This window comes from Maricaulis sp. W15, from assembly GCF_001924955.1.
Classification (GTDB): domain Bacteria; phylum Pseudomonadota; class Alphaproteobacteria; order Caulobacterales; family Maricaulaceae; genus Maricaulis; species Maricaulis maris.
In genome coordinates, this window is sequence record NZ_LQXG01000012.1 from 230,687 (window position 1) to 286,194 (window position 55,508).

54 protein-coding genes (2 of these 54 running past the window's edge) are annotated in these 55,508 nt (G+C 63.8%); 26 read left to right on the plus strand and 28 right to left on the minus strand.

Going from position 1 to position 55,508, the window contains the following annotated elements:
* Nucleotides 1-586 carry the 5' portion of a phosphoribosylformylglycinamidine cyclo-ligase gene (purM, locus tag AWH62_RS06535; protein WP_075189677.1) on the minus strand. Its footprint begins 455 nt before the window's first position, so the window shows 586 of its 1,041 coding nt (coding positions 1-586); its start codon is at nt 584-586; its stop codon lies off the left edge, out of view.
* Nucleotides 587-716: 130 nt separating this feature from the next.
* On the opposite strand from purM, the gene AWH62_RS06540 reads away from it, so the two are divergent.
* The 4 genes from AWH62_RS06540 to AWH62_RS06555 are packed head-to-tail and all read left to right on the plus strand — an operon-like array spanning nt 717 to nt 6,234.
* Nucleotides 717-1,820: a DUF2066 domain-containing protein gene (locus AWH62_RS06540; RefSeq protein WP_075189678.1), complete on the plus strand. Its 1,104-nt coding sequence runs from the start codon at nt 717-719 to the stop codon at nt 1,818-1,820.
* Between the two features lie 14 nt (nt 1,821-1,834).
* Nucleotides 1,835-2,527, plus strand: a complete 693-nt coding sequence (locus tag AWH62_RS06545) for a DnaA ATPase domain-containing protein (protein ID WP_083635050.1) — start codon at nt 1,835-1,837, stop codon at nt 2,525-2,527.
* Nucleotides 2,524-4,698 carry an RNA degradosome polyphosphate kinase gene (locus AWH62_RS06550; protein WP_075189680.1) on the plus strand — a complete coding sequence of 725 codons (2,175 nt, stop codon included), beginning with the start codon at nt 2,524-2,526 and terminating at the stop codon, nt 4,696-4,698. The genes AWH62_RS06545 and AWH62_RS06550 overlap by 4 nt, the downstream gene beginning before the upstream one ends.
* Nucleotides 4,699-4,704: 6 nt before the next feature.
* Complete coding sequence (locus tag AWH62_RS06555) at nt 4,705-6,234, plus strand: Ppx/GppA family phosphatase (protein ID WP_158025581.1); 1,530 nt, start codon at nt 4,705-4,707, stop codon at nt 6,232-6,234.
* Nucleotides 6,235-6,270: 36 nt separating this feature from the next.
* Here AWH62_RS06555 and AWH62_RS06560 read toward each other — a convergent pair whose 3' ends face one another.
* From AWH62_RS06560 to AWH62_RS06585, 6 genes are all read right to left on the minus strand, one after another.
* Entirely contained in the window at nt 6,271-6,687 is a 417-nt protein-coding gene (locus AWH62_RS06560) for a hypothetical protein (protein WP_075189682.1), read from the minus strand.
* A 484-nt stretch (nt 6,688-7,171) separates the two neighbouring features.
* Complete coding sequence (gene rnd, locus AWH62_RS06565) at nt 7,172-8,332, minus strand: ribonuclease D (protein ID WP_075189683.1); 1,161 nt, start codon at nt 8,330-8,332, stop codon at nt 7,172-7,174.
* A 103-nt stretch (nt 8,333-8,435) separates the two neighbouring features.
* The gene (locus AWH62_RS06570) at nt 8,436-9,743 is read right to left on the minus strand and encodes an MFS transporter (RefSeq protein WP_075189684.1); all 1,308 of its coding nucleotides are present in this window, start codon (nt 9,741-9,743) and stop codon (nt 8,436-8,438) included.
* The gene (locus AWH62_RS06575; RefSeq protein WP_075189685.1) at nt 9,740-10,465 is read right to left on the minus strand and encodes a 1-acyl-sn-glycerol-3-phosphate acyltransferase; all 726 of its coding nucleotides are present in this window, start codon (nt 10,463-10,465) and stop codon (nt 9,740-9,742) included. The genes AWH62_RS06570 and AWH62_RS06575 overlap by 4 nt, the downstream gene beginning before the upstream one ends.
* A gap of 35 nt (nt 10,466-10,500) precedes the next feature.
* Entirely contained in the window at nt 10,501-11,274 is a 774-nt protein-coding gene (locus AWH62_RS06580; protein ID WP_075189686.1) for a 1-acyl-sn-glycerol-3-phosphate acyltransferase, read from the minus strand.
* Nucleotides 11,275-11,315: 41 nt separating this feature from the next.
* Nucleotides 11,316-11,939, minus strand: coding sequence for a TetR/AcrR family transcriptional regulator (locus tag AWH62_RS06585; RefSeq protein ID WP_083635051.1), 624 nt, complete (start codon nt 11,937-11,939; stop codon nt 11,316-11,318).
* Between the two features lie 399 nt (nt 11,940-12,338).
* Between AWH62_RS06585 and AWH62_RS06590 the strand changes: the two genes are divergently transcribed.
* From AWH62_RS06590 to AWH62_RS06615, 6 genes are all read left to right on the plus strand, one after another.
* The gene (locus AWH62_RS06590) at nt 12,339-13,163 is read left to right on the plus strand and encodes a flagellin (RefSeq protein ID WP_075189687.1); all 825 of its coding nucleotides are present in this window, start codon (nt 12,339-12,341) and stop codon (nt 13,161-13,163) included.
* 287 nt (nt 13,164-13,450) lie between these two features.
* Nucleotides 13,451-14,827, plus strand: a complete 1,377-nt coding sequence (locus tag AWH62_RS06595) for a mechanosensitive ion channel family protein (RefSeq protein ID WP_075189688.1) — start codon at nt 13,451-13,453, stop codon at nt 14,825-14,827.
* A 462-nt stretch (nt 14,828-15,289) separates the two neighbouring features.
* Nucleotides 15,290-15,646: a helix-turn-helix transcriptional regulator gene (locus tag AWH62_RS06600; protein WP_075189689.1), complete on the plus strand. Its 357-nt coding sequence runs from the start codon at nt 15,290-15,292 to the stop codon at nt 15,644-15,646.
* On the plus strand, nt 15,630-16,145 hold the full coding sequence (locus AWH62_RS06605; RefSeq protein WP_075189690.1) for an SRPBCC family protein: 516 nt from the start codon (nt 15,630-15,632) through the stop codon (nt 16,143-16,145). Before AWH62_RS06600 ends, AWH62_RS06605 begins: the two co-directional genes overlap by 17 nt.
* Nucleotides 16,142-16,612: an SRPBCC domain-containing protein gene (locus tag AWH62_RS06610; protein ID WP_075189691.1), complete on the plus strand. Its 471-nt coding sequence runs from the start codon at nt 16,142-16,144 to the stop codon at nt 16,610-16,612. The genes AWH62_RS06605 and AWH62_RS06610 overlap by 4 nt, the downstream gene beginning before the upstream one ends.
* A 62-nt stretch (nt 16,613-16,674) precedes the next feature.
* Nucleotides 16,675-17,346: a YceI family protein gene (locus tag AWH62_RS06615; protein ID WP_075189692.1), complete on the plus strand. Its 672-nt coding sequence runs from the start codon at nt 16,675-16,677 to the stop codon at nt 17,344-17,346.
* Nucleotides 17,347-17,360: 14 nt separating this feature from the next.
* On the opposite strand, the gene AWH62_RS06620 is transcribed toward AWH62_RS06615, so the two are convergent.
* Nucleotides 17,361-18,314 (minus strand): isopenicillin N synthase family oxygenase, encoded by a 954-nt coding sequence (locus AWH62_RS06620; protein ID WP_075189693.1) that lies wholly within the window; start codon nt 18,312-18,314, stop codon nt 17,361-17,363.
* Between the two features lie 165 nt (nt 18,315-18,479).
* Here AWH62_RS06620 and AWH62_RS06625 point away from each other — a divergent pair, with 165 nt between their 5' ends.
* On the plus strand, nt 18,480-20,063 hold the full coding sequence (locus AWH62_RS06625) for a hypothetical protein (RefSeq protein ID WP_075189694.1): 1,584 nt from the start codon (nt 18,480-18,482) through the stop codon (nt 20,061-20,063).
* A gap of 161 nt (nt 20,064-20,224) precedes the next feature.
* Nucleotides 20,225-20,497: a sel1 repeat family protein gene (locus tag AWH62_RS06630; protein ID WP_075189695.1), complete on the plus strand. Its 273-nt coding sequence runs from the start codon at nt 20,225-20,227 to the stop codon at nt 20,495-20,497.
* A 569-nt stretch (nt 20,498-21,066) separates the two neighbouring features.
* Here the strand turns inward: AWH62_RS06630 and AWH62_RS06635 are convergent.
* The gene (locus tag AWH62_RS06635) at nt 21,067-21,807 is read right to left on the minus strand and encodes a polysaccharide biosynthesis/export family protein (protein ID WP_075189923.1); all 741 of its coding nucleotides are present in this window, start codon (nt 21,805-21,807) and stop codon (nt 21,067-21,069) included.
* An 88-nt stretch (nt 21,808-21,895) separates the two neighbouring features.
* Between AWH62_RS06635 and AWH62_RS06640 the strand changes: the two genes are divergently transcribed.
* The 3 genes from AWH62_RS06640 (at nt 21,896) to AWH62_RS06650 (ending at nt 25,409) form a co-directional block, all read left to right on the plus strand.
* Nucleotides 21,896-23,434, plus strand: coding sequence for a Wzz/FepE/Etk N-terminal domain-containing protein (locus AWH62_RS06640; protein ID WP_083635053.1), 1,539 nt, complete (start codon nt 21,896-21,898; stop codon nt 23,432-23,434).
* Nucleotides 23,435-23,499: 65 nt separating this feature from the next.
* Nucleotides 23,500-24,135, plus strand: a complete 636-nt coding sequence (locus AWH62_RS06645) for a hypothetical protein (RefSeq protein ID WP_075189697.1) — start codon at nt 23,500-23,502, stop codon at nt 24,133-24,135.
* Complete coding sequence (locus AWH62_RS06650; RefSeq protein ID WP_075189698.1) at nt 24,132-25,409, plus strand: O-antigen ligase; 1,278 nt, start codon at nt 24,132-24,134, stop codon at nt 25,407-25,409. Before AWH62_RS06645 ends, AWH62_RS06650 begins: the two co-directional genes overlap by 4 nt.
* Here AWH62_RS06650 and AWH62_RS06655 read toward each other — a convergent pair whose 3' ends face one another.
* From AWH62_RS06655 to AWH62_RS06670, 4 genes are read right to left on the minus strand one after another with little or no spacing between them, the layout of a single operon-like run.
* Entirely contained in the window at nt 25,410-26,354 is a 945-nt protein-coding gene (locus tag AWH62_RS06655) for a glycosyltransferase family 2 protein (protein WP_075189699.1), read from the minus strand.
* The gene (locus AWH62_RS06660; protein ID WP_075189700.1) at nt 26,351-27,118 is read right to left on the minus strand and encodes a polysaccharide deacetylase family protein; all 768 of its coding nucleotides are present in this window, start codon (nt 27,116-27,118) and stop codon (nt 26,351-26,353) included. Before AWH62_RS06660 ends, AWH62_RS06655 begins: the two co-directional genes overlap by 4 nt.
* Nucleotides 27,118-28,062, minus strand: a complete 945-nt coding sequence (locus AWH62_RS06665) for a glycosyltransferase family A protein (RefSeq protein WP_075189701.1) — start codon at nt 28,060-28,062, stop codon at nt 27,118-27,120. The genes AWH62_RS06660 and AWH62_RS06665 overlap by 1 nt, the downstream gene beginning before the upstream one ends.
* 1 nt (nt 28,063) lies before the next feature.
* On the minus strand, nt 28,064-29,515 hold the full coding sequence (locus AWH62_RS06670) for an oligosaccharide flippase family protein (RefSeq protein ID WP_075189702.1): 1,452 nt from the start codon (nt 29,513-29,515) through the stop codon (nt 28,064-28,066).
* Nucleotides 29,516-29,647: 132 nt separating this feature from the next.
* On the opposite strand from AWH62_RS06670, the gene AWH62_RS06675 reads away from it, so the two are divergent.
* Both AWH62_RS06675 and AWH62_RS06680 read left to right on the plus strand, forming a co-directional pair.
* Nucleotides 29,648-30,730 carry a GNAT family N-acetyltransferase gene (locus tag AWH62_RS06675; protein ID WP_075189703.1) on the plus strand — a complete coding sequence of 361 codons (1,083 nt, stop codon included), beginning with the start codon at nt 29,648-29,650 and terminating at the stop codon, nt 30,728-30,730.
* The gene (locus tag AWH62_RS06680; protein WP_075189704.1) at nt 30,727-31,929 is read left to right on the plus strand and encodes a cellulase family glycosylhydrolase; all 1,203 of its coding nucleotides are present in this window, start codon (nt 30,727-30,729) and stop codon (nt 31,927-31,929) included. Before AWH62_RS06675 ends, AWH62_RS06680 begins: the two co-directional genes overlap by 4 nt.
* On the opposite strand, the gene AWH62_RS06685 is transcribed toward AWH62_RS06680, so the two are convergent.
* Nucleotides 31,926-33,473 carry an exopolysaccharide biosynthesis polyprenyl glycosylphosphotransferase gene (locus tag AWH62_RS06685; RefSeq protein WP_158025582.1) on the minus strand — a complete coding sequence of 516 codons (1,548 nt, stop codon included), beginning with the start codon at nt 33,471-33,473 and terminating at the stop codon, nt 31,926-31,928. The two genes, AWH62_RS06680 and AWH62_RS06685, sit on opposite strands and share 4 nt — an antisense overlap.
* A gap of 247 nt (nt 33,474-33,720) precedes the next feature.
* Here AWH62_RS06685 and AWH62_RS06690 point away from each other — a divergent pair, with 247 nt between their 5' ends.
* Nucleotides 33,721-36,873: an amidohydrolase family protein gene (locus tag AWH62_RS06690; RefSeq protein WP_233128267.1), complete on the plus strand. Its 3,153-nt coding sequence runs from the start codon at nt 33,721-33,723 to the stop codon at nt 36,871-36,873.
* Between the two features lie 186 nt (nt 36,874-37,059).
* Here the strand turns inward: AWH62_RS06690 and AWH62_RS06695 are convergent, their stop codons facing one another.
* From AWH62_RS06695 to AWH62_RS06720, 6 genes are all read right to left on the minus strand, one after another.
* Complete coding sequence (locus AWH62_RS06695) at nt 37,060-39,288, minus strand: TonB-dependent receptor (RefSeq protein ID WP_083635056.1); 2,229 nt, start codon at nt 39,286-39,288, stop codon at nt 37,060-37,062.
* A gap of 165 nt (nt 39,289-39,453) precedes the next feature.
* On the minus strand, nt 39,454-40,092 hold the full coding sequence (locus AWH62_RS06700; protein WP_075189706.1) for a glutathione S-transferase: 639 nt from the start codon (nt 40,090-40,092) through the stop codon (nt 39,454-39,456).
* Nucleotides 40,092-41,024, minus strand: a complete 933-nt coding sequence (locus tag AWH62_RS06705; protein WP_075189707.1) for a rhodanese-related sulfurtransferase — start codon at nt 41,022-41,024, stop codon at nt 40,092-40,094. The genes AWH62_RS06700 and AWH62_RS06705 overlap by 1 nt, the downstream gene beginning before the upstream one ends.
* Nucleotides 41,025-41,103: 79 nt before the next feature.
* Entirely contained in the window at nt 41,104-42,825 is a 1,722-nt protein-coding gene (locus tag AWH62_RS06710) for an ATP-binding protein (protein ID WP_075189708.1), read from the minus strand.
* A gap of 9 nt (nt 42,826-42,834) precedes the next feature.
* Entirely contained in the window at nt 42,835-43,218 is a 384-nt protein-coding gene (locus tag AWH62_RS06715; RefSeq protein WP_075189709.1) for a hypothetical protein, read from the minus strand.
* Nucleotides 43,219-43,455: 237 nt separating this feature from the next.
* On the minus strand, nt 43,456-44,316 hold the full coding sequence (locus tag AWH62_RS06720) for a hypothetical protein (protein ID WP_075189710.1): 861 nt from the start codon (nt 44,314-44,316) through the stop codon (nt 43,456-43,458).
* Between the two features lie 93 nt (nt 44,317-44,409).
* On the opposite strand from AWH62_RS06720, the gene AWH62_RS06725 reads away from it, so the two are divergent.
* A complete protein-coding gene (locus AWH62_RS06725; protein WP_075189711.1) occupies nt 44,410-45,069 on the plus strand; it encodes a Fe2+-dependent dioxygenase in 660 nt (219 codons plus the stop codon).
* A 19-nt stretch (nt 45,070-45,088) separates the two neighbouring features.
* On the opposite strand, the gene AWH62_RS06730 is transcribed toward AWH62_RS06725, so the two are convergent.
* The 3 genes from AWH62_RS06730 to AWH62_RS06740 form a co-directional block, all read right to left on the minus strand.
* Nucleotides 45,089-45,385, minus strand: a complete 297-nt coding sequence (locus AWH62_RS06730; RefSeq protein ID WP_075189712.1) for a GNAT family N-acetyltransferase — start codon at nt 45,383-45,385, stop codon at nt 45,089-45,091.
* Nucleotides 45,386-45,680: 295 nt separating this feature from the next.
* The gene (locus tag AWH62_RS06735) at nt 45,681-46,487 is read right to left on the minus strand and encodes a crotonase/enoyl-CoA hydratase family protein (RefSeq protein WP_075189713.1); all 807 of its coding nucleotides are present in this window, start codon (nt 46,485-46,487) and stop codon (nt 45,681-45,683) included.
* 134 nt (nt 46,488-46,621) lie between these two features.
* Nucleotides 46,622-47,011: a hypothetical protein gene (locus tag AWH62_RS06740; RefSeq protein WP_143742964.1), complete on the minus strand. Its 390-nt coding sequence runs from the start codon at nt 47,009-47,011 to the stop codon at nt 46,622-46,624.
* Nucleotides 47,012-47,346: 335 nt separating this feature from the next.
* On the opposite strand from AWH62_RS06740, the gene AWH62_RS06745 reads away from it, so the two are divergent.
* Entirely contained in the window at nt 47,347-47,526 is a 180-nt protein-coding gene (locus AWH62_RS06745; protein WP_075189715.1) for a hypothetical protein, read from the plus strand.
* Between the two features lie 81 nt (nt 47,527-47,607).
* On the opposite strand, the gene AWH62_RS06750 is transcribed toward AWH62_RS06745, so the two are convergent.
* A complete protein-coding gene (locus AWH62_RS06750) occupies nt 47,608-48,414 on the minus strand; it encodes a response regulator (protein WP_075189716.1) in 807 nt (268 codons plus the stop codon).
* A gap of 151 nt (nt 48,415-48,565) precedes the next feature.
* On the opposite strand from AWH62_RS06750, the gene AWH62_RS06755 reads away from it, so the two are divergent.
* The 4 genes from AWH62_RS06755 (at nt 48,566) to AWH62_RS16985 (ending at nt 51,381) form a co-directional block, all read left to right on the plus strand.
* Entirely contained in the window at nt 48,566-48,778 is a 213-nt protein-coding gene (locus AWH62_RS06755) for a NepR family anti-sigma factor (RefSeq protein ID WP_143742965.1), read from the plus strand.
* Entirely contained in the window at nt 48,768-49,376 is a 609-nt protein-coding gene (locus AWH62_RS06760) for a sigma-70 family RNA polymerase sigma factor (protein WP_075189718.1), read from the plus strand. The genes AWH62_RS06755 and AWH62_RS06760 overlap by 11 nt, the downstream gene beginning before the upstream one ends.
* The gene (locus AWH62_RS06765; RefSeq protein WP_083635057.1) at nt 49,373-51,139 is read left to right on the plus strand and encodes a sensor histidine kinase; all 1,767 of its coding nucleotides are present in this window, start codon (nt 49,373-49,375) and stop codon (nt 51,137-51,139) included. The genes AWH62_RS06760 and AWH62_RS06765 overlap by 4 nt, the downstream gene beginning before the upstream one ends.
* A gap of 83 nt (nt 51,140-51,222) precedes the next feature.
* Entirely contained in the window at nt 51,223-51,381 is a 159-nt protein-coding gene (locus AWH62_RS16985) for a hypothetical protein (RefSeq protein ID WP_158025583.1), read from the plus strand.
* On the opposite strand, the gene AWH62_RS06775 is transcribed toward AWH62_RS16985, so the two are convergent.
* Nucleotides 51,382-52,281 (minus strand): alpha/beta fold hydrolase, encoded by a 900-nt coding sequence (locus AWH62_RS06775; protein WP_075189721.1) that lies wholly within the window; start codon nt 52,279-52,281, stop codon nt 51,382-51,384.
* A gap of 211 nt (nt 52,282-52,492) precedes the next feature.
* Between AWH62_RS06775 and AWH62_RS16990 the strand changes: the two genes are divergently transcribed.
* Nucleotides 52,493-52,936: a D-Ala-D-Ala carboxypeptidase family metallohydrolase gene (locus AWH62_RS16990; protein WP_075189722.1), complete on the plus strand. Its 444-nt coding sequence runs from the start codon at nt 52,493-52,495 to the stop codon at nt 52,934-52,936.
* Here AWH62_RS16990 and AWH62_RS06785 read toward each other — a convergent pair.
* The gene (locus AWH62_RS06785; RefSeq protein ID WP_075189723.1) at nt 52,933-53,991 is read right to left on the minus strand and encodes an SMP-30/gluconolactonase/LRE family protein; all 1,059 of its coding nucleotides are present in this window, start codon (nt 53,989-53,991) and stop codon (nt 52,933-52,935) included. The genes AWH62_RS16990 and AWH62_RS06785 overlap by 4 nt on opposite strands.
* Nucleotides 53,992-54,174: 183 nt before the next feature.
* Here AWH62_RS06785 and AWH62_RS06790 point away from each other — a divergent pair, with 183 nt between their 5' ends.
* Complete coding sequence (locus AWH62_RS06790; RefSeq protein ID WP_075189724.1) at nt 54,175-54,795, plus strand: YdeI family protein; 621 nt, start codon at nt 54,175-54,177, stop codon at nt 54,793-54,795.
* A gap of 2 nt (nt 54,796-54,797) precedes the next feature.
* Here the strand turns inward: AWH62_RS06790 and AWH62_RS06795 are convergent, their stop codons facing one another.
* Both AWH62_RS06795 and AWH62_RS06800 read right to left on the minus strand, forming a co-directional pair.
* Nucleotides 54,798-55,442 (minus strand): DUF3299 domain-containing protein, encoded by a 645-nt coding sequence (locus AWH62_RS06795; protein WP_075189725.1) that lies wholly within the window; start codon nt 55,440-55,442, stop codon nt 54,798-54,800.
* Nucleotides 55,443-55,450: 8 nt separating this feature from the next.
* Nucleotides 55,451-55,508: the final stretch of an ABC transporter permease gene (locus AWH62_RS06800; RefSeq protein WP_075189726.1), read on the minus strand. The gene runs 1,193 nt beyond the window's last position; the window shows 58 of its 1,251 coding nt (coding positions 1,194-1,251); its start codon lies beyond the right edge, outside the window; it ends in the stop codon at nt 55,451-55,453.

The window sequence follows — 55,508 nt, forward strand, 5'->3', positions numbered from 1 at the left end:
CGGAGGAGGCGAGGCCGATCAGCACATCGCCGGCAGCCATCTTGTCGTGGTCGGGCAGGAGACGGCCGCGTTCGGCGGCGCCGACCACAAAGCCGGCGAGATCGAAATCATCGCCCTCATACATGCCCGGCATTTCCGCCGTTTCGCCGCCGATCAGGGCGCAGCCGCTGTCCTTGCAGCCGGCGGCAATGCCCGAGACGATGGCTTCGCCGCGCGCCGGGTCAAGCTTGGAACAGGCCAGATAGTCGAGGAAGAAGAGCGGTTCGGCGCCCTGGGCGAGGACGTCATTCACACACATGGCGACCAGGTCGATCCCGACCGTATCGACCTTGCCGGTGGCGATGGCGAGTTTGAGCTTGGTGCCGACTCCGTCCGTGCCGGAAATCAGGATCGGATCCGTGTAACCGGCCGCTTTCAAGTCAAAGGCTCCGCCGAAGCCGCCCAGGTCGGCAGCCGCTCCGGCACGGCGTGTCATGGCGGCCAAGGGCTTGATACGGTCGACCAACGCGTCGCCGGCGTCGATCGAGACACCACTGTCGGCATAGGTCAGCCCGTTCGGGCGATCATCGTTTCCGGTTCCGGACATCCGTTTCCTCAACTCTGTAAAATCAGGCGCGGTGTATGTCGAAACACGCCCCGGAGGCAAGCCACGGGCTTCACGCCCGGCAGCGTGTGGTTATAGTGCGCCCGATGTCCAAGTTACAGGAGTCGCCGCCGTGCGTTTCATTCTAGCTGCGCTTTGTCTCAGCCTCGCCTGCCTGCCGGCGGCCCGGGCGGACGACCCCTACACCATCAAGGGCGTCGCAATCGACGCGACTGCCAGCAATGCCCTGGAGGCCCAGACGGCGGCGATGCGCCAAGGTCAGCTGGCCGCGGCCCGGCGCCTGATCGAGCGCCTGACACTGGCTGAGGACCGTGCTGGTACAAGCCTCGAGCTCGACGCGCACCTGTCCGAGACCGGTGAAATGGTCTCCGGGCTCACCCTCGACGAGGCGATCATTGCCGAGATGATTGCCGGCCTGGAAATCTCCAACGAGCAGCGCAGTGCGACCCGTTATCTCGCCCAGCTGGATGTCAGCTTTGATCCCCGCGCTGTGGGCCGGGTGATGCGCGCTTATGGCGTGCCTTATGTGGAATCGCAGTCGCGCCCGATGCTGGTCCTGCCGGTGATGGAGACCGAAACCGGCTTTGCCCTGTGGGAGGCTAATCCCTGGCGCGCCGCGTGGAGCGAGCAGGATTTCAGTCATTCCCTGACGCCGATCTCCTTGCCGCCGCAGACCAGCCTGTCGACGGCGTTGCCGATTACCGCGCGCCAAGCCCTGCAGCTTGACGAGGATGCGCTGCGCAATACAGCCCTGATGTATGGTTTCAACCGGATCGCCGTATTGCGCGCCGGCGAACGCGACGGTATCCGCCGCTTTGGCGGCTACCTGGTCAGCTTTGACGCCGCCGGGGTGATGTCGACTGACACCTGGGGGCCGCAAATTGTCTATGGCGGCTGGCGCGATGCGGCGCAGGCTTTCGTGACTGATCGCGAGGATGACTGGAAACGCCGGTCCGTGGTGCGCGATTTCGAGACCACATCACTGCGCGTGACTGTGCTCTATGGCGGCTTGGATGAATGGCGTCGGCTGCAGACCGCGCTGAGCAGGGCCTCTCTGGTCGAAGGGGCCCAGCTCGATGCCCTGTCGCGTGACGGTGCCCGCATGAATGTCGACTATCGCGGCGATTTCGCCCAGCTGGTCTCCGAACTTGCCGAGCGCGGCGCGACGCTGGAAGAACATCCCGGATTGGGCTGGGTGGTATTGTCGGCCCGCTGATCAGCGTGAGCGCGATGAAGATGTCTGTGACACCGCAAATGGCGCTGGACCTTCCGGCGCGCGAGGATTTCAGTGCGGCAGCCTTCATTTCGGGGCCGTCGAATGCCGGTGCGCGCGATGTGCTGGAGCGACCGGGAGACTGGCCGCGCAATGTCATGGCGTTGGTCGGGCCGGAGGGCGCGGGCAAGTCGCATCTGGCGTCGATCTGGGCGACACAAAACCACGCCATCACCCTGCCGGCAGCGCATCTCGCAGCGCACCTGTCTGACTTGGCGGCGCAGACAGCGCTGGTGGTCGAGGGTGTCGATCAGGGTGTCGACGAGGACGCGCTCTTCCATCTCCTCAACCGGGCTGCTGAAGGCGAGATCCAGGCCCTGTTGCTGACTGCACGCAGCCGGCCGGCTCACTGGCGCGCGACCTTGCCGGACCTGGTGTCGCGGTTGCGGGCGCTGGTCCATGTCGATCTGCACGAGGCCGATGACGAATTGCTGACCCGGATGATGCAAAAACAATTGGCCGACAGGGGCGCGCCGGTGCGTCCCGGCGTGATAGACTATCTCCTGCCGCGCATGGAGCGATCCGTTGCGGCGGTGCGCCTGCTTGCTGAACGGATGGACAAGCTGGCGCTCGTCAAGAAGACTCCGATTACCCGCGCCATCGCGCGCGAAATCCTGGACAGCTGGACCGAGACTGGAGACGCGGCATGAATGCTCCTGTGGGAGACCTCGCGGAAATTGAAACGCTGATGCAATCACCCAAACGCTTCGTGAATCGGGAGCTGTCCTGGGTGCGTTTCAACCTGCGTGTGCTCGACGAGGCGGCCAATCCGCACCATCCGGTGTTTGAGCGCCTGCGTTTCCTGTCGATTTCTGCCAGCAATCTGGACGAGTTCTACATGGTCCGCGTCGCCGGTCTGCGGGCCCAGGTCCATAATGGCGTCACCGCGACCAGTATCGACGGGCTGACCCCGGCCGAACAACTCGAACAAATCCATGCGCTGGCCGGCGAGCTGATGCTCAAACAACAGGCCCTGTGGCGCAAACTGCATGCCGAGATCGGCAAGGCGGGCGTCAAGGTGCTGGAACCGAGCCAGGTGTCCAAGACCGATGAGGCCTGGTTGCGGGGTGATTTTCTCAAACACACCTTGCCGGTGATCACGCCGCTGGCGATCGACCCGGCGCATCCTTTCCCCTTCATCCCCAATCTCGGCTTCGCGGTCGCGCTGCAGCTGCGCAAGAAAGGGACGGGCAAGCTTATGAATGCGCTGATCCCGCTGCCCAGCGGCGTCAAGCGCTTCGTCGAGCTGCCGACGCGACCGGCGCGCGATGGCGGTCGACCGGCGCGTCGCTACATGACATTGGAAAGCGTGCTGACCATGTTCGTCGACACGCTCTTTCCCGGCCATGAAGTGGTCGGCAAGGGCAGTTTCCGCGTCATCCGTGACAGCGATATCGAGGTCGAGGAAGAATCCGAAGACCTGATGCTGGAATTCGAAAACCTGCTCAAGCAACGCCGCCGCGGCGTGGTGGTCCGGCTGACACTGGACGAGGGCATGTCGCCAGCCCTGCGTGATCTCATCGTCCAGCACCTGCATGCCGGCCCGCAGGATATCGTCCCGGTCAACGGGCTTTTGGGCCTGGCCCAGGTCAGCCAATTGATCCCGGATGATCGCGGCGACCTGAAATTCACGCCTTACGAGCCGCGCTATCCCGAGCGCATCCGCGATCATGGCGGCAATTGTTTCTCGGCGATCCGGGAGAAGGACATCATCGTCCACCATCCCTATGAGAGCTTTGATGTGGTGGTCGAATTCCTGCGTCAGGCGGCGGCCGACCCGGACGTCATCGCGATCAAGCAGACCCTATACCGCACCTCCAAGGACAGCCCGATCGTGGCCGCCCTGATCGAGGCCGCGGAGAGCGGCAAGAATGTCACCGCCCTGGTCGAGCTGAAAGCGCGCTTTGACGAAGAGGCCAACCTGAAATGGGCTCGCGACCTGGAGCGTGCCGGCGTGCAGGTCGTCTACGGTTTCATCGAGTACAAGACCCACGCCAAGATATCGCTGGTGGTGCGGCGCGAAGGCTCGGACCTGCGCACCTATGCCCATTTCGGGACCGGCAATTATCACCCGATCACGGCCCGCATCTATACCGACCTGTCGCTGTTCACCGCCGACCCGGCCTTTGGCCGCGATGCCGGCCGCGTCTTCAACTATGTCACCGGTTATGCCCGTCCCGATAATCTGGAACGCCTGGCGGTGTCGCCGATCGGCATGAAGGAAACCATTATCGGCCATATCGAGCAGGAGATCGCCAATGCCGGCGAAGGCCTGCCGGCGGCGGTCTGGGCCAAGCTCAACTCGCTCGTCCATCCGGAAATCATCGACGCGCTCTACCGCGCCAGCCAGGCGGGTGTCCGGGTCGAACTCGTGGTGCGCGGGATTTGTTGCCTGCGACCGGGCATTCCCGGCCTGTCGGAAAACATCCGCGTGAAATCCATCGTCGGGCGCTTTCTCGAACATTCGCGCATCGTCTGTTTTGCCAATGGCAAGGCGATGCCGTCGCCGGCGGCCAAAATGTATATCTCCTCGGCCGACTGGATGCCGCGCAATCTGGACCGCCGGGTCGAACATCTCTGCCCGATCCAGAACCCGACCGTGCATCGCCAGGTGCTTGATCAGATCATGGTCGCCAATCTCAACGACACCGACCAGTCCTGGTATATGGATGGTGAGGGCGACTATCGCCGGGTCGATACGGCCAATGTCGACAAGCCCTTCAGCGCGCATGCCTATTTCATGACCAACCCGTCGCTGTCCGGGCGCGGTCATGCGCTCAAGAATGACCAGCCGCCCGTTCTTACCGACACCAATGGCTGACCGGATTTGACCAGCCAGCTGACGCCATCCGACTTCATGGCCGAACAGGCCATCCACCGCGATATCGCGGTGATTGATGTCGGCTCCAATTCGGTGCGTCTGGTGCATTTCCGGGTCGAGGGGCGCTCGCTCTGGCCGATTTTCAACGAGAAGGTCATGGCCGGGCTTGGTCGCGGCGTGCATGACACCGGCAAGCTGCATCCGGAAGGCCGCGACATTGCCCTGCGGGCGCTCAAACGCTTCCAGCGTCTGCTCGACGCCAAGGGCGTCAGCGATCGCCATGTCGTCGCGACCGCTGCGGTCCGCAATGCCACTGACGGGTCCGCCTTCATTGCCGAGGTCGCCGAGCGGACCGGCCTGCGGGTGCGCGTCCTGTCCGGTGAGGACGAGGCACGTCTTTCCGGTTTGGGTGTCGGCGCTGGCATTCCTGATGCCAACGGCATGATGGGGGATCTGGGCGGATCGAGCCTTGAACTGACGGCCATGAATGACGGTCTGCCCGGGCGCGGCATCACCACCGCGCTGGGCCCGCAGGAAATCCTCGGCGACGGCCCGATGGACGAGGCCGCCGTCATCAAGGCGATCGACGCGCAATTGCTCGCCTCAGGTCAGCTGACCGGGCAGGGCGGTGCCTTCTATGCGGTCGGCGGCGCCTGGCGCGCGCTCGGCCAGCTCGCCTTTGCCCGTTTTGGCTACCCGCTCAATGTCGTGCACGAATTCGCGCTGACGGCCTCCCAGGCCGACGAGTTGGCACGGCTGGCGACCCGGCTCAGCCCGGCCTCACTGCGGGGCACGCCGGGCCTGTCCTCGCGGCGTGTCGCGACTTTGCCCTATGCCGCGCTCCTCTTGCGCCGGATCATGCATCATGGCCGTTTCGATCGCCTGGTTTTCTCGGCTTTCGGTGTGCGCGAAGGCGTGCTGGCCTCCGGCTTGCCGCCGGCGCTTCTGGCCCAAGACCCGCTGATCGCCGGCGCCGAGGCGATGGCCCGTCCCAATGCGCCGACCCCGGATTTCGGCCGGGCCCTGGCGCGCTGGCTGGTTCCGGCCTTTGCGGCGCTGGAAACGGCCTTTGGCGATGCCCGCGACCAGGTCCTGCACGAAGCGGCGACCCGGCTGACCGATCTCGGCGCCCGCCACCATCCCGACCATCGCGCCGATCTCGCCCGTGACAGCGTGCTCTACGCCCCCTTCGCCGGGGTCACCCATGCCGAGCGGGTCTTCCTCGCCGCCGCGATCCATTATCGCTATGCCGGCCGGCGCAGCGTGCTGGAAGACAATGCGATCTTCCACCTCATCGACGAGGATCAGCACAATCTGGCCCAGATGCTGGGCCTGTCGCTGCGTCTCGGCGCCAAGCTGTCGGGCCGTTCACCGGCCCTGCTGGACCGCTATGCGCTGAGCGTCGAGGCCGATGTCATCCGCCTGGAGGTCGATGAAAGCGTCCGCGACCTCTATGTCGAACGCTCGGTCTCCCTGCTCGACAACCTCGCCGCGGCGGTGGGGCGGACGGGGGAGGTGGTTTATGTCAACCGCTAAGCGTGGTGCGTGAGGGCGAGTTGCCGATCACAACGATCAAGACGCCTGGATAGGCCTGGATCGATTTTGCCTCAGAATAGCGATCTTGCACCGCACGCCTTGATCAGAAACGGAGCGGCACGCTGACACGAGCGCCGCAAACCGTGCGACTCCTGTATCCGCATCTTGGCCAAAGGCCTCTTCGACACCCGTCAGGACGAGCACATTGATTTTCGTCGGGTCAAAGGCAGGTGGAACCGGCATATCCAGGACAGCGTCAAGATGGCCCAAGGTCCAACCAAACCCCAAAAGTTCGGATAATCGATCGAGCCAATTGCCAAAATCGTCACCTTGAAAATCGAAAACATGGACCGACACGGTGTCTAAAGCGCAGATCCAGTCATAGGTCGTCAAAATCTCAACGAATGGGAACTCCGAAAGGACGGGTTTTATTCGATGTCCAAAATTCTCCATACGCACTCTCTTCTAGTGACCTGAGGCCAAACGGTCAGTCGTTTTTCGAGGGGACTGAATGGCCCGCGCCAGCGGCACACACCCCACCTTAAACCTCTTGCCGGGAGTTCGCCGTATCCGGTTCTTCAGGTCAAGGGCGGCCTCGCCGCCGCTGCGCGGTTTCACCCTTGAGCTGAAGAACCGGATACGGCCCGCTGGCTGACAAGGGATTTATGACTGCGTCCGCGCCGGGCGCTGACTTTTGTGACGCGGTGAGGCGGGGGCACCTTTTTCCGGTGCCGGACTGGATTCCTGATCCTGGTGTCCCGCGGTTGTCATCCCGGACGGAGCCCTGACTTGATCAGGGCGGAGATCCGGGACCGATACGCCCGGTTCCGGCAGCAATCGCGTTTATGGGTCCCGGATCTGCAACCTGCCTTCGCAGGTTTTCGTCCGGGATGACAACGCGCAAATCCAGGGGTGAGGCGACGCGCTCCGGCGGCCCTCAGCCCTTCGTTTCGACGATCACGACCTTGCCGTCCTTCAGTGCCAGCGCCATCTCGCCGCGTTTGAGCTTGAGGGCCGGCTCGCCGAACACCTCGCGGCGCCAGCCGGTCATGGCTTCGACATCGGCCTTGTCGTCGGCGGCGATCTTTTCGAGGTCGGGCATGGTGGCGATCAGGCGCGGGGCGACGCCCTTTTCGTCGGCGACCAGTTTGAGGAAGACTTTCAGCAATTCCACCGTCGGACCGAGGCCCTGGGGCGGCGGGGCCGGCTTTTCGACCTTCGGGGCATAGGCCTCCGGGTCGGCGAGGGCTTCGGCCATCTTGTCGAACAGGCGGCGGGCGGCGCTGGAGCGTTCAAAGCCCTTGGGCACGGCGCGCAGGCCGGTCAGCTGTTCCGGCGTGGTCGGGGCGACACCGGCGATTTCGTAGAGCGCATCGTCCTTCATGACGCGCTGGCGCGGCATGTCGCGGGTCTGCGCCTCGGTCTCGCGCCAGGCAGCGGCACCTCGCAGCGCGGCGACCCATTTCGGGGTCGTCTTGCGCAGCTTCATCCGGCGCCAGCTTTCTTCCGGGTCGAGGCGATAGGTCGACGGGCTGGTCAGGACCTTCATCTCTTCGGCCAGCCATTCGGTGCGCTTTTTCTTCTCAAGCCGCTCGACCATGATCGGGTAGAGATCGCGCAGATGGGTGACGTCGGCGATGGCGTATTTGGTCTGGGCGTCGGACAGCGGACGGCGTGACCAGTCGGTGAAGCGCGGACCTTTATCGATCGGCCTGTTGAGCAGGGTACGAACGAGCGCGTCATAAGCGATGGAATCGCCGAGGCCGAGTGCCATGGCGGCGACCTGGCTGTCGAACATCGGATGCGGGATCAGGCTGTCGCCGCCCTGGTGGAAGAAGATTTCCAGATCCTGGCGGGCGGCGTGGAACACCTTGATGATGCGCTCATCGGCCATCAACTCCCAGAAGGGTTCCAGGTCGATACCTTCGGCAAGCGGGTCGATGATGACCTCGGTCTCGCCGGCTGCGGCCTGGATCAGGCAGAGCTGCGGCCAATAGACCGTTTCCCGCATGAACTCCGTGTCAACGGCGACATAAGGGTGCTGGAGGAGGGCGTCGCAGGCCGCTTCGAGGGCCTCGGTCGTGGTAATCATTGTCATGAAACGGCCCTTTAGCGCGGACCGCGGCCTTTGGCTATCGTTTCGGCCAGCCGGGAGGCGCATTCCCGGCTGGCCGATGCGATCAGGCCTCAGGCAACAGCGCTCACACCTTCGCGCCGCGGCGCAGATTGAGGCGCCAGAAGATGAAGATCACCGCCAGTGCCGAGATGAAGGCAATCATCAGGAAAGCCATCTGGATCGGCAGTTGCAGCAGCACGATCCCGGCCAGGGTGAACTGGCCCAGCGTCGCCGTGGCGGCATTCATGATGCCGCCTGCGGCCAGCAATCGGCCACGCAGCTCCGCCGGTGCCCGCCGCTGCGCCATCGCTTGCAACGGCACCACGAACAGGCCGGCCGAGATTGCCGCCAGACCGAGATCCGCCAGGATGCGCCAATTACTCTTGTCGGCCAGGAAGGCATTGGCCGCGATCAGGGCGGCGCCTTCCGGCACGATCGGGTTGGACCAGGTGATCGCCGCGACATCGACCGTGAAGACAACCAGTCCGATGGCGCCGATGACGGAAAAGGGCAGGGCGTCACCTTCGCCGGACAGGGCGCCGCACAACAGCGCTCCCAGCGCCGCGCCGATGGTGAACAGGGCGCTGAACAACAGGACCACGCTTTCATCGGCGCCGAGGATGGCGGCGGTGAAGACCGGCATCAGGGTGATGATCGAGGCCGCCAGCATCCAGAACCAGGCGGCGCCGAGGAGTGGCCGCAGCACCTCCGGCGCCTTGAAGGCATAGGACAGGACGCGAAATGTCTCGCCGATGAAATTGAGGCTCAGCGGCATGTCCGGTTGCGAGGCGGCGGCTTTGGGCAGTCGGCGGATTGCCAACCAGCCCAGCACCGCCATGCCGACCAGGCCCAGCCCGACCAGTTCCGGCCCGAAGGGTCGCATGACCAGCCAGGTGCCCAAGCCGATCCCGACCAGGACCGAGACATTGAGGAGGCCGGACAGCATGGCATTGGCTGGCACCAGCTCGCCCGGCGTCAGCAGGGTCGGCAGGGCGGAATTCTTGGCCGGGGTGAAGAAGGCGGACTGCGTCCCCATCAGGAAGAGCGCGACCATCAGCAAAAGCGGCTGTTCCAGAAAGAAGGCGAGCGCGACGATCAGCATCAGCCAGATCTCGGCGAATTTGGCAAAACGCATGATGCGGGTACGGTCGAACTTGTCGGCCATGCGCCCGGCGATGGCCGAGAACAGGAAGATCGGCAGGGTGAAGAGCGAGGCGGCGATCGGCACCATCACGTCGCGTTCGAGATCGAACAGGGTCAGCCCGCCAAAGGTCACCAGGGTGACCAGGGAATAACGGAAGAAATTATCGTTGAAGGCGCCGAGCGACTGGGCGAGCAGAAGCGGCAGGAAACGGCGCTGGCTGACCAGCTGGGCGGCGATCTTGGCACTCATGAGCGGGCCTCCTTGTCGGCCTGACCCTCGGCTTCGAGGGCGCGGGTGCGGGTTTCAATCGTCATTTTGAGGCGGGGCAGGAAATCATCGCGCGGCAGGCCGGGCGGGATGTCGTCGAGGAATTCGATGACCGCCGGGCCGGGATGTTTTCGCCAGCGGTTCTGCGGCCAGCGCAGGCCGGTATTGGTGGCGACCGGTACGACATGGCGGCCCAGTGTTTCGTATATCAGGTGCACACCCTTGCGGTAGCGATAGCTCTCGCCGACTTCCGGCAGGCGGCCCTCCGGATAGATCAGCAGCGGCCGCGGATCGTCGGCGGCGCGCTTGATGGCGTCTGCCAGCGCGCCCTGGGCGCCGGTCAGGCCGGGCGAATTGACCATGGTCGCGCCGGACGCCCGCACGATGCGGCCGATCAGCGGGAATTTGCTGATCTCATTGCCGATCACGAAATTGATGTCGCCCATGACGGCCATCATCAAAAAACCATCGGCCCAGGACTGGTGTTTGGCGGCGATGATGACCGGACGTCCCGTCGGCACCGGACCGCGCACCTCGACCGGCGCGCCGAGCACCCATTTCATCAGGGCGCGCACGGTGCGGCAGGCGGTCCGCATGATCGCCTTGAGGCCACGCGTCCAGGGCGTGAAGGCGACCGGCCAGGCGATCAGGGCAAACACGACCAGCACCGGCCAGAACAAGAGGTTGAAGACAAGCGAACGCATCAGATCCTCCCCGGATCATGGCGCCGGTCTGCGGCTTACGCGCAGATCCGGGCCGTGCCTGTCATTGGGCGGGTTTCACCGTGCGATGCTTTGCCGGACGTGGCAAATTCGGCTTCAAGCGCGCGCGAACGGGTCTCGACACGGTCCTGCAGCGTCGCCAGGTCGGCATCGCGGTCCTCGCCGGGCCGGATCGGGTCGAGAAACTCGATCACGGCCGTGCCCTTGTATTTGGTCCAGGCCTGTTGCGGCCAGCACTGGCCCAGATTGGTCGCAACCGGAATGATCGGGCGATCGAGGGCGCGGGCCATGTGCCAGACGCCGGAGCGAAAACGCATCCCGCTGCCAACCTCGGTCAGGTGGCCTTCCGGATAGATCAAGACAGGGCGCGGGCGACCTTCGCCCTGCGAGCGGACAATGCCGGCCATCAGGCTTTCGCGCGCCGCCGGTCCGCCCTGGTTGGACAGGATGATGGCGCCGCAGCGCTTGAGCACCCAGCCGATCAGCGGGAATTTCAACATGTGGTCACCGCAGACGAAATTCACATCGCCGCACTTGGCCATCATCACAATGCCATCGCCCCAGGACTGGTGCTTGGCGCCGATCACGACCGGCTGGTCCTTGGGCGGGGTGCCTCGCACCTCGATTTTGATGCCGCAGACCACGCGCATCAGGATCAGCGTGGCGCGGGCATAGGAGCGCAGCCCGTGCATCAGCACGGTGCGGCCCGGGATCAGCGCCAGGATGGCGCAGACGATGGCGTAGACGCCGGAGAGGGACCAGTAGGCGATATTGAAGATGAAAGAGCGCATGACGTGTGTCCTGTCTTTCTCTGGATAAGGGGTGAGGGCGCTTACGAGCGCAGCACGGCCATGATGCCGCGGGTGAACTGGTCGATATGCTGGGAGAGCGGGCGGTCGATCCGGCCATAGAGACTGTACTCGGCGGCCTGCATCACCACGCCCAGCGCCATCGCCGAGCGCAATTCCGGATCGCCCTTGGGGATTTCGCCGCGCTCCATCGCCTGGGCGATGCAATCGGTCATCAGATCCGACGGGTCGGCGCCGCCATCACCGGAGGCGGCGATGAAATAGTTGCGATGGGTGAGGTGGTAGGTGAATTGCGCCGGGTCTTCGTCGGCCAGATTGCAATAGGCGGTGACCAGGGCGCGCGAAATGTCCTCCAGCGAGGCATCCGGCGCCAGATGGCTGGCCACCATGTCCAACAGCTTCTTGTGGATCGCCTCGAACATCAGGCGGGCCAGCGCGTCCTTGGATTTGAAATGGCGATACATGGCGCCATCGGAAATCGTGCAGGCCTCGGCGATCTGCTTGATCGAAACCCCGTCCATGCCGTGGCTGGCAAAGAGCTGCAGCGCAGCGCGTTCGATGCGCGCCTTGGTGGTGCCGGCCTTCGCCGTCACACCGACATTCGGATTGGAGCCATCAAACAGGCCGTCTCGCAGCATCCCGGTCATGTCTCATCCCTCTCAGGGCTGTAAGTGAATGATCATTTATATGCTGTATAGCGAAGGGTTTTGGGAGATGCAAGTGAATAGTTACTTACATTAGGATTTTTCCTTCCAGGGCGTGGTGCGGCGGGGGACGATAGACAGGTCGGATCCGCGCGGCAGGTGGTCCGTATCGGAGAGAAAATCGACTGGAACCCGGTCTGAATACGCCTATTCAACGCGTTGAATACGTGCGGGGAATTCCGAAATCCCCTTGCCAGCAAGGGCAATGCGGACGCGCCGTTAGCGAATATTTTATGAGTCAGCAGTAGCTTTATCGTACCGAACGGCGATCGAGACCGACCGAAAACAGGTTGGCCAGGCCGGATCCGGTGGTGGATGTGCAGAAGCGTGGGGAGCCAAGAAATGGCGACGATCAACACCAATGCGGGTGCCATGGTGGCCCTGCAAAGTCTCAATCAGACCAATCGCGACCTGGAAACCGTCCAGGCCCGGATCAATACCGGACTGGCCGTCGGCTCGGCCAAGGATAATGGCGGCGTTTACGCCATTGCCCAGTCGATGCGCGCCGATGTGCGTGGCTATAGCGCCGTGGCGCAGTCCCTCGACCTGTCAGCCTCGACCGTCGATGTCGCCCTGGCCGGCGGCGAAGCCATCTCTGACTTGCTCGTCGAGATGAAGGAGAAGGCGCTGGCCGGCTCCGACAACTCGCTTGACCAAGCGTCGCGCGATGCCCTTAACGAGGACTTCAAGGCGCTGCGCGACCAGATCGGCAAGATTGTCGAGACGGCCGAGTTCAATGGCACCAATCTTATCAATGGCTCGATGACGCAGATTTCAGCCCTGGCCAATGCCGATGGCTCCTCGACCCTGACCATCGGCGCCGAGGACCTGTCGCTGGGCGGCGCGGTGGTCACCCTGTCGGCGACCGCCTCCTTTGCATCGGCCGGTGATGCCGGCACGCTGGTGGCGACGATCGAGGCCTCGCTGGACAATCTCAACGCCTCGCTCGCCCGTCTCGGCACCGGCTCGAAATCGCTCGGCGTTCACAAGGCTTTCGTCGGCAAGCTCTCCGATGCGCTGGAAAAGGGGATCGGCAATCTCGTCGATGCCGATCTGGCCAAGGAAAGCGCCAATCTCCAATCCCTCCAGGTCAAGCAACAACTCGGTGTCCAGGCGCTCTCGATCGCCAATTCCGCACCGGCGACGATCCTGGGCTATTTCCGCTGATCCGCGGCGCAACAACAAACATCTTTCTGGTGGCGCGGCCCGTGAGGGCGTGCAACTGGGGGCGCTCCGGCGCCCCCATTTTTTGCGTTGTCCTTGCTGCGCCTGGTCGGCAAGGATGGTGGGAACATGAAACAGGCCAGAAATTGTTGGCGCTCCAAACCGTCGTGACCGCCATCGGGCTTTGCTGTAGCGCGCGCCGCGTGGTGACGGGAGCGAGCTGGCGCAAGAGACTCGCCCGCATCCCCGCAATAATGCTATCTCTCTGAAATCAAGGGAGAGAGCACCAGATGACCACACCGCAGGATGACAGCGCGCTGGGCGAACTTTTGCCGATGGAAGTGCTGGAAGGGCGGGTGCGTGAGCTTTGGGACTGGTTTATCGCCAGCCTGCTCAATCTTGATGTTGCCCTTCAGATGGGGCTGGTCCTTGCGGCCTTCATTCCAGCGCTCATTTTTGGTCCGCGCCTGCGCCATGTGGTGGAAGAGCTTACCCATAGCCGCATCCGGACCGGTTTGGCCCGGCGGCTGGTGACGGCCGCGATCTCACTGGCGACGCCACTGGCCCTGGTTTCGGTACTGGCGATCATCCGCATCGTGCTCGGCGCGCTCGACCGGCCTTTCGGTCTCATCGACGCCGCCATGAGCCTGATGACGGCCTGGCTGGTGATCCGGGCGGTGACCCTGATCATCCGGTCGCGCTTCTGGTCCAAGGTCGCCTTCTATGTCGCCTGGCCGGTGGCGGCGCTGGACGTGTTCGGCCTGCTCGACGATGTGGTGATGCAGTTGCAGGCATTGGCCATTCCCCTGGGTGAGACCGAGGACGGTCAGCCTGTTGATCTCTCCCTGTTCGATATTCTGCGCACCCTGATCTATTTCGGTGTGCTGTTTTGGCTCGCGTCGCTGGCCGGTCGCACGGTCAATGCCCAGCTGCAAAGGGCGGAGGAAATCTCGCCGGCCCTGCGGGCGCTGATTGCCAAGGTGCTTGGCTTTGCCCTGCCGGTCGTGGCGCTGTTGATCGCGCTGCAGCTGACGGGTTTCAACCTCGCCACGCTGGCGATCTTCTCGGGCGCCGTCGGTATCGGCGTCGGTCTGGGTCTGCAGAAGACCGTCGCCAATTTTGCCGCCGGTTTCACCCTGCTGGCCGACAAGTCCATCAAGCCCGGCGACGCGCTGGAGGTTGATGGCCAGTTCGGCTGGGTGACCGGGATGGAGTCGCGCTATGTCTCGCTGCGCACCCGTGACGGCACCGAGCACCTCATTCCGAACGAGCATTTCATCGCCAATGGCGTCATCAACTGGTCGAAGTCCGACCGCGTGGTGCGCCAGCATGCGCCGTTTGGTGTCTCCTACGACACGCGCGACCTGGCCCGGGTGCAGAGGATCGCGATCGAGGCGGCGATGACGGTCAAGCGGGTCGTGTCCGATAAGGAGCCGGTCTGCAATCTGATGGAATACGGCGACAGCTCGGTCAATTTCGACCTGCGTTTCTGGATATCAGACCCGGAGAACGGCCTCTCCAATGTCCGCAGTGATGTCTATTTGGCAATCTGGGAGGCCTTCCACGAGAATGAGGTCGAATTCCCTTATCCGCAGATCGACATCCATGTCCGCGACATGCCGGCCGGAATGAAAAAGCCCAAGCCGGCGACCACCACGTCCGAGTAGGCACGCCAAAAAAGTGGCCGCGAGGCTTGCGCCGCGCGGCCATCCAGTTGGCTGGTGGCAGGGCCGGTGCGCTCGATGTCGATCGCAACCCGCCATCTTCCACATCAGCAGGATGCGCCGGGACCACGCGTTGGTACAATCGATTGATTTTCTGGCAGCCATCGAAATTGGTGATACTGCCGGCTGCCACCCACCGGAGCGTGTATGGCGGCCATGCATTCTTGTTGCATTACAAAGCGTTCAGCTCGGGAAGCGCTTAGCGGTTTGGTAATACAACCTGAAGATATTGGCGTTGCCGAACGGTGGCGGGGCACAGCCCGATCACCGGAGGGCGCTATCAGACTTTGGGGGTGCAGACATGGGGCTGCACCCCTTTTTCTGTGCCGGGGCGGGCGGAAAATTGGTTAGGTATATTTCTAAGTTTTTGCTTGACCGCAGGCCGGGCGCCTAATACCTAGGCGCATGCCTAACTTTCAAGACCCGCTCGACCAGACCTTCCACGCGCTCGCTGATCCGACGCGCCGAGCCATCATCGCCCGGCTCGTGCAGGGGGCGGCCAGCGTGTCCGAACTCGCCGAACCCTTTGACATGGCGCTGCCCTCACTGATGCAGCACATCAAGGTGCTTGAGCAGGGCGGGCTATTGAAATCCCACAAGACCGGACGGGTCCGCACCTGCCGCCTGGACGCCGCCCGCCTGGGTCAGGCGCAGGACTGGCTCGCGGAACAAAGGGCGCTGTGGGAAGGGCGGCTGGACCGCCTCGACGCTTATCTCAAGGACATGACCGCAAAGGAAATCCCCGATGACCCGCAACCGTGACTGGGCCGAATTCAACCCCGAAACCGATCTGACCATCGAGCGCCGCATCGATGCGCCGGTCGAACTCGTCTGGTCCGCCTGGACCGATCCCGAGCGGCTGAAACAGTGGTGGTGTCCGCAGCCCTGGTCGACCCCGGAGGTTGAAATGGATCTGCGTCCCGGCGGCATTTTCCGCACGGTCATGCAGTCGCCTGAAGGCGACCGGCACGATAATGCAGGCATTTTTCTCGCGATCGAACCGAGGGCCTGGATCGCCTGGACCAGCGCCTTGCGGCCCGGCTTCCGACCTGCCCCCGATGCCGGAGACAGCGGCTTGCATATGACCGCCGGTATCGAGTTCAAGCCTGACGGTACGGGAACGCATTATAGTGCCACGGTGCTGCACCCGGACGCCGCGTCCCGCAAGCGCCATGAGGCCATGGGCTTCCACGATGGCTGGGGCACCGTGATCGATCAGCTGGCCGCGCATGTCGCGACAATGAAGGCAGGTGCCCAATGACCGGCTGGATGGCGCATGAAAGTTTCTCGCTCGAGCGTGAATATGAGGTATCGGTGTCGCGGGTCTTTGCGGCTTGGGAGGATGTCGAGGGGCGTGCGCTCTGGCAAAAGCCGGCGGCCCATCTTCACCTCGTCTATGACAGGGCGGATTTCCGGGTTGGCGGCAGGGACGTCAGCCGTTGCTGGGCGGATGATGAAAGCGATGCCTACCAGGCCATCGTCCACTATCAGGATATCGTGCCGGATCATCGCATCATCATGTCCGAAACCGTCTCCAAGGCCGGCACGCATCTGGCCTCGGCGCTGGTCACGGTCGAGATGTGTGCCGACAATGGCGGCACCCGCCTGCGCCTGACGTTGCAGATCGTCGGCGAAACGAACTCGGAGATCTTCGCAGGCTATCGTGAGGGCTGGGGCGCGCTGATCGAAAACCTCGCTTTGCATTTCGAGGCGGAGACCACGTCATGACCCGGGCGCTCACCCTGTCTGTGGAACGTTATCTGGAAGCGGCGTCTCATAGGGGAAAAAGGATGATCGTTCGAATTCCGCTGGTCGCCGCTGCGCTCACCGCCGCCCTGTCGGCGACGGGCGAGGCCCAGGACATCCAGGCGCCACGCATGATGCCGCCGCCGGCTGGCGAATACACGCTTGATCCGGCGCATGGCAGCGTGATTGTCCGTGTCGATCACATGGGATTTTCGGGCTATCCCATTCGCTTCACCCGGTTCGACATCCAGTTGGACTTCAATCCGCAGGCGCCGGAAACCATGTCGGTGACCGCCTCGATCGACCCGGCATCCCTGGAAACGCACTATCCCGGCGAGGATGTCGATTTCGATGCCGTCCTGACCGGCCCGCAATGGCTTGATGTCGAGAGTTTCCCCGCGATCGGCTTCGTGTCGCACAGCGTGGAACTGACCGGGCCGGACAGCGCGGACGTGACCGGTACGCTTTCGATGATGGGCTTCGAGCGGACGATCACGCTGCAGGTGACCTATAATGGCGGCTATGCCGGCATGGCAGTTTATGATCCGCAGGCCCGGATCGGGTTTTCCGCCACGGCCGAGTTCAACCGATCCGATTTCGGCCTTGCCTATGGAATTCCGGCAGAAGGCTCGTCATTCGGTGTGGCGGACAGGGTCACGGTGAGCATCGAGGCTGAATTGATCGGTCCACCACTCGAAGCGCCGCCTGCTGAATAGCAAGTGCAACAGCGCTACTTCAACAACCCGATCTCGCGAAGGCGCTGGTTGAGATAATCATTGGCCCGCATTGCTTGCGGATATTTGTCCGGATTGTCCGGCCCGGCACAGCCCGGCAGCGTCTCGATCATGTAGTCGGGACGATAGTGCAGGAAAAACGGCAGGGAGTAGCGTGAGAAACCAGTGCGGGCGCCGGCCGGATTGATCACCCGGTGCTGGGTCGAGGGCAGGATGTCATTGGTCGAGCGGGCCAGCATGTCGCCCATATTGACGACCAGGCAGCCGGGCGGCGGGTTCATGTCGATCCACTCTCCGGTGCGAGCCTTGACCTGCAGGCCCGGCTCCTCGGCGCCCAGCAGCAGGGTGATGGTGTTGATGTCGCCATGCGCCTCAGCCCGGATCGAGCCGCCCGGATCGCCGGTCACCGGCGGGTAATGCAACAGGCGCATCACCGAATTGCCGTCCTTCACCGTGTCGTCGAAGAAGGTCTCTTCAAGGCCCAGATCCAGCGCAATGGCCCGCAATACCTGCACACCGAGTTGGTCGAAGGCGTCATAGAGGGCGTGCACGGTCTCGCGCCAGCCGTCGATTTCCACCGGCACCAGATTGGGCGCCATGTCGGCTTCATATTTGTGGCCAGCCGGCAGGTCGCGACCGACATGCCAGAATTCCTTCAGATCGACATGTTTGGCATCCTTGGCGATCTCCTTGCCGAAAGGCGTGTAGCCGCGCGCACCACCGCCGCCCTCGACGAGATATTTCATCTTGGTCGCTTCGGGCAGGGCAAAGAAGTCTGCAGCCTTGTCGTAGGCTGCCTTGATCAGATCGGTGTCGAGGCCGTGATCGGAGATCGCCGCAAAACCGTATTCCCGGAAACTGCGGCCCAGCTCGGCGGCGAAGCGGACCTTGTCGGTCTGCGCCAGGCGCATCGAGACGGGCGGGAAGCGGGAGAGGGTGTCAGACGGCATTATCGGCTCCTGAAGGCGACCTGTTGGAAATAGGACGCGCAAAAGCGACAGGCAATCTCCCTTTCATCCAGTACCGTCCTGCACCGGCCTCCTCGCGCCTCAGGTGCAAGCCCTTGCACGGTCACGGCAGGGCGGCATAACTGGGCATGGGAACAGGGGGGCATCATGACGGAGACCGTCGATGCTGGAGAGATGCGGACGCCGGGCGCCGATGCTTGGCAGCGGGCGGGCTTGACCCGCGGCGAGGCGGTGCGCCGCGAGCGCGTGGATCGCTGGCGGGCCGAGACCCAGTCGCCTTGGGAAGCGGGCCTTCCGGGTCTGATCGGCTGGCTGCTCTGGCGGACCCTGTTCAAGGGGCTGCAACCGCTCTGGCTGATCACATCGCTGGCGCTGGCCTTGTGGTTCTCGGTCCAGTGGTTGGGCCAGACCGGTGGTCTGGCGGCCCATGTTGAGCCGCAGCCGGGTGAGGCAGAACGCCTGTCGGTGCTGGTCGCCGCGGCCGTCCCGGAAGGCGCGGATGCGCGCCGGATCTGGCAGGGCCGGCTCGAGGATGCCCTGCGCGGCGATGAGCGGCGACGCGCTGATATCGACCGTTTCCGCAGTTGGGCGGCGTTGGGTCCGGATCTGATCGGCCGCGAGCGGTTGGCACTGGAAAGCCTGGCCGGCGCCGCCGGGCCGCGGGCGCTTGACGCTGAATTGCGTGCCGGTCCGGCGTGGCAGCGGCGGACCCGTCTTGAGGCCGCATGGCAATCTCAACTGGCGCGTGGCGAAGCCCTGGACCTCGACCCGCCGGCCTTGATCTTCGCACCTGAGGCGATCCGCCAGCGGGCCGTGACACGCGGCTTCGCCTGGGCGGTTGCCAATACCAGTGCCGACGGATTTTTCCGTGGCGATCATCGCGGCCAGTTCGAGCTGCGCTCCGTGCCGGGCCTGGTCACCGGGGAGGCGGGCGATACCCGTCTTTATGGCGGTGTGCGTGACCTCGTGATCCAGCTTTGTGCCGGGTCCGGATCGGGGCCATCACTCCGACCAGACGGGTGCGACAGCCCCATTATCCCGCCCGCGGCCGCGGATTCGCTTGCCCTGTCGCTGGCGGCGATCGAAGCGGGCATGGTCGAATTGCCCGGTCGCAGCCGGGCGATGGTGTCGGGCGCGGAAATCCTGATCGCCGCGCGTCGGGCCGGCCGTCTCGATCCCGGTTTCGAGGCTTGGTTGGCCGGGGCGCTTGCGGACCTGCTGCCCGCCGAAACCGTGAGGGCGCGCCTGGTCGAAGCTGGCGTGCGCCCGGATGTCAGCTTTGCCGCGCCGTCGCGGGTGCGGCCGCAGATCGAGAGTTTGCACGACGCCCGCACCGCACCCGGCGCGGTCGAGCTGGCCACGTTGTTACAGCAGATCGACGCCGTGCGGTCGGCCACGTCGAGCTTTGAGGCCATTCGCCTGATGGTTTATGTCGACACGCCCGATACGCTGGCGGAGCTGCAGCGCTTGTCGGCGCTGGCCGGCCCGGCCAGCCTGGCGGTGATGGAATGGCTCGGCGCGACCGCTTATCAGGCGCTGGTCGCGGCAGGGCCGCGACCAGCTGCGGCGCCGGGGGTTCGTCAGGGTCTGATCCTTGCGCTCGGTTCGGCTGCCTTCGTCTTGCTGCTCACGCTGATCCGCATCACGACGCCGGACCGGCTGCGCCGTGCCAGTCGCACAAGTCTTACCGATGCGTGGATGTCGCGTTTACTACTCGGCAGGAAAATCTAACGCATTTAAATACTTAAGGCGTATTTTTCTGTCAGACCTTAACCTTAATGCAAGCCTCTTTGCTCAGGATCATCCGTGTTCGAAGGCATTCGGACTGGATGGTGGTTGCGGGTTACAGGTCAAAACGACAGGGCCCGCCAGTGTAGAGTAAGGGAAGACCCATGGCGTTCACGGACGTAGAAACGGCCCAAGCGCATCAAGCGGCATTTGCTGACCCGACGGGTGAGGATCTGTGCAAGCTTGGTATCTTGTATTCAACCGGCCAGGGTGGCGAGATCGACTATGTCGAAGCGCACAAATGGTTCAACCTGGCAGCCCTGATGGGCTCGGAACCGGCGAAATACTATCGCGCCGAAATCTCCGATCAAATGTCGACCTTCGAAGTGGCCAGCGCCCAGCGCGCCGCCCGTGAATGGTTGTCGACGCGCCACTAGGCGAAACCGACTGACATGATGATAGCCGGCGGATGGGGGCATCTGCCGGCTTCAGTACCAACACGCCCGCTGATCCGTGAGGATGGCGGGCGTTTGTGTGTTTTTGGTGCTGTCTCCGCGCTGCTCTCACCGAGGTTTACCCCTCACCCTGACCCTCTCCCTAGGGAGAGGGAAAGCGCCTTGCAGGAAAAATTCGGGAAAACTTATCCGCCCCCCGTCCGCCCCATCGCATAATCCTCCCATTCCCGCGCCACTCGAGGCTCGGACCGGTTATCCGGGGGTGTGGGGATGGCGGAGCGCATCCGGTTTGCTGGGGCTGACCACCATCAGACCCGGTGCGGCCATCGGCAGGGCAGGCGGCATAACGATGACCGTTTTGATCCCCGCCGGTTTCGATACGGGGCCGCAAGGCAACCCGGGAAACCTCCGCGTGCGGGATGCTTGTCGAAGCTACCGTTGTAAATCAGCGCTTTATCGGCTCCGGCCGGTATCCCGCACTCCCTCTCTGCCCAACACGCCAGGCGAGCTCGCCGTGGCGGTCTTGGTGTTTGGGTCAGGAAAATGACGGCTCAGTCATTGGTGATCGCGTCGGCGATGGCGTAGGAAAACGCCTGGTCCAGCGGCAGGATGCCGGAGACGTATTGCTCGAAGAAGACGCCGACCTCTGCCACGGTCGAGCGCGGCACGAAGATGATGTCGTGGCGGCGAATCTGGATGGCGTCGGCGCCGGAGCGGCCACGCAGCGCGTCGTGAAGATTGACGGTGCGCATCATTAACCCGCCGCCGGGCTGGCGACGCAGGACGACGACATCGCCGCGGGCGGCCGTGTTCTGGAAGCCGCCGGCCATCATGACCGCCTCCAATGCGCCGACCGGACCGGTCAATTCGACCAGGCCGGGCGCGTTGACTTCGCCGCCGACAATGATGTTCTGCGGACCCAGCGCGGCGCGGCGGACCTCGATGATGGGCGAGACCAGGATGTCGCGGGCATAGGCGTCGGCCAGCGTGTTGGCGATCTCGTAATCGGTCTTGGCGGCGACCATGACATTGCCCAGAAGCGGCAGCGAGACGCGACCGTCGGGGCCGATCAGGGCGCTGCGTGACAATTCGGGCGCCGAGTGGACGGTGACGTCGATCGTGTCGCCGGGAAAGAAGCGATAGGCGGGATCGGTATCCTGCCAGGCGGCAAAGCGCGGTTCGCCCCAATTGGCCGCAGCGGGCGGGCCGGACGGCGTGCCGGCGCAGGCGCTCAGGGCCAGCGGGGCCAGGAGGAGGGCGGCGGCGCAGAGGCCATGTCGGATCGCGCTCATGAAATATCTTTCCGGTCGGCTGTTGGCGGCCATTCTCAACGCGGCATGGATAACAAATTTTTAAGCGCGTGCGGGGTCTTATTGGGCGATGACGCGCGCATATCAGGATATGGGCCCCGCTCACCCGGCGGCCAGCGGACCGGTTCACGCCCCGAGGGGGGAGTTGGACCTGTTCGATGTGATCGCTCTGGCTTGGTCACAAAAAGGCTTTATCGCCTTGATTTTCGCGCTTGTTTTCGCGGTTGGCGCGGCGGCGTCGCTGATGTTGCTGAAGCCGACCTATACCGCCGAGACCCGTCTGCTTGTCCTGCTCGATTCGAATCCGACGCCGACGGCGGCCGGGGTCGGTGATGCCTTCATGCTCGACCAGGTCATGCAGTCGGAAAGCGAATTGCTGAGTTCCGAGGCCGTGCGCCGTCTGGCGCTGGACACGTTGGGCGCAGATGTCGTGCTTGGCGAGCAAGCCGGTCTCAATGCTGATGGAGTGGCGCTGCGCGAGTTGCGCGGCGGTTTTGAGTTGTCGCGTGAGCCCAATTCCTCGGCCATCAACGCCACATTCAAATCGCCCTCGGCCGAGCGTTCCGCACTGATCCTCAACACCATTGTTGATGCCTATCTTGCCTATCGTGAACAGGTCCTGTTCGAGACCGGCGTCAGTGGCCTGGAAGTGCGGCGCGAGCAGGCCGATGCGGCCGTGTCGCAAGCGCGCGGCGAACTCGACGCTTTCCTGCGCACGCATGACTTGGCGAATTTCGAGGCCGAACGCCTGACCGCCGAAAACCTGGTGGGCAATCTGTCGGAGCGGATCAGTCAGGCTCGGGCCGAGCGTGATTCCGCCCTGGCCGGTGCGTCGGCCTTGCGCGAACGCCTGTTCCAGATCCCCGAAAGCATCGAACTCTATGTCGAGAATGGTGTCTCGGGCGTCCTGCTGGATCGCCGCGCCGAACGGGCCAGCCTGCTGGCGCGCTATCAGCCGACGGCGCCGGCGGTGCAGGCCGTCGACCGCGAGATCGCGGCGATCGAGAGCTTTATCCAGTCAGGCGCAACCGAGGGCGAGGGCCAGCGCCGGACCGGCGCCAATCCGGTCCGGCAGACACTTGAGTCGGAATTGGCGACCCGTGAGGCCAATGCCCAAGCGCAGGCCTCGCTGGTGACGGCCCTGGAAACTCAGGCACGGGATAATCGCAATTTGGTCAACCGGCTGCGCCAACTGGAACCCGACTATACTCGCCTTGCCCAGAACATCACCGCTGCCGAAGAAGCTGCCGGAGCGGTCGCGGCTTTGGAAGCGACGGCATCGGCGCGACGTGCGCCCAGCCTTGGTGCGGCCGACGCTGTCCGTCTGATTGACCGCGCCTCGCCGCCGATGGAGGGGAGCTCGATGAAAAAACTCGGCCTGATCGGCGCCTTCGTGCTGGCCGCCGGGCTCGCGCTCTTCCTTGGCCTGTTGCGCGGCTATTGGCTGACCTATGTCCGGGCTGCGGGGCTGCCGCGTTCACGTCCGGTCACGCCAGCCGCTGCGCCGGCACAGGAGCAGGCACCCGTCACCGCTGCGCATCCGGTGGCGGCCAATGATCCGTTTGATGGGCTGCCCATACTGGCGCATGTCGCTGACCGGACTCTGTAAGCGCAGCGTTAACCTCGTTTCCCGCATCCTGTGGCCTAGCGATTCGCCTTGAGCTTGCCCGTGCCATGAACCTCACCGCCGACCTTTCCCAGCTGATCGATGACCTCGAACCGATTGCCCGTCCGGGCGGTCAGGGCCGGGTGTTGATGGTGATGGGCGCGAGCCGCGGCGCCGGGGCATCGACGGTGGCCCGTGAGCTGGCGCGGTTGGCGGCGCGCCGGTCGACACGTGGCGTCTGGCTCTATGACCTCGATTTCAACGCCAATGCCCAGGCCGAAGCGGCCCGCGTGCAGGGGCAGGCCTTCGATGCCGGTTTCGGGCGCAACCCCTTCTGGTCGCTGACCACGCAGGATGGCGAGAAGGCCCGCATCATTGCGCGGCAATCGGCGGTGTCGAACCTCTTCGTGACCGAACTTCAGGCCCGGCCCGGGGCCGTGCGGCAAGCGGGTCTGCGTGCGGCGCCGGACTATTGGTCGGCGGTGCGCGGGGCGGTCGATCTCGCCATTATTGATGCGCCCGGCAATTCGCGGGCGCCCTTGTCGCTGGTGGCCGATGTCGATGGTGTCATTCTGGTCGCTGATGCCCGTTTGAGCCGGGTCGATGGCATCCAGGCCCGCCGTTCTGCCATCGAGGCACGCGGCGGTGTGGTCGCCGGTCTTATTCTCAATCGCACGCGGAGCAATGCCCGGAGCGCGGCATGAGTGCGCGCGGCATGAGCCTCGCCGCCGCGCATGATCCGGCCTTTCTCGCCGCCTGGCGCCAGGCGCCGGCGCTGAAATTTACCAGCCTTGTCGAGGGCGGGCTGACCCTGCTCTGTCTCTTCCTGTTTTCACAGGGGCTTATCGGCCCGCTCTTTGCCGATCCGGCCGACCCCGACAGCTCCGTCGTGCTGCGCCTGATCTGGTTGCCGGTCTACGCCATCACCATGGTGCTCGCCGTCACCCGTCCCGGCGCCATGGGGCGCACGCTGACCGGCAATTGGATGATGCTGGCCCTGGTCCTGTTGACGGCCGTCTCGGTGATCTGGTCGGTGGCGCCGGACACGACACTGCGCCGTGCCTTCGCCCTGATCATGACGACATTTTTCGGCTTCTGGATGGCCGCACGCTGGTCGTGGCGCGGTTTGATCCTGCTTGTCGCGACAACATTTGTCGGCCTCGCGGTGATGTCGACATTGATGGCGCTGGCCATGCCGTCGCTCGGGGTTGACCATGCGGTCCATGCCGGCGCCTGGAAAGGTGTGTGGTGGGAGAAGAATACGCTCGGCGCCATGATGGCTTGGGGCGCGGTGGCCTGTTTTGCGGCGCTTCACGTCGACCCAAAGCGGCGCTGGATCTGGATGGCGGGCGCGGTCCTGTGTTGTGCCCTGGTCTTGTTGTCGACGTCCAAGACGGCTCTGTTGGCTCTGTTATTGGGTCTTGGCGGTGCGGTCGGCATTGCCCTGTGCCGGCGCGGTTTCGGCTTTGCCTCACTGATGCTGTTTCTCGGCCTGACCGGCGTGGCGGGCGGCGTGCTCATCCTGTTGGTGGCACCCGTTGAATTTCTCGAACTCCTCGGCCGCGACGCCACACTGACCGGGCGGACCGACATCTGGGCCATCCTGTCGCGCCAGGCCATGGAGGTGCCCTGGACCGGCTATGGCTATATGGCCTTCTGGGCCAACGAGACCGGTCCGGTCTTCTGGGTCCGGCAAGGCACGGACTGGCCGGTGCCGACAGCGCACAATGGCTGGATCGAGACCGCGCTGGCGATCGGGATGCCGGGCATGGTGATGATGTTGCTGGTCTTTGGACATGCGCTGGTGCGGGCGGCCGGCCGCTTGTTTCGTGGTCCGGAGACCTATTGGACGCTGACTTTCCTGGCGATGCTTGGCTTGGTCAGCATCTCCGAATCCAACCTGTTGCAGCAAAACTCGATCAGCTGGGTGTTGCTGGTCGCCACAGCGGCCAAGCTGGCCGACCGGCGCGCGGTCTGATCAGGCCTGGCTGGTCGGGTCGGCCGGGCTGAGCGGCGCAGCCTCACCGTAGAAGCGCGGTTCGAACGCCTCGATCCAGAACAGTTTGCCAGCGCCTTGAACTGCCCGATCGAGCCAGCGCGCCGCCGAGGCGTGACGGGCCAGCATGGTCACGGCGGCGACAGCGCCATAGGCGGCCAACTGCCCAAGTCCCACCATCATCCAGAAGCCGATCCCGGCCCAGCGCCGCGGCCGGGCATTGGCGGCTGACTGTGTGGCGCCCTGACCAAAGGCAAAACTACGGGCCAGGAGGTAGCGCCAGCTGGTGCGGCGCGCGTCCACGGTCTCGACCGCATGGGCAGCGGCCGACCAGCCAAAGCGGGCGCCTTGCCGCGCGAGTTCGGCAAAGAATAGGTCATCCTCGCCGCCACTGATATTCATGCGCGGATCAAACGGGGCCTCGGCCAATTCGAAGGCATTGCGGTCGACCAGGGAATTGCCGCAGCCGAAGGGCGCGTCCAGCCGATGGTCGGTGATCGCGCCGGGCCGCGAATAAAGGCGCTGTGCCAAGCCGGCGCGCACGCCATTCGGTGCATCGAGCGCTTCACCCCGTAACGGGCCGAACACAACATCGGCGGGCAGGGTTGTCGCCGTCGCCATCAGGGATTCCAGCCAGCCCGCCGACGCGATCTCGTCATCATCGAGAAAGGCGACATAGCGGGTCGTTGCTGCGGCCCAGCCGGCATTGCGGGCATTGGCGACACCGGCGCGTTCTTCGTGGACATAGGTGACCTTGCAGCGGGCCACGGCCCTCGCGTTGGCGACGCCGCGCGCCGCAGAGCCGGCCGGATCATTGTCGACGATGATGATTTCGTCGGGCTGCCGGCTTTGCGCCATCAGGCTGGCGAGGGCGGCACGCAGCCCGTCCGGACGGCGAAAGGTCGGCAGGATGACAGAGACGCTCATGCCGAGGCCTCCATCTGACGCACCGCTTCGCGCATGGTCAGGACTTCGGCGCCGCTGTCGGCGACGGCATCGCAGACACGCGCAAACTGGTCCGGCGTGCACCCCCATTGGGTGGGTTCGGCCTGGACGTCATGGGCGTAATAGATCAGCCAGCCGGGATGGCGTGACAGGCTGGCGGCGGCGTCGACAGCGCGCGCTATGCCGGCGGCCCCGCCGTCGATCGGCACCGACTTGAGCAGGTTGCAGTCGGCTCCGCCGCGATTGATGTCGGCATGCACGCCGCGCAGATTGCTGAAACGTTCGGACAAGGCCCGTTTGGTCGCCGGCGTTGCCTCGCCATAGGGAAAGGCAAAACTGTCGAGGTCGGTCTCCAGACCCATCGCCCTCAAGGCCCGCTCATTGCGTTCGATGTCGGCGAGGAAGGCGGCGGTGCCGACCTGGCTGGCGTCGAGATGGCTGTAGGTGTGGCAGGCGATTTCATGTCCGGCGGCCGTCAGGCGCTGCAGGTCGCCGCAATCGAACATCGCGCCATGATGGGTCACCCCACCGGCATAACCCGCCGATGCATAGTAAGTGCCGCACCAGCCATGGCGAGCCAGTGTGGCGGCGCCCGCCTCGGCGGCGGATTTCGGGAAATCGTCGAACGTGATGGTGACGATGGCGCGGTCGGTCGGCATGCGCAGCGGCTGGCACGCGGCAAACCGCGCCCAGCGGCGGTTGAGGCCGGCGATCAGACCGGATGACGGTGTGTAGGGGGCGTTCATCAGATGACCTCCGAAGTCCAGCTGGCGCGCCAGAGTTTCAGCGCCAGGGTGCGGATACGCAGCGGCAGGCCTTCACTGCGGCTGAGACGTGCCCACAGGCCGCGCAGCCAGTGCTGGCCAGGAACACGCTTGAGCAGGCGGGCGGCACGGGCGCCGGGCAGGTTTGCCAGCTCGGGATGGCGCGCAATCAGGCGTTTGAAGTTGATGGCTCCGGCGCGAAACTTGTCCAGAAGCTCGGTCGCTTCCTGCAGGCCACCATGCCGGGCCGGATTGTCGATATGGGTAAGACGGAAGCGGGCCGAGGCGCTGACCGCCCAGTCGACATCTTCCCAGCCCCAGCCGGTGAAATCCTCGTCATACGGGCAGTCACGCATCACTTCGGCGCGGACCAGGAGGTTGGAGGAGCAAAAGGCGGTCGCGCCGATGGCGTTGCGGCTTGTCGCATCATGCTGGTCGCTGGTGCGTGACAGGGCTGCGTGCAGGCGGTGCGCCGGGTTGTCCGGTTCGTCGGTTTCATAACCACCGAAGACGGCATCGGCCACGTCCGTGGCAATCGCCGTGTGATAGCGATCAAGAAAGGCGTCGTCGCCGGGCGTCATGTCGGCGTCGAGATAGAGCAGCCAGAGCGCACGTGCCTGCCCGGCCAGCAGGTTGCGACCGGCTGCGCGGCCGCGATTTCGGACGCTGGTCAGCAGCCGCATCGGCAGCTCGAAACCGTCGATAAGCGCGCAGATGGCCTGATTGAGTTCCGGATCCGGTTCACCATCATCGAACAGGACAATCTCGAAATCATGCGGGTCGCGGGCGAGGGGGGCGAGGGCAGTGATCAGTGCGCTGGCGTCGTCTCGGTAAAACGGGACGAGAATCGAAATCGCCGGCGCGCGCCCCCGTCGGCTCGCCGCATTGGCGTGCTCACGCATCGGGATTTCGGTCATCACGGTCATGCTAGGCCCCCGCCGGTCGGAACAGAAGGCGTGCATCGCGCAGCCAGGTCCGACACCCGGCAATATCCAGGCAATAGGCTGAAATCACGTAAACAAGTCCGCCGGTGCCTGCTTTCAGCGTGAGATCGAGCCAGGCCGTGCCGGCACCCGGCAGGGCAAAGACGGCAGCAGCCATGATGGCAGTCGCGGCGCCGGCCTTGATCCAGTCGGTCCATGGCAGCGGTAGCACGAAATGCCGGCGGCCGAGCACGGCGCAGGCGACGAGGGCCAGCGCATAGGCGATCACCGTCGCCATCGCGGCGCCGGCGATGCCGAAAAGCGGGATGAAGGCGAGGTTGAGACCGAGATTGATACCGGCGGACACGGCCATGGTCGCGGCCATGACACCGGTCTTTCGGGTCAGGGTGAAGGCCTCGTGGAAATAATAGGTCATCATCCCCTTCATCAGCCCGGACAGCGCGATCCAGGGCAGGATGGCGGCCGCTTCGGCACGCACGGATTCGCCGATGATGAGGGTCGTCAGGGGGGTGGCGACGAGGGCCAGACCCGCGGCGGCGGGAAAGCAGATCAGGCCCATCAGCCCGGCGGCCCGTCCGGCCATTGCTTGCGCGGCGGCGGTGCCGTCCTTCTCGAACGCCTTGATCGTCAGCGGCCAGACCGCGGCGCCGAACCAGATAAAGATCACGTCGAGCAGCCTGTCTGCGAGTCCGTAGCCGGCCGCATACATGCCGACCGCGCCCTGGCTGATCATCGCCGCGATCAGGAAGCGATCGCCCACTGACAGCAAGTGCTCGAAGATCAGGGACATGGAGAGTGGTGCGCCATAGCGCATGAAGCTGGCGGCGCGCGCAGGATGGCGGCGACCACGGGCGGCACGCCTCAGCATCACCGGCAAGTCGAAAACCAGCATGGCAAGGGCTGCGACGGCTGTTCCGACGAAGACACCGGCCGCGCCGAGATCGGTGGTCAGGACGACACCGATGCCGACCAGGAAACCGACCATCAGATAGCTCGCCTCAAGTGCCGAATAGCGCGAGACATTGCCACTGGCGCGATGTGTTTCCATTCCGATTTGCAACAGGGCCCGCAGCAGGAGCGAAATGATGGCAAAGCTCAGTGCGGCTTGAAGCCTGGGATCGATGGGCAGGATGTGCACACCCAGAACAAGCAGCGCACCTGCGACAACGGCAATGACCAGATAGAGACCATAGGCGGTCGCCAGATGGTCGCGCAGTCGACCGCGCTGTTCGGCCCGTGCGTGAAAGCGTGCGACCGCCGCTTCCAGCCAAGTGAATGTGACAATGTGGGTCAGGGAAAGCGTTGCTATTGCAATGGCATACTGGCCATACATTTCCGCCGGCATGATCCGGGTGAAGACGGCCACACCGCCGAAGCCGACCAAAACCTGCGCCAGTTGCACGGGCAGATAACCCAAGAGATGTCGTCCAAGCATGAAACGCTCCGCTCGCCTGACAGGGGAAGCCTGCAAGAGTGATGCCGCTTTGCGGGCGAGGCCGGGATTGTTCACCACCTGCTAAGGCGTTGCCGATATTTTGCTATTCGTGGCGGGGAAGCGGTTCACGCGATGCAGGTCGATCTGAAAAAGCCGAGCGAGTTGACGGGCGCGGAGCAGGGCGCCTGGCGTGCCTTTCTGGCCGCGGAACCGAGTCTCGCAAGTCCCTATTTTGCCCTGGAATTTGCCGAGTGTTGCGAGGAAGCGCGCGATGATACGCGCGTGCTGGTGGTGCGCGAACAGGGCGCGGTGGTCGGTTTCTTACCGTTGCAGACCGGACAGTTCGGATTTGCCCGTGGCCTGGCCGGACCCCTCGGCGATGTTCAGGGTGTGATTGCGCCGCATTCCAATCGCCCCGATCCGGCGGGTTGGCTGGCGGCTGCCGGTATCCCGGTATTCAGCTTCCACAGCGCCCTCGCGAGCCAGCCGGGATTTGCTGAGGCGGCGCGGGACCGGCCGGACGGGTCCTGGGTGATTGACGTCGCTGACGGGTTCGACGCGTGGCATGCGGGCCGTAAATCCGTCAACGCCAAGGCCATGCGCAACATCGCCACCCGTTTCCGGCGTCTTGGCGAGGTGGATGGCGGCCATTCCTTCGTGATGGCCGACTACCGGCCCGATGTGTTTGAAACCATGGTGCGGTTGAAGCGCGACCAGTATCGCCGAACCGGCGTGTTCGACGTGTTTTCCGTCGGCTGGACCGGGCGTCTGCTCAAGGCAATCCTGCGCCGGCAGAGCGATCATTTCTCTGGCGTGTGTTCCAGCCTGCGGGTTGGCGATGAAATCGTTGCCGTTCATGTCGGCATGGCGAGCGACCGGCTGTGCCATTATTGGTTTCCGGCCTACGAACCGGATCATAGCCGGTTGAGTCCGGGCGTTCTCTTGCTCGTTGAAATGGTTCGGACCGCGGCGGCGATCGGCCATGTCGGTATTGAATTGGGGCCGGGTGATTATGGCTTCAAGAAGGATCTCGCGAGCTCGCAGACGGGGCTGGTCGGTGGGCGTTTCACGACCCGGTCCGTGGGTGGGGGATTGGCCCGTGTCAGCCGGAATTGCGCCGATGCCTGCATACAGGCACCGCTCGGTCCGCTCGGCCGGATACCAGACAAGGGGCTGCGCAAGCTCGACCGGCTGGCCGGATTCTGGGCGCTGTGACCGGGCTGACCCGACGCCACGGCCTGATGGCCGCCGCCGCCGGCCTGGTCGCTGCCCCGGCCGCTCGCGCTGACAGCACACGGGCCGCCTTGTGGGACAATCGCCAGGGACCGAGCTTGCGCGGCGCCGTGGTCGCCCAGCGGCGCGTTTACGCCGATATCGACGGGCCAGAATTTCTCGGATCCGGCCCGGTCGGGGCGCCGGTGACCGACGCAGCACTGGCTCGTCTTGCTGCGCTGGGCGCCAATCTCGTTGTGTTGTCTCATCCTGGCCCGGCCAGCGAGACGCCGCCCTACACCGCCGATCCGGACGTTGAAATCCATCTTCACCGGATTATCCGTCGATGCGCCCGGCATGGACTATTCGTGGTCATCGGGTTTCGATCCGGGCCCGGACGCAGCGAATTCACCTTCCATCGCGACCAGGCGGATAGCTGGTTTCCGGCTTCGCGCATTGACGAAAGCGTTTGGCGGTCGCGCGAAGCCCAGGATGCCTGGGTCGCGATGTGGCAGCGTACCGCCCGGCAATTCCGGGCCTATCCGAACCTGGCCGGCTATCTGTTGATGGTTGAGCCGAATGCCAATCTTGTTGCTCCCGGTCCCGGTGGCGGTGATCTCGACATCTGGGATGCCGGACGGTTGGCTGAGGTCGTGGCCGGCACCCCGGCGGACTGGCCAGCGCTGGCCGCCCGCCTGGCGAGGGCGGTTCGCAACGAGGATACGCAGACGCCGATCCTGGTCAGCCCGGACGGTTATGCCAATCTGCATTTTGCCAGCTTGCTCGATATGCAGGTCGTGCCGGGTCAGGTTCTGGCCGTGCATGACTACGCTCCGCGGGCGTATACGCATCAGGACGCAGACATACGCCTCGGCTTTGATCCACAATTGGCCGGATTCGAACAACCTGCCAGCGGTGTGCCCTGGATGTTGGGAGAATTTGGCGTGTCACGTTGGGCGCCGGGCGCGGCGCAGTATCTGACCAGCCGGATAGCGGCAGCCGAGTCGGCAGGCGCGGCTTGGTCGGTGTTTCGTTGGGATAGCGGTTGGCGGGTTTATGAGAATGCCGAGAACCGCTTCAATCCACTGTATGGCGTCGATCCGGTAGCCGATCTGCCCGACGCCGGCTCGCCATTGATTGCGGCGCTGTCGCGTGCCTGGTCGGCGAACAATGTGCGACCGGCGCCGCTCCTGCGTCGCTAGCGAATATTGATCTTGTCGCCGAGCAGGGCCGGCAGGGTGCGCAGCATGATCCACAAATCGAACCAGAAATTCGCCTTGTCGATATAGGCGACGTCGAAGGCGATCCGTTCGCGCGCAGCTTCCGGCGAATGCAGCGGACCGCGTGAGCCATTGACCTGCGCCCAGCCGGTAATGCCCGGCTTGACGCGGTGGCGATGTGCGTATTCGGCGACCAGATTTGACGTCTCGGTGCCGCCGGTGCGCATGCCGGGCGCATGCGGACGCGGGCCGACGAGCGACATGTCACCGGTCAGGACATTCCACAATTGCGGGAGTTCATCGAGGCTGGTCTTGCGCAGGAAACCCCCGATGCGTGTGACCCGCGGATCGTCCAGTTCCACCTGGCGGACAGGCTTGGCGGCGGCGTCGGGGTCATGACGCATGGTGCGGAATTTCAGGACATTGATGGGACGCCCGTTGAAACCTTCGCGGACCTGGCGGAACAGCACCGGGCCACGACTGTCCAAGCGCACCGCCAAGGCGATCAGGGCCATGACCGGCAAACTGACGAGGAACAGGCCGAGGCCGAGCACGACGTCCTGCAGGCGTTTGGCGAGCAGGTGGGTGAAGCGCTCTTCGACGCCGCTCATGCGGGCGGCCTGGACGCCGACAATGTCGTCGAGCGAGGTTGCGGCCGGATCAAAACTGTCGAGATCCAGCAGCAGGCAGACGGTGTGGGGCAGGGCGCGCAATTTGGTCAGCAACAGGCGCACGCGCTCCTCGGCCTTTGGAGTCACGGTCAGGATGATGCGGTCGACCTCGTGCAGCAATGACCAGGCGAGAAGGTCATCGGTCGTGCCCAGATAGGGCGCGCCGGCGAGGGCTTGCGGGCTGCGGGCCTTGCGGTCGTCGAAAACGCCGACAACATTGACTGTCCCCGAGCCGGCATTGGCCTTGATCAGCTTGCTGGCATTCGGCGTTGCCCCGACCAGGACGACATTGCGGGCGAGGCGGCCGGCCTTGGCCCAGTGCTGGATGAAGCCGGCATAGATGACATGCAACAGGGTGACCGCGCCGACGCTGGTAATCGCGAAAGTGGCGACCAGATGTGTCACATCCGGGGCTGTCAGATGGGCCAGGGCGGTCACTGCCGAACCGGTCAGGGCAGTCGCGATGAAGGCCCGCAGCACACGCACCGTCGCGCTTTCGCGCGGTTCGACGGTGTAGAGTCGCATCAGCATGGCCAGGGCCGGGCACATTGCGGCAAAGGCGAGCAGGGGCAGGAGCTCACCCGCCGCGACCTCGGTCACGGCCCCGCCGGACATGGCGTAGGCGCCGGTCACGGTGAGGATGAGGATAACAAAGATATCAAGGCTCTGCCAGACATGGCCGAGCGCCTTGCGATTGACGCGGTGACGCGGTGCACGTGCATCGGCTTTCAGATGGGCGCGAGTCAGGCTGGCCGTGTCCGGATTGGACGGGCGCAGTGCGTCGGACGTGTCATTGGCCGGACCGGAGGCCTTGCGGGCCTGATCGCTCTGGCGCGGTGCGTTGGAATAGTCCACGGCGGTCCCCATTGATCTTGTCGTCATTCAACCAGACCAGGCAAAAGATTTCGTTGAGAAGCGTGGTTAGGGAAGTGTTACCGCAATGGCAGCGCCGGGATGCCCTGACGCGGGCGCCCGGCTCATGGCGCGATTGTTACAAACTGGTCAGTTTGTGGTCAGGCTGTTTGCGCCCTAATCTCTCGCCAAGAATCCAATCTTGGGGGAAGAAATGACCAGATTTGTTGCCATTTTAGCTGCGACCACAATGCTTTCCGGAACCACGGCCTTTGCCGCTCAAGGCGACGAATCCGAGGGATGGGATGTTGCCAACCCACCACTTGAGACCCGGTCGATCGACATCAATGTCACCGAAGGCACCTGGATGTCGCTGGATGTCAGCCCGGACGGGCAGACCATCGCATTCGATCTCTTGGGCGATATTTATACCATTCCGGTCGGTGGTGGCACGGCGACCAATATTTCGTCCGGTCTGCCCTGGGAGATACAGCCGCGCTTTTCTCCCGATGGCAGCCAGATCGCTTTCACGTCGGATCGCGCCGGTGGTGACAATGTCTGGATCATGAATGTCGATGGTTCCGACGCCCGCCAGCTGACCGAAGAGAGCTTTCGCCTGCTCAACAACGCGGCCTGGCATCCGTCCGGTCGCTACATCGCGGCGCGCAAGCACTTCACCACGTCGCGCTCGGCCGGGACTGGCGAGATCTGGCTTTATCATGTGCTCGGTGGCAGCGGTGTGCAGCTGGTCGAGCGTCCCAACGAGAACTTCCAGAAAGAACTCGGCGAGCCGATCTTTTCGCCGGACGGACGTTATCTTTACTACACGCAGAATGTGACTTCCGGGAACACCTTCATCTACGCCCAGGATTCCAATACCGACCTGTTCAATATCCGCCGTTATGACATGGAAACCGGCGAGACCGACACGGCGATCTCGGGAGCCGGTGGCGCTGTGCGCCCCGCTCCGTCGCCGGATGGGCGCTACATGGCCTTTGTCCGTCGTGACCGCATTCGTTCGGGCCTGTGGATCAAGGATCTGCAGTCGGGCGAGGAGCGCCGGATTGTCGAAACTGTCGATCAGGACATGCAGGAAACCTGGGGCATCACGGGCATGTATCCGAACATGGACTGGATGCCGGACAGCCGCTCTATCGTCTATTGGGCCGAGGGCGGCATTCAGCGGGTCGATATCGCGACCGGTGCCGTTACCAACATCCCGTTCAGTGTCGCCGACACCCGCGATGTCATCGATCCGCCGCGCCCGTCGGTCGAGGTTGCTCCCGCGACCTTCCAGACCCGCATGCCGCGTTTCGCTACCGCTTCGCCGGACGGCAGCCAGATCGTCTATGAGACGCTCGGCCAGCTTTGGGTGCGCGATGCCAATGGCGGCGAACCGCGGCGCCTGACCCGTGACGACGGGACGCGCCGGGAAATGATGCCGACCTGGTCGGCCGACGGTCGCACCATCGCCTTTGCGACCTGGGATGATCAGGACCTTGGTTCGATCCGCACGATTTCCGCACGCGGTGGCCGCGAAAGGGTTCTCACCGGTGAGCCCGGCCATTATCGCAATCCGCGCTTCTCGCCGGATGGCACGACCGTTGTCTTCGAGAAGGGTTCCGGCGGTTATCTGACTGCGCCGGAATGGTCGGAAAATGAGGGTGTTTATCGCGTTCCGTCGGATGGTGGCGACATGGTCCGCATCACCGACAGCGGTTCCGATCCGCATTTCGGGGCCTCAAACGATCGCGTTTTCGTGACCCGCGGCGGCGATGGCGCAAGCCTCGTTTCGCTCGATCTCGACGGTGGTAATGCGCGCACCCATGTCACCGGCGAACTGGTCACCGGCTATCAGGTTTCGCCCGATGGCAGCCATGTTGCCTTCCGCCAGAATTACGACGTCTTCGTTCAGCCATTGCTGCCAGGGCCGCAATCCGTGTCCGGTGGTCGCGGCAGTTCGGCTTTGCCGACAGTCGAAATTTCCGGCAATGGTGCCAGTTACTTCCATTGGAGCGGATCCGGCGACGCGCTCAACTGGTCGATGGGGCCGACTTTCTTCACGGCACGGGTTGATGAATTCCGTCCTGATCCGACCGGCGAGCGCGAATACACGCCGCCGACCGAAGGGGTGAACCTGTCGATGACCGCGACGGCGGACCGCCCGACCGGTGTTGTCGCGCTGACCAATGCCCGCATCGTCACCATGGCTGGAGAGGATGGTGGCGTGATCGAAAGCGGCACCATCGTTATCGACGGCAATCGCATCGCCGCCATCGGCGCCGATGTGGCCGTGCCGGACGGAGCCCGCACGGTCGACATGTCGGGCCGCACCATCACGCCGGGCTTTATCGATGCCCACGCCCACGGCCCTCAGGGTACGGGCGACATCATTCCGGAGCAGAACTGGTCGGTGATTGCCCACCTCGCCCTGGGCGTAACCACGATCCACGACCCGTCGAGCCGGGCCAGCATGATCTTCCCGGCGGCTGAATACCAACGGGCCGGCAGCCTGTTGGCGCCGCGCATCTATTCGACCGGTGAGATTGTCTATGGCGCTCGCGCGGCGTCGGTCTATGCCCAGATCGACAATTACGAGGATGCCCAGGAACACGTCTTCCGGCTGGCCTCGCAAGGTGCGCATTCGATCAAGAACTACAACCAGCCGCGCCGCGACCAGCGCCAGCAAGTGGTCGCTGCCGCCCATGAGGCCGGTGTCGAAGTGGTCGCCGAGGGCGGCTCCAACTACCACATGGACATGGCCATGGTGGCCGACGGCAATACCTCGATCGAGCACAACCTGCCGCTCTCGGCCATCTATGAAGATGTGCTGCAGATGTATTCCCAGACCGAGGTTGCCTACACGCCGACCATTGTCGTGACTTATGGCGGCCTCGCTGGTGATCCGTATTGGCGTCAGGCCATGGATGTCTGGCTCCACCCCATCCTGTCGCAGCATGTGCCGCCGCGCATTCTCCAGGCCGGATCGGTACGCCGGACCACGGCGCCGGAGGAAGACTTCGTCGATGACGACAATGCCCGCACCGCGCTGCAATTACGCAATCGCGGGGTCGAGGTCTCCATTGGTGCCCATGGCCAGCAGGAAGGTCTCGCGGCGCACTGGGAGATGTGGTCCTTCGTGCGCGGTGGCTTCTCGCCGCTGGAAGCGCTCGAGGCGGCGACCATCGCACCGGCCCGCCATCTCGGTTTCGACGCGGATATCGGGTCTCTGGAGGTTGGCAAACTGGCCGACCTGGTCGTCATGACCGCCAATCCGCTTGAGGATATCGGCAATACCGACGAGATCGAATACGTGATGCTCAATGGCCGTCTCTACGAAGCCGACACGATGAATGAGACCGTGACCGGTGATCGTCAGCGTCAACCCTATTTCTGGGAATAGACGCCAGCTCGCTGACTTCCTGAACCGGGAAAGAAAAAGAGGGCGCCCTACGGGGCGCCCTCAGTCTCTCGGGGGGATCGGTCTCTTCCCTCTACATGCCTGACCACGGCGATGGATGCAGTGAATAAAAAAAGCCCCGGGTAACCGCCCGGGGCTTTTTCAAGTCTTAAGCTTTGTCGCGTCGGCCTAGTTGAGGCTGGCGCGGAAGGAGGCGCCGATGATGCGCGGCTCGTTGACGAACCCGGTATTGTTGTTGAAGTCGATGCCGCCGACGAGATTGTCTTCGTCCGTGATATTGCGGGCAAACAGCGCGACTTCGTAGTCCTGGCCACCGGACAGCTCGCCGGCATAACCGACCCGAAGGCCACCTTCGAAATTGCCGTCGGAGTAGAATTCTTCCGACTCGTAGAGGAAGAGGTTGGTCCGGCCCTGGTAGAACCAGTCGGTGAAGGCGAACCATTCGCCGCCATTGCCGGCCGGGATCGAGTAGCGTGCCGAGAACGACAGGATGTAGTCCGGGGCCTGCGGGAAGGGATTGCCGTCAACTTCGACAAAGCCGTCGAAGTCTGCGTCCGGATCCAGCACGGTGCACTGGGCACACACGCCAACTTCCAGATCGCTGTCCTGCAGCTCTGTCTCGTTCCAGGAGAAGCCGGCCGTGACGAAGAGGTTGTCGGTGACCCACATTTCGCTGTCGATTTCGAAGCCGTAACCAACGCCGCGGTCGGCATTGATCAATTGGACCAGGTTCCCGCCGCCGCCGACAGCCGACAGCTGAAGGTCGTCGATCTGGTAGTAAAAGGCCGTCGCGTTGAAGCGGGCGCGACCATCGAGCGGCTCGGACTTGTAGCCGAGTTCGAAAGAGGTCGAGGTCTCGCTGTCGGCGATCGACGGCGGGTTGAAGAAGGCGACATCACGAGCCTGGATCGACGGGCCACGGAAGCCGCGGGCAATCCGTGCGAAGACAGCCTGGCTGTCGTCGAGGTCGTAATAGGCTGACAGGTCCCAGCTGATTTGCTCGTCCTGGACACTGACCGGGGTCACCGGAATCGAGGTCACCACACCGACGAGGCTTTTCTGGTCGACAGTGAAGCGCAGACCGCCGGACAATTCCAAACGCTCATTGAGTTGGTGGGAGGCTTGGCCGAATACTGACCACAGTTCATTGGTGTGCCGAACCGTTGTGGACGGCGGGAAGCCGCCATTCGGCCCCACTGTGGTGATGTCGAACTGACTGTCGAAGAAATAGGCACCGACCTGCCAGCTCGTCGTCTGATCGTCAGACGAAGCGAAACGGAATTCCTGGCTGAACTGGTCCAGATCATCAATGCCGTCCTGTGTCTCGGACGGGAAGGGGATGAAGCCCGGGCCGGTGACCAGATTGCCGCCATCGATATCGCCGAGGCTGTAGCCGGCGGCGTGCTCATAGGCCGAGATCGAGGTCAGCGTATATCCGCCGTCGAGATACAGGTTGACCGCGGCACTCGTGCCCCAATTGTCGTAGGCCTGCGGGTTATTGAAAGTACTGTCGAAATAGACTTCGTCGCGGACATAATTACTGTTCAGCTCGTTGGATCCCGGCGTCAGGATATTGGCCCGGAAGACGGCAGAGGTTCCGGTCAGCGAGCGGGCGTGGACATTGAACAGGGCCTCGACGGTTTCGCTCGGCGTGAACAGGAGCTGGATGCGTCCGGCCATTTCCTCATGGCCGCCCAGAGCATCGGTTTCTCCGGTAAAGGCATTGTCGATCCAGTCGTCCCGGTTCTGTGACAGCAGCGAGAGGCGTGCACTCAGCACGTCCTCGACCACTTGGCCGCCCAAGGCCGCTTCCAGATTGGTGGTGCCGTAGGACCCGGCCGCGACACTGATATAGCCGTCGGTTTCCTGGCTCGGGCGAACCGAGTCAAACTTGATCGTGCCGGCCGTCGTGTTGCGGCCAAACAGCGTGCCTTGCGGGCCGCGGGCAATTTCAACCTGGGCGACGTCAAAAAGCGGGAAGGATTTCAGGATGACGTTTTCCATCACCACATTGTCCATGATCACCGAGACCGGTTGTGAGGCGGCAAGGTCGAAATCGGTATTGCCCAGACCGCGGATATAGAAGCGCGGCGCGACACGGCCATTGGAGCTCTCGGCATAGACGGACGGAATGCGGGCGGCGAGGCTGAGAATATCGGCGCCGCCCTCTGTCAGCGGAGCCAGATCTTCGCCGGATTGGGCGGTCACCGAGTTGGCGATGTCCTGGATGTTTTCCTCGCGGCGGGTCGTCGTCACGATGATGGTTTCAACGGTCGAGGTTGTTGCCGGTGTGGATTGGGCCGAAGCCGTGGCCGGCATGAGGGCGGACGCGGTGAGCGCAAGGGCGCTGACACCGGCGAGCTGGACGCGTTTGCGCACGGAGGAAGCAAGGGTCATGAGGGTATCTTTCGAGCCAACCAGTAAGGGCTGTGCCAGGCGAAATAATGGTCGCCGCGAGGGGGTACAGCCAAGATGGACCTTCAGATAACGGATATTGCGGTTCTGTGACAGACCGGTGTTGCGCTGCAGCAGAATTCAACGCTGTAGTGTGGATTCAGCGCATCACTTGTCCGGGGCGCGATCGAGTGGCGGGGTCCAGACCGGGTGTTTTTGCATGATCGCGGCGAAGCGGTCTGATTGCAGATGGCGATCAAGCCAGCGGTGTGCGGCCGGCCAGTCCTGGGCCGCGAACCAGTCGCGATCGGTATGGGCGAACTGCCGGATGAAGGGGAAGATGGCGATGTCGGCGAGTCCGTCAGCGGCGCCAAGCAGGGCTGTGCCCTGTCTGAGCCGGTCGTCGAGTGCGCCGACAATACGTGCAGCTTCGGCACGGTGTTCTCGCGGGTCCGCATCCTCATAGCGTGTGGCGTATTTATAGCGGTCGAGGTGTGGCTTGAACCGGGTATCGCATTGTTCGATCAGGTCCAGGGCAAGGGTCTCGTCTGCCAGCCAGTTGTCGGGGTCGTGCTGCCGCAGTGCCCACAGCATGATGGCCAGGCTTTCCTCGAGCACGCGGCCATCCGGCAGAACCAGAACCGGTACAGTCCCTTTCGGCGAGGCGGTCAGCATGGCCTGCGGTTTGGCGCGCAACAGGATTTCGCGATGTTCGACGGCGGTCGCGCTGGCGTGCAGGGCTAGCCTCGCACGCATGGCGTAGGGGCAGCGGCGGAAGGAGTAGAGTATCGGCAGGTCTCGCGGCATCACCCGGTCTCGCGCGGCGCGCCGGGTTGGCCGAGATGCCATTCGCCGCGCGCCCGGGCCAATTCATCCTGGCGATGGCGTTCGGCATAACGCTCGCGTTGTTCAGGCGTGCGGGCATCGGCACAGTGTGGACAGGACAGGCCGCTGACATAGTCTGGCGAGCGCAAGTCTTCCGGTCCCAGCGGTTCGCGGCAGGCATGGCACAGCGTGTGGGAGCCGGCTTGCAGGCCATGTTTGACTGCGACGCGCCGGTCAAAGACGAAACATTCACCGCGCCAACGGCTCTCGGCCTCGGGAACCTCTTCGAGATATTTCAGGATACCGCCCTTGAGGTGGAAGACATCATCCACCCCCTCCATGCGTGCGAAGGCCGTCGCCTTTTCGCAGCGGATACCACCGGTGCAATACATCGCAATCTTGGCATTCGGACGGGTTTCGCGGAATTGGCGGAACCAGTCCGGGAATTCCCGGAAGGAGACGGTTTCGGGATTGATGGCGCCTTCAAACTGGCCGATCCGGACTTCGTAGTCATTGCGGGTGTCGATGGTGACCACGTCCGGTGCCGTGATGAGATCGTTCCAGTCGGCGGGCTCGACATAGGTGCCTACGGCGCCGACCGGATCAATGTTGGTGATACCCATGGTCACGATCTCGCGTTTGAGCCGGACTTTCAGACGCAGAAAGGGTTGGTCGTCGGCCCGGCTTTCCTTGTGCTCCAGCTCCGCAAAGCCGGGGAGGGACCGCAGCAGTGCCAGAACTGCGTGAACATCGGCCTCGGGGCCCGCGATCGTGCCATTGATCCCCTCTGGCGCCAGCAGCAGCGTGCCGAACACATTGTGTGCCTCGCAAGCGGCTTTGATACGGGCCTGTAGTGCGGCATCCGGCACGAGCGGGGCAAATTTGTAGAGAGCGGCAACCAGAAAGCGGGACATGGGCATCCGTCGACGTTGGGGGCGCTCCGCCTATACCAGCTCGACAGGGGGGCTGTCAGGCCGCAGCACTGCGGCATTCTCAGCGGTCGTTCGACACCAGACGTGGCGGCCTGTCGCCACCGGTTTCGTCGTTGTCACCGGCATCAATCTGCGGGGCGAGGTTCGCGGGCAGGCGGACGGTGAAACAGGAGCCTTCTCCCGGTGAGGAGGCGACGCTGATATCGCCGCCGTGAAGCTCGGCGGCGCGCTGGCACAATGCCAAACCGATACCCGTGCCTTCATAGGCATCGCCGCCATGCAGGCGTTCAAACACCTCGAAAATGCGCCCGAAATAGGCCTTGTCGATGCCGATACCGTTGTCGCTTACGCTGATCAGAATGTTGTCACCGGCATCGCGCGAGGCAATGCGCACCAGCGGGCGCTCGTCGCGACGGTATTTGATGGCATTGGCGATCAGGTTCTGGAACATGCGAACCAACAGGAAACGATCGGCGTGAATTGGGCCGTCAAGCGCCCATTCGAGCCGGGCATCGGCATCGGCAATGACGGCACCCAGCAATTCTTCGATCTCGCTGCGAATTTCATCGGGTTCGATCCGTTCGACGCGCGCTTCCTTGCGTTCGGCGCGGGTATAAGTCAGCAGATCCTGGACCAGGCGCTGGGCCCGGTCGGCCCCGCGATTGATCCGCTCCAGCATTTCCCGGGATCGGTGGTCAAGGTTGAGTTGGCGTTCGACCAGGAGCGAGGAAATCCCCTTCATGGCGCGCAACGGCGCCTGCAGATCGTGCGAGGCGTGGGAGGCAAACCGGTCCAGCTCGGCATTCTTGGCGGCGATAATGGCGTTCGACCGGCTCAGTTCTGCAGTCTTGCGTGTCACTTCGCGCCGGACTTCGTCGGCCCGCCGGGCGTCTTTCAACGAGATCGCCCCGATGGTGGCCGTTGCAAAGAATGACGAGAACAGCACCACCCATGGCAGCGGACCAGTCTGCATCAGGAATGAGCGGCGCGGGAGCAATGTCGCGCGAATATCCGAATAGGGTGGCGCGGCAGTCCAGTGTACGAGAAAGGGCGCACTTTCCAGTGCCAAGCTGATGTTGATGTCTGTCGGATTGGCTGCCGTCCGCATTTCTCGCGTGCCGGCAAGGGCGTGGGTCGGCGCCCGGTCGGTAATGTTGACCACGACCCAGAGCGGATCGACCGGTCCGACGGGGCTGGCCAGCATCACGTCGAAATCGGAGACAATATAGGCGCGGGCCGTCGGGCGGTCCGGCAGGGCCTGGACCAGGGCGAACCGGCTGTTGCGCCCTTCCGAGTCGGTCATGGGAATGACAACCGGTTGTTCCGAAGCGGGCTCGCGGGCGATCAAGACATTGATTTCCTGCAGCGCCTGGCGCCCGACCTCAGGTGAAATCGCTCCTGTCAGCCGCCCGTTTTCAACAATCCCCATGTCACGGATGATCGGGATTTGCTGCGAGACTTCGGCGACGTCGAAAATCCGGACCGCAGCTTCGGGACTCAGGCCACTGTCAATGGCCTGGGCAAGTTGGCGCATCTCGACGTCGAGGGTCGAGATGGCGCCGTCCAGCTCGATAATGCGCGACTGGGCATAGCTGCGGAAATCCAGCTCCTTGTCCCGGCTCTGGCCGACCAAGGCCGCAAAGAACAGCGCCAGCGAAACCATGATACCGAACAGGATGATCGCAACCGGTGTGCGATAGGCGTGCAACAGTCCGGACAGTGTCTCGTACTCATCGGCGTCGCCATGACGATGGGGCGAAGAAGGTTTGGCGGTGGCGGCCAATGCTGGAGACTATCCTTCTGCGTCTGAAAGTCGGGTGAACCGGTCAAGCAGGACCGGAACGAGCGGCAACATCAGGACGGCCGTGGCAACCGAGGCTGCCGCCGTGAAGAGTTTGAGCACGGCCTCGATGTAGTAAAGCGGGTACCAGAGCACGATGATATTCATCACGTGATTGATGCCGCAGAACAAAATGAAAATTCCGAACATGATGAACGCCCAGCGAAAGGGCGGGGTACGTTCCAGCCGGCGCAGGAAAATCATGATGGTGATCGGAATGGAGAAGTAAGCGAGCGCAATGGCGAGATCGGCGATGACATGCATGCCGACCAATTCTGGTCGCCAGAGGAAACACATCCCGTGGGGCATGAAATTATTGATGTCGAAATAGCCCATCTGTTTCGCTCCGTGTGCGCCTGGACGTCGAATTCTGCATCAAAACGCCAAGCAACCCGAATTTGTTCGTCGATTCCGCCGTCATGGATTGCCTAAAGTTATGCGGGCTGACCATGCCAGCATTTTGTTCCTCCAAGACTTTCAACCCCCCTCACGGGGTGAGGGAGGTTGCTTGAATGATCATCGCAAAATCGTTGGGCCGCGCGTGTGTCCGTCGTCACACGTAAAGGCGGGATGTCAGCGCAGGGCGTCGGCGCCGACCCGGGCATTGGCGGCAAGTGCCAGCAAGCTCTGGCTGTCGCCGGACAGCGTCGCGGGTCGCGTTGCGGTCGGGAAGGCGGCCGTGATTGCAGCAATGGCGCGGCCGAGCTGCAGCGCGAGGTCGGGATCGCCTTCCGCGATTTGTTCCAGATGATTGCCGGCATAACGCTGCGCGGCGCGGGCAAAGCCATAACCGTCCAGATAGGGTTCGTGCGCGTCCGGCTGGCTTGCCAGGACTTCATACTGCAGGGCTGCGCGCTCGATCAGGTCGGTCAGCACGCGGGCATGGACACCGGCCGGCGAGAGCTGGTTGCGCGGCGCGAAGGTTGAGGCAGTGTCGATTGCGGCCACCACATCGGCGACCCGGGCGGCTATCGCCTCATCGCTCTCACCGCCATAGGGGGCGACCGATGCGTCCGTCATGGTATCGCCGAACAAGGGCGCCCCACGGCTCTCCAGAACCGGTTCGAAATCGATGTAGATCTCCGAGATCGGGTGGGCGAACATTTCTGCGCCCGCCGTCCGCTCGCCGGCCTGGAAAGCGTCGATGCCGGCGAGATAGTGCGCGCGCATGACTTCCAGCGCGGTGAGGTAAATGACTGGGTTGGCCTCGGCCTCGACGGGATCAATGCCGAACTCACCGCCTGACGCGCCGCCCTCGCCACCTTCCCCTTCACCTTCGGAAAAACCTGGTGCGGTGGCCGGCATTGCGGCGGCTTCCGTGTGGGTATCCGGGCTGGGTGGCGCGTCCGCCGGGTCACTGCAGCCGGTTAACCCGCCCAGCAGGGCGGCGGTGCCGACAGATGTCCAGATGCGCGTGCGACGCTTGATACCCATGGAACTCCCTTTCACGGATGGCTTTCGCTCATATCAATGCGATAAACGCCTATCCGGTTTTCAAGCAAATGACAATTAGTCGCAGGTTTGTCCATGCTCATACATCTGCAAAATGTCTGTCCGCCCGAACAGGTCGAACACCTACGCAAGGTCATTGAAGGGGGCGCGTTTTCCGATGGTGGTATGACCGCTGGCGCCGTCGCCCGGGTGGTCAAGTCGAACGAGCAATTGGAGACCGGTGCCCATATCGACACGGTCCGCACTGAAGTCCGCAAGGCCTTGATGGCCCATGCCGGCTTTGTCAGTTTTGCACGCCCCAAAACGCTGTCGCGTATCTTGGTGTCACGCTATCTGCCGGGGATGGAATACGGGCCCCATGTCGATGACGCCCTGATGGGCGGGCGCCGGGCCGACCTTTCCTTCACCCTCTTCCTCAGTGACCCCCTAGATTATGATGGTGGTGCGCTGGTCATGGACGGCACGGATGGCGAGACCGAAATCAAGCTCGCGGCGGGCGACGCCGTCGTTTATGCAACCTCGGCCATCCATCATGTCGTACCCGTCACTCGCGGCGAGCGCCTGGCGGTGGTCGGGTGGGTCCGCAGCCTGGTGCGCCGCCCCGATCAGCGCGAAGTCCTGTTTGATCTCGACCAGGTCTCAAACCGCTTGTTTGAGCGCCATGGAAAGACCCGCGAACTCGATCTCGTCCTGAAGACGAAGGCCAACCTGTTGCGGCAATGGGCAGAGGATTAGCGCGATCTGATTGTGACGGTCACAGGCCCTCGATGACGTCGGCCCAGTCGGGATGTCGGTCGGCCTGTGCTTTCAGGAAGGGGCAGAGCGGCACAATGGTGAATCCCTTGGCGCGAGCCTCTGCCACGATGTGATGGGCCAGGGCACTGCCGACGCCCATGCCGCGCAAACTGTCCGGAACGCCGGTATGGTCGACGATGATCCGGTTCGCCGACAGGCGTGAATAGGTCATCTCGCCGCTGTCCGCCTGTCCTTCGACATGAGCGACATAGCGACCTTTCGAGCCGCTTTCTTCGTGGCTGAAACGGATTGTCATGGGATGTCTCCTGCTCAGGCGTCCCGTGACGGGGCGTCGGCCAGTGTTGCGACCGGGGCTGCCCGTACGGTCAGCGAACTTCCGGATGCGGAATCCTGCCAAACCAGGAAACCGGTTCCAACGAGGATCATGAGGGAAAGAATGAGTCCGACAAAGCGCACAATGATCTCCTTTGTGTTGCCAGGAGATCTAGGTGTCGTTCACCGGAGCGATTAGGGCGCAAATTGGAACAATTCGACCGCCGATATGGACAGAATTTCGCGATCGCGGTGCTGCCGCCTGCCCGTTGCCGCGATTAGTCGAAGACCGGCGCGCGCTTTTCCAGTTGTGCCATCACCGCTTCGGTTTGGTCGGGACCGCCCATGAGGGCCGACTGCTCTCGGGATTCTGCGAGCAAGACAGCGGCGGGATCGGCGCTGGCGGCAAGGTTCAGCAATCGCTTGCTGGCGCGTATCGCTGACGGGCTGCGGGTGGCGATGCCTGCGGCCATCGATCGAGCCACCGCCAGTGGATCCCCGGCGCATTGCGTGGCCAGCCCCAGCGCAACCGCGTCCTCGCCCGAGACGTCGTGACCGCCATAGGTGAGGGCGCGGATCTGGTCGTCGCGCATCAGGCCGGGCAGGACGACGCAGCCGCCCATGTCAGGCACCAGGCCCCAACGGATTTCCGCGATCGCCAGACGCGCATCGGGTGTCACGATGCGAATATCGGCGCCCAGCGCAATCTGCAGACCGCCCCCCAGCGCGCCGCCCTGGATGGCCGCAATCACCGGCACGGGCAAGTCGCGCCATTGCAGGCAGGCCTGTTGTGGTCGGTTGGTCAGGCCGTGTGTGCGTGTTTCCAGCGGCTCGGGCGTGCCGCTCTCGCCCGCCATGGCTGCAAAACTGGCAAAATCCAGCCCGGCGCAGAACATGCGGCCGGCACCGGTCAGTACAACGGCCCGGACATCGCTGCGACCGGCCAGGAATTCGCCCGCCGACAGAAGCCCCTCAAACATCGCCGGATCGATCGCGTTGAGCTTGTCGGGTCGATCCAGGGTCACCACCGCGACATGGTCTTCGATCCGGATCGCTACACGGTCTGCAAAACGTTCGTCCAGCATTTGTACGGTCTCCAGATGTCCGGTTTCAGGATTTCCTGATTCCCACCGCCTGACTGCAAGGCCACCTCAGCAAAAAAAGCGGGCGCCCCGGCTTGGGGACGCCCGCTTGATATGGATCGCGTTATCCGTCCGGATCAGGAATCCGAACCGGTTTCGGCATTCGCATCATCACCAGTCGGGACAAAGTCCGGCAGGGCAGCGAATTCTTCGGCCGTAAAATTGGCCGACACACGCCAGCCGAGCTCGAGATCATCGAGGCGGAAATCGTCCGCAATGATGCGGACTTGGCGAATCTCGGCATCGGTGGCGCCGGACGTCTCGACGATAAGGGCGGCAACCGTGCCGTCCTCGGCCAATTCGACCTGGCTGACCTGGCCAAGCATGGTGCCGGTTTCACCAAAGACATCGGCTTCGATCAGCGCATGGTCGGGCGCCGGCATTTCCATGTTTGCCGGCTGGCTGTCATCGGCCAGGACGGCGGGCGCGGTGAGAAGGGCGGCGAGGGCAAGGGTGAGGGTTTTCATCATGGGCTCCGTTGAAGCTCTGTGCGCGTTCCGTGAATGCCGTGGCATCCGAAAACACAACGCGCGGGCTGTGGGGTGGTTCCATCTGTCCTCGTCATTTTCCGATCGGAAGACAGGCGGTGTGCGCCGACGCCAAGCAGGCGGAACGCAGCGACGAAAAGCTCGCGCCGACGCACAGGACGGAAACGTTCCGGCTCCGGTTCGGTTCCCGTGGAACCGGCGGCGATGGTCGGCGTTGCAGTGGGGAGGGCAGGAGATTTCATCCGGGCCCGACCGTGTCTGCCGAACAGTGTCGGCGAGACGTCCGGCACCGGCCTTTCCCAACGGAGGCGCACATGATTGTCTGGTCTTCACTCTTCACCCTCTTGGCTGCCGCGGCGAGCCTGATCGCCATGGTCGAGCCGGCGCGTCCACTCACCCCTGTCTTGTGGATACTGGCGGCGCTGTGCCTGGTGCTGGCCGCCCTGGCCGCGCTGGGCAACCGTCATAATGCGTCGGGTCGCCGGCCCTATTGATGACGGGTCGAATATCGGACAGGGAAAAGCCTCGCCGGTTGGCGAGGCTTTGACGTCTTTGGCGGCGCTGGCCGGCGGCGATCATCCCGCGGCGGCCGGTTCGGACTGCCGCTCGCGTTTGGCGAGGAAGAGGGCTTGGGAGATGGTCGCCAGCACGGTTTCCGGCATGAAAGGCTTGGTGATCAGATAGGTCGGCTCCGGGCGTTCGCCGGTGAGCAGGGTTTCCGGGTAAGCGGTGATGAAGATCACCGGCACTTCGAACTCGGCCAGAATATCCTGCACGGCATCAATCCCGGAGCTACCGTCGGCGAGACGGATATCGGCCAGGATAAGCTGTGGCCGGGTCGCGGCGGCGAGCGCCACGGCTTCGTCGCGGGTGCGCGCGATGCCGGTGTGGGTGTGGCCATCGGACTCGATGATGGTCTTGAGATCGAGCGCGATGATCGGCTCGTCCTCGATAATCAGGATCTCGCTGGCCAGGCCGGCGCGCAGGCTGGCATGGGCCTCGGCGAGCAGCGTATCGACACGCGGGAAGGCGATGTCGAGAATGAGACCGATATCGCGCCGCGAAAACTCCTCGACGGCGCTCAACAACAAGGCCTGTCGCGCTTCCGCGGACACCGTATCAAGCTGGCTCGGCGTACCGACATCGCCCGGGCGTCCGGGCAGGACTTCGAGCCGGCCGCGTTGCAGCGGCAGGCTGTCCTGGAAAAGCTTGTAGCAGGCGACGCGCGCCGGCAGGTCGGCGCGCAGTGACAGCTTGCCGGAGATCAGCGCCTCGAGCGCGCCGGATACATAGGCATCGCCGACCGCCTGCGATCCAGACAGGATGCGGGCATAGCGGCGCAGCAGCGGGATATGCGGTCGGATCAGTTCGGCGTTGGACATTGTGGCTCCCACACATAGACTCCATCGCGTAGAAACGCACGGATCGGCGCCTGGTTCCATTGTCGTATACAAAGACGGGAACCATTTGTCGGCCAAGACGTTGTTTGAGGGCACGCAGCCGGTTTTCATTGCCAAGACAGCAGGAATTGCCATGTCCAACTCACCACCGGAACACGACCCGACCGAGCTCAGCGAACTTGCCATCGAGCGGGTGCGCGAAGACTTGCTCGGCCGACAATTGCGCCAGCTATACGCCGATGTCGTGGAGGAGGGGGTTCCGGACCGGTTCGCCAGCCTGCTCGATCAGCTAGATGATTCAACGGGCTTGGCCACTGACACGGGAGGGACGACTGATGAGTCATGACTCCCCCACGGTGCCGGACGATGAGTTCAAGCAATTGCTGCAGGACGCGATCCCGCAGATGCGTGCCTTTTCGCGCGGTCTCGCCCGTGATCCGGCAGCGGCTGACGATCTCGCCCAGGAAGGCATGTTGCGGGCCTGGGCCAAGCGCGGCCAGTTTCGCGCCGGTACGAATTTCCGCGCCTGGGCGCTGACCATTATCCGCAATCTCTTCTATTCGGAAAAACGCCGCTCTTGGCGCCAGGTGGCCCTGGATGAGGAAAAGGCCAAGCGGACCCTGCCCAGCGCGCTCGATTTGGACGTGCTTATGGAGCTCGACGAGGTTCGACGGGCGCTGACCCAGCTGTCCGACGATCAGCGCGAAGCCCTGATGCTGGTCGGTGCCGGCGGCTATTCCTATGAGGAAGCGGCGGAAATCTGCGGCTGTGCGGTCGGGACGGTGAAAAGCCGGACCAACCGGGCCCGGCGCAATCTGGTTGAAATCCTCGAACAGGGCCCGGACCGGAAAAGCGGCTCCGACAAGGTCGGCGCCGGAGATGCCGCCGAGGCCCTGGTCGCCGATGTTGGCGCAATGGGGGCGGCACTGCGGGCTCGCGGATGAGGAATGGCGGGCGCGGTCTTCGGTCAACGGTTGGCCTGCGCCTGCAATTGCTGGGGGTGCTTGCCCTTAGCCTGTTGCCGTTATTGCTGCTCGCGATTGCCCAGGGCGTTGTCGAATTCCGCTCGGAAGTTGCCACCCAGCGCGACCGGCTCTATGCCGCCGGCGCCCAAGCGACCGAGGAGTTCGGTGCGGTATTGGAACGCGCGGCCGGCGTAGCCAGTGCAATTGCCGCCCATCCGCAATCGCGGCTCCTGCATCTGTATCGCTGTGAAGTCTCATTGCAGTCGATCGCGACCGCGGATCCAGTCTATGTCTCTGTCCGGATGATTGATCCGGGCGGCGCAGTTACCTGTGCGGCCACCACCGGACCGGAGCGCATCTCCGAGGCAGACCAGGAATGGTTCGATCGGTTGTCAGCGGGCGTGCCGGAAGTTTTCAGCCATATCCAGACAAGTCCGAAGACCGGCGAACCGGTGATCGTCGCGGCCCACGAAATCCGCGACCGCGGTGAACTGGTCGGGGCGGTCGCCTTGAGTGTTGATGTCCGCACCGCGCTGGGTCGGGTCGACATTTCCGGCTTTCCGGCCAGTTTTGCGCTGGGTCTGAGTGATAGCGAAGGCAATCGCGTCGGCTTGGCCGAAGCCGAGACGCCGCTGCCGACGTTTGAACTCTCCCCCGAGCAACTCAATCAGGCGCGCGAGCGCGGCGGGCCTGTCACACTGCGAAGTTCCGACGCGCACACCGTCATGATCACGCCGCTCGCGGGTGAGGGCATCTATCTGGTGGTGCACGGCCCGACCGTGATGCTTGACGGCTGGGCCGGGTTTGACCTCGTCGGCACGGTCTTGATACCGGTCTTGATGTGGGTGATGGCGCTCGTCTCCGTCGGTTTTGCTACCGACGTCTTCATCCTGCGCTGGATCAGTTATCTGGGCCGCTTTGCCCGGCTTTATGGGGCCGGGCGGCTCGATGCGCAGCCGGTCAAGGCGTCAGGAGCGCCGTCGGAAGTTCGGGCCTTTGCCGAGACGATGGCCTCGATGGCGTCTGCTCTCAATGAGCGCACGCTCGAGCTTGAGCGGCGGGTCGATGAGCGCGGTGCCCTGCTGCGTGAGATCCACCACCGGGTGAAGAACAACCTCCAGATCATCATCAGCCTGATCAATATCCAGGCCGGACGGGCGACTGATCCTGTCGCCGATGAGGTGTTGCGCGAGATGCGCGGGCGGATCAATGCCCTCGCGATGATCCACCGCACGCTCTACGAAGCGGACGATCTGCGCAGTGTCGACATGGGCGAGTTTCTCGACCTGCTGGCCAGCCAACTCGCCGCGATCGCCAGCCAGCCGGGCCGCGACATTCGCCTGACGACGCAGGTCGAACCGGTGGTGCTGGAGCCGGACCAGGCGATCCCGGTGGCGCTCTTTGTCACGGAGGCGGTGACGAATGCCTACAAGCATGCTTTCAACGCGCGCGACGAGGGCGAGGTTCTCGTGGCACTGAGCCGGGAGACCGATGGTTCGGGTTACCGCGTCGTGATCGAGGATGACGGGCCCGGTCCGGACAAGACGTCGGGCACAAGCCCCGGCGGCGGGACAGGGTCGTCGCTGATGGAGGCCTTCGCGATGCAGTTGGGCGGTCGTTTTGTGCGCGAGACGGCGGGCAAGCGCGGATGCCGTGTCAGTTTAAGCTTTCCGGCGCAGGCGGATGGTGTCGAGAGTGCCGCCAAAACGGCCGCGCGCCGGAAAAAGCGCAGAGCGTCCTGACATCATCGGGGAACGTCCATGTACCCGGCGCGTTGATGACAGGGCCGGCAATTTTGCCGGACCCCGCCAACGGGAGGCTGATCATGCAAATCTCGCGCGACCGTTTCATCATTATTGCCCTGTTCTGCGCGCTCGCCGTGTCTGCCGCAGCGACAGGATATTTTCTCTGGCAGGACGCGCAGTCGGAGACTGTCCGCATCGAGTTGGGTGACCAGGAGATCGAGATGACCCGCGAGCGGTGATCAGTTGGCCTGGCCGGCGAGGCGGGTAGTGAGAGTGGCCGCAAGCCAATCGGCCACCCGGTCGGGCGCCTCCATCGGCGCAAGGTGGCCGGTTCCCGATAGGGTGTCGATCCGGATCCCGCGTCGGGTCAGCGTCCGGCGATTGACGATGGTCGAGGCGCGCTCGGCGCCAAGGACGTGTACCGGTCCGATATGGCGGCGCAGCGCGGCGCCGATATCATGGCCCTGGGCCTCGTAATTCGCCGCTTCCCAGTGCGGCGCGCAGGCGAGACGGAATTGCCCGTCTGCGGCCGGTTTGAGACCATCGTCCAGATAATCGGTCAGCACGCCATCGGCCCAGTTCCGGAATGTCGGATGGCGCTGATAGCGGGCGGCTGCATCCTCCGCCTGGTCCCAACCGTCAAACCGTTTGCGAGCCGCGCGTGCGATCCCGACCTTGCCGTGGAGCAAGCGATAAAAGGGGCTTCTCGCGACCATGTAGAAGGGTGCCGGCAAAACGACCGGCTCGACCAGGCAGAGTGGCGCTGACGGCGCATTCCGGCTGGCGCTGAGAAGGGCGATGATCGCGCCCATTGAGTGACCGGCAAAGGCGTCAGCCGGCCGATCCAGCGCGTTCAGCCAGGCCGTGATGTCGTCGGCATAGATATTCCAGTTGCGGTGATGGTCGGGGTCGGCGGGAAGCTCCGACGTGCCATGGCCACGCAGATCAGGCGCGAGAATGTCGAACTCGGTCACCAGTCGCCCCAACACGGCTTGATAGGCGCTGGCACAGAATCCGTTGGCATGGATGAAGACGAGCCGGGGCTTGCCGGGATTGGGCCAGGCGAGGCCGGCCAGGCGGCCATCGGGCAGGGCGTGGGAAAAGCGCACCGGTCGGGTCGTGGCTGCGGGCTGGGTCATGTCATCGTCCGTTCAACCTTTGCCCGAGGCTAGTGCGTCGGGCGGTCACGTTCGAGCCGCGATCACACACGTCGATGCATGCGGGGCATGCGCGGCATGCGCGGCCACGTGGTCGGAATGCTTCGGGCGCGCGCATGGGCTGGCGTTTTACAGCTTCTGCGCGCGGAGCAATGCGCTACACTGTGTCCGTTTCTGGCTGGAGGATGAGGACATGTTGACCCGGAATTTCACACTCGAGGAGTTCACCCGCTCGGATACTGCCAAGTCGATGGGCGATCCCAACGCGCCGGAGGAGAGCCATATGCGCGCCCTGCATGCTCTGGCCTGCGGCATGGAGCAGGTGCGCCGCGTGCTCGGGGATAGGCCGATCAGCATCACCTCGGGCTATCGCAACCCGGCTGTCAACGCGAAGGTGGGCGGCGTGCCGAATTCGGCCCATGCGCTCGGTTATGCCGCTGATTTTTCGGTCAAGGACATGTCTCCGGTCGAGGTTGCCAAGGCGCTGGAAGCGTCACCGCTGGCTTTTGATCAGCTGATCTATGAGGCCTCGCGCAAGATCAATCACATCAGTTTCGACCCGCGCATGCGCCGCGAGGTGAAGACCCAGAAGGGTGGACCGGGCACGCCGGTCGTCTGGGGGATCGCCGAGGACTAATCCGCGGTCACCGGCGCGGCGAAGACGGTGATGCCATCGCGGGCCAGTCCCGATGTCCATAATTCGCCGTTCCAGACGAGCGCCGTGGTGATGCCGTCGGCATCCTCGACCGGGCCGCGCAATCCGAACACGGGTTGGCCGTCGGTATCGATTGCAATCGCCATGGCCGGGCGATCGGGCAGGGGCGGCAGGCCGGCGATCTGGAGCCAGCGCCAGACCAGGCGTTTCAGGAAGGGGCGTGCGTGCAGCGTCTCCAGATCGGTCGAACGCAGTGACGGCATGGCGGTCCAGATGAGGCCGCTGGCCGCGTCGAATTCCAGATTGTCGGGATAGCCGGGCAGGCCGTCGATCAGCACTGTCAGCGATCCGTTGTCGGGATCGAGTTGCCAGATACGGCCGGCCCAGGTCTCGTTGACATAGACCAGGCTGGTCGCCGGATCATGGTCGACGCCATTGATGAAGCCCAACCCGCCGGCCAGTTCCGTCATTTCACCGGGGGCCGTCACAAGCAGGATGCGGCCGGTCTGCTCGGCCTCCATGAAGGAATCGAGGTGGGCGCCATAGCCGTGTCGCAAGGATGCATCGGTCAGGATGATGCCGCCGTCGGCGAGCACGGTGAGATCATCGGTGAAGACCAGCGAGCCGCCATCCTGGGCCGAGGCGAGCCAGACCTCAAAACCGTCCGGCGTGTGGCGCAGCAGGCCGCGCAGGGCATCAGCGATAAACAGGCTGCCGTCGGGTGCAAAGCTCAATCCCAGCGGCCGTCCGCCGGTGTTGGCGTATTCAGACCAGTCGCCATCGCGCGTGCGGACCATGATGCGGCCATCCGCCAGCGATGCGTAGAGCCGCGCGTCGGGACCGACTTCCAGGTCTTCGGCGCCGTGCAAACCCGCGGCCTCGGTACGGACGGGAGACGACACGGTTTCGAAGGCCGCATCCAGGGCCGGATTGGCCGGCGGCGGGTTGAAGCGCATGGCGTCAAGCGAGCCGGGGCCATAAGCCGCCAAGCCGACAAGCGCCACCAGCACGAGAATGATGACAAGAGTTGTGCGCATTCCAACCTCCCCCGGTTTGTCGAGAGCTAAGCCGAAATCCGACGCGAACGGAAGTATCAACAAAATTACCGGCCCTTTGGCCGGGTTGCGACCGGCTGCAGCCGGGAGGTTTTCGGCGATGGGCTCGTCTCCTATCCTGCAAGGCGGGCCACAGACCGATGAAGATGGCGCGGAGACCAACAGGTGATCACCGATATCGAGGACTTCTTCGCCAAGGGCTGTGGTCGCTGTGATCGCTTTGCGACGCCTGATTGCGTGGCCCGGATATGGAGTGAGGGTCTTGATGCCCTGCGCCGGATCTGTTTGGACGCAGGCCTCGCGGAGACCGTGAAATGGGGACACCCCTGTTATATGCATGCGGGCCGCAATATCGTGCTGATCGGCGCGCTGCGAGGCGATTTCCGGCTCAATTTTTTCAAGTCGGCCCTGATGACCGACCCGGAAGGCCTGCTTGAACGCCAGGGGCCCAATACCCGCAATCCCGACACGATCCGCTTTGCCGGTCCTGCCGATGTGGCCCGGCTTGAACCTGTGCTGCGGGCCTATCTGCGCGAAGCGATGGATTATGCCGAGCAGGGTCGGGTGCCGCAGCAGGCGCCGGCCGAGATCGTTCTGCCGGACGAGCTGGTCGATGCCCTCGACGCCGATCCGGAACTTGCCGAAGCCTTTCATGCCCTGACCCCGGGCCGCCAGCGCAGCTATGTCATCCACCTGTCCTCTGCCAAGACCAGCGCCACCCGACTGGCGCGTATCGAGCGCTGCCGTGGCAAGATCATTGCCGGCAAGGGGTTCAATGAGCGCTGAGCCTAGCGCCGGTAAGGTTCGTGAGAGATCAGTTCCATTGTATAGGCCGCGTCGCCCAATTCGTTGATATGCCTGTCGGATGAGAGTTGACCCGTCACCCAGACGGCGGCCCACAGCCGCTCGACGCGGACCGGTTCGGCGGTCGTGACATAGACGATCTGATTGGGTGGCGGCGGCGGTGTGTGAATGCAGGCACCGAAATAGGGCACGAGCAGGAATTCGGTGATGTCGCCGCCGGGTTGATAGTCCAGGGGCAGGATGTAGCCGGGCATGCGCACGGTGCGCCCGATCAGGCCTTCTTCGACATTGAAGGTGCCGATCTGCATCATCTGGCTATCGAAATGGTTCATCTCCATGATTGCCGACGAGGCATTATAGAGTTCCTCGATCCGTTCCAGCTCACCTTCGGGCAAAAGATCATCCCAGTTGATGGTGGTGATGCCGTTCTCGTCCGGGGGTGGCAGGTGTGGACCCGGCGGCGGCGGGGTGGCGCGAAGCGGTGCGTTGTCGTCAACGCTGGTCACTTGGGACGCAGCTTGCTGACTCGCTGTAACCACCGCGTCCTGGGCGGCGCTGGCGTCGTCCGAGTTGGCACCGCAGGCGGCCAGGGCAAGCGTGATTGCGACGATGCGGAAGGATTGGATCATGCAGGACCTCACAAGCGGATGGAAAGCCCGTCGGCCAGGGCGTTGCGTTGCGCGCGCCAGGCCGGC

Excerpts from the sequence above, each read along its gene's own strand:
- AWH62_RS06660 (WP_075189700.1), bottom strand. The coding sequence starts at position 27,118 with ATGAACGCCCCCTACACACCGTCATCCGGTCTGATCGCCGGCCTCAAC.
- AWH62_RS06580 (WP_075189686.1), bottom strand. The coding sequence starts at position 11,274 with ATGCGCTCTTTCATCTTCAATATCGCCTACTGGTCCCTCTCCGGCGTC.
- AWH62_RS06585 (WP_083635051.1), bottom strand. The coding sequence starts at position 11,939 with ATGACCGGGATGCTGCGAGACGGCCTGTTTGATGGCTCCAATCCGAAT.
- AWH62_RS06665 (WP_075189701.1), bottom strand. The coding sequence starts at position 28,062 with ATGACCGTGATGACCGAAATCCCGATGCGTGAGCACGCCAATGCGGCG.
- AWH62_RS06590 (WP_075189687.1), top strand. The coding sequence starts at position 12,339 with ATGGCGACGATCAACACCAATGCGGGTGCCATGGTGGCCCTGCAAAGT.
- AWH62_RS06785 (WP_075189723.1), bottom strand. The coding sequence starts at position 53,991 with ATGCGCACAACTCTTGTCATCATTCTCGTGCTGGTGGCGCTTGTCGGC.
- AWH62_RS06595 (WP_075189688.1), top strand. The coding sequence starts at position 13,451 with ATGACCACACCGCAGGATGACAGCGCGCTGGGCGAACTTTTGCCGATG.
- AWH62_RS06605 (WP_075189690.1), top strand. The coding sequence starts at position 15,630 with ATGACCCGCAACCGTGACTGGGCCGAATTCAACCCCGAAACCGATCTG.
- AWH62_RS06715 (WP_075189709.1), bottom strand. The coding sequence starts at position 43,218 with ATGGGCTATTTCGACATCAATAATTTCATGCCCCACGGGATGTGTTTC.
- AWH62_RS06655 (WP_075189699.1), bottom strand. The coding sequence starts at position 26,354 with ATGAGCGTCTCTGTCATCCTGCCGACCTTTCGCCGTCCGGACGGGCTG.
- AWH62_RS06640 (WP_083635053.1), top strand. The coding sequence starts at position 21,896 with ATGACGCGCGCATATCAGGATATGGGCCCCGCTCACCCGGCGGCCAGC.
- AWH62_RS16985 (WP_158025583.1), top strand. The coding sequence starts at position 51,223 with ATGCAAATCTCGCGCGACCGTTTCATCATTATTGCCCTGTTCTGCGCG.
- AWH62_RS06705 (WP_075189707.1), bottom strand. The coding sequence starts at position 41,024 with ATGTCCCGCTTTCTGGTTGCCGCTCTCTACAAATTTGCCCCGCTCGTG.
- AWH62_RS06610 (WP_075189691.1), top strand. The coding sequence starts at position 16,142 with ATGACCGGCTGGATGGCGCATGAAAGTTTCTCGCTCGAGCGTGAATAT.
- AWH62_RS06575 (WP_075189685.1), bottom strand. The coding sequence starts at position 10,465 with ATGCGTTCGCTTGTCTTCAACCTCTTGTTCTGGCCGGTGCTGGTCGTG.
- AWH62_RS06615 (WP_075189692.1), top strand. The coding sequence starts at position 16,675 with ATGATCGTTCGAATTCCGCTGGTCGCCGCTGCGCTCACCGCCGCCCTG.
- AWH62_RS06795 (WP_075189725.1), bottom strand. The coding sequence starts at position 55,442 with ATGATCCAATCCTTCCGCATCGTCGCAATCACGCTTGCCCTGGCCGCC.
- AWH62_RS06750 (WP_075189716.1), bottom strand. The coding sequence starts at position 48,414 with ATGTCCAACGCCGAACTGATCCGACCGCATATCCCGCTGCTGCGCCGC.
- AWH62_RS16990 (WP_075189722.1), top strand. The coding sequence starts at position 52,493 with ATGTTGACCCGGAATTTCACACTCGAGGAGTTCACCCGCTCGGATACT.
- AWH62_RS06755 (WP_143742965.1), top strand. The coding sequence starts at position 48,566 with ATGTCCAACTCACCACCGGAACACGACCCGACCGAGCTCAGCGAACTT.
- AWH62_RS06725 (WP_075189711.1), top strand. The coding sequence starts at position 44,410 with ATGCTCATACATCTGCAAAATGTCTGTCCGCCCGAACAGGTCGAACAC.
- AWH62_RS06670 (WP_075189702.1), bottom strand. The coding sequence starts at position 29,515 with ATGCTTGGACGACATCTCTTGGGTTATCTGCCCGTGCAACTGGCGCAG.
- AWH62_RS06745 (WP_075189715.1), top strand. The coding sequence starts at position 47,347 with ATGATTGTCTGGTCTTCACTCTTCACCCTCTTGGCTGCCGCGGCGAGC.
- AWH62_RS06625 (WP_075189694.1), top strand. The coding sequence starts at position 18,480 with ATGACGGAGACCGTCGATGCTGGAGAGATGCGGACGCCGGGCGCCGAT.
- AWH62_RS06765 (WP_083635057.1), top strand. The coding sequence starts at position 49,373 with ATGAGGAATGGCGGGCGCGGTCTTCGGTCAACGGTTGGCCTGCGCCTG.
- AWH62_RS06720 (WP_075189710.1), bottom strand. The coding sequence starts at position 44,316 with ATGGGTATCAAGCGTCGCACGCGCATCTGGACATCTGTCGGCACCGCC.
- AWH62_RS06570 (WP_075189684.1), bottom strand. The coding sequence starts at position 9,743 with ATGAGTGCCAAGATCGCCGCCCAGCTGGTCAGCCAGCGCCGTTTCCTG.
- AWH62_RS06760 (WP_075189718.1), top strand. The coding sequence starts at position 48,768 with ATGAGTCATGACTCCCCCACGGTGCCGGACGATGAGTTCAAGCAATTG.
- AWH62_RS06740 (WP_143742964.1), bottom strand. The coding sequence starts at position 47,011 with ATGAAAACCCTCACCCTTGCCCTCGCCGCCCTTCTCACCGCGCCCGCC.
- AWH62_RS06650 (WP_075189698.1), top strand. The coding sequence starts at position 24,132 with ATGAGTGCGCGCGGCATGAGCCTCGCCGCCGCGCATGATCCGGCCTTT.
- AWH62_RS06620 (WP_075189693.1), bottom strand. The coding sequence starts at position 18,314 with ATGCCGTCTGACACCCTCTCCCGCTTCCCGCCCGTCTCGATGCGCCTG.
- AWH62_RS06645 (WP_075189697.1), top strand. The coding sequence starts at position 23,500 with ATGAACCTCACCGCCGACCTTTCCCAGCTGATCGATGACCTCGAACCG.
- AWH62_RS06690 (WP_233128267.1), top strand. The coding sequence starts at position 33,721 with ATGCTTTCCGGAACCACGGCCTTTGCCGCTCAAGGCGACGAATCCGAG.
- AWH62_RS06730 (WP_075189712.1), bottom strand. The coding sequence starts at position 45,385 with ATGACAATCCGTTTCAGCCACGAAGAAAGCGGCTCGAAAGGTCGCTAT.
- AWH62_RS06550 (WP_075189680.1), top strand. The coding sequence starts at position 2,524 with ATGAATGCTCCTGTGGGAGACCTCGCGGAAATTGAAACGCTGATGCAA.
- AWH62_RS06675 (WP_075189703.1), top strand. The coding sequence starts at position 29,648 with ATGCAGGTCGATCTGAAAAAGCCGAGCGAGTTGACGGGCGCGGAGCAG.
- AWH62_RS06635 (WP_075189923.1), bottom strand. The coding sequence starts at position 21,807 with ATGAGCGCGATCCGACATGGCCTCTGCGCCGCCGCCCTCCTCCTGGCC.
- AWH62_RS06630 (WP_075189695.1), top strand. The coding sequence starts at position 20,225 with ATGGCGTTCACGGACGTAGAAACGGCCCAAGCGCATCAAGCGGCATTT.
- AWH62_RS06560 (WP_075189682.1), bottom strand. The coding sequence starts at position 6,687 with ATGGAGAATTTTGGACATCGAATAAAACCCGTCCTTTCGGAGTTCCCA.
- AWH62_RS06600 (WP_075189689.1), top strand. The coding sequence starts at position 15,290 with ATGCCTAACTTTCAAGACCCGCTCGACCAGACCTTCCACGCGCTCGCT.
- AWH62_RS06775 (WP_075189721.1), bottom strand. The coding sequence starts at position 52,281 with ATGACCCAGCCCGCAGCCACGACCCGACCGGTGCGCTTTTCCCACGCC.
- AWH62_RS06545 (WP_083635050.1), top strand. The coding sequence starts at position 1,835 with ATGAAGATGTCTGTGACACCGCAAATGGCGCTGGACCTTCCGGCGCGC.
- AWH62_RS06695 (WP_083635056.1), bottom strand. The coding sequence starts at position 39,288 with ATGACCCTTGCTTCCTCCGTGCGCAAACGCGTCCAGCTCGCCGGTGTC.
- rnd (WP_075189683.1), bottom strand. The coding sequence starts at position 8,332 with ATGACAATGATTACCACGACCGAGGCCCTCGAAGCGGCCTGCGACGCC.
- AWH62_RS06700 (WP_075189706.1), bottom strand. The coding sequence starts at position 40,092 with ATGCCGCGAGACCTGCCGATACTCTACTCCTTCCGCCGCTGCCCCTAC.
- AWH62_RS06735 (WP_075189713.1), bottom strand. The coding sequence starts at position 46,487 with ATGCTGGACGAACGTTTTGCAGACCGTGTAGCGATCCGGATCGAAGAC.